51 protein-coding genes and 4 pseudogenes (1 of these 55 running past the window's edge) are annotated in these 56,741 nt (G+C 64.1%); 25 read left to right on the top strand and 30 right to left on the bottom strand.

The window, feature by feature from the left end; genetic code table 11:
- The 5 genes and pseudogenes from hutC to MU516_RS14145 all read left to right on the top strand — a co-directional run.
- A protein-coding gene (hutC, locus tag MU516_RS14160) for a histidine utilization transcriptional repressor HutC (protein WP_260277922.1) crosses the window boundary here: on the top strand, positions 1-626 show its 3' portion. It extends 88 nt beyond the left edge of the window; the window shows 626 of its 714 coding nt (coding positions 89-714); its start codon lies beyond the left edge, outside the window; its stop codon occupies positions 624-626.
- A gap of 120 nt (positions 627-746) precedes the next feature.
- A pseudogene (locus tag MU516_RS14155) lies at positions 747-1,315 on the top strand (ANTAR domain-containing response regulator); the annotation flags it as partial.
- A 9-nt stretch (positions 1,316-1,324) separates the two neighbouring features.
- Positions 1,325-1,801 (top strand): annotated as a pseudogene (locus MU516_RS19475) (HTTM domain-containing protein); the annotation flags it as partial.
- Positions 1,770-1,973: pseudogene (locus MU516_RS19470) on the top strand (hypothetical protein); the annotation flags it as partial. The pseudogenes MU516_RS19475 and MU516_RS19470, both read left to right, overlap by 32 nt.
- A gap of 55 nt (positions 1,974-2,028) precedes the next feature.
- Positions 2,029-2,205: an HTTM domain-containing protein gene (locus tag MU516_RS14145; RefSeq protein WP_260277921.1), complete on the top strand. Its 177-nt coding sequence runs from the start codon at positions 2,029-2,031 to the stop codon at positions 2,203-2,205.
- 30 nt (positions 2,206-2,235) lie between these two features.
- Here MU516_RS14145 and MU516_RS14140 read toward each other — a convergent pair whose 3' ends face one another.
- The 3 genes from MU516_RS14140 to MU516_RS14130 all read right to left on the bottom strand — a co-directional run bounded on the left by MU516_RS14140 (position 2,236) and on the right by MU516_RS14130 (position 4,421).
- The gene (locus MU516_RS14140) at positions 2,236-2,958 is read right to left on the bottom strand and encodes an anti-sigma factor (RefSeq protein WP_260277920.1); all 723 of its coding nucleotides are present in this window, start codon (positions 2,956-2,958) and stop codon (positions 2,236-2,238) included.
- Entirely contained in the window at positions 2,955-3,521 is a 567-nt protein-coding gene (locus MU516_RS14135) for a sigma-70 family RNA polymerase sigma factor (RefSeq protein ID WP_260277919.1), read from the bottom strand. Before MU516_RS14135 ends, MU516_RS14140 begins: the two co-directional genes overlap by 4 nt.
- 156 nt (positions 3,522-3,677) lie before the next feature.
- Positions 3,678-4,421: a DUF4394 domain-containing protein gene (locus MU516_RS14130; RefSeq protein WP_425606863.1), complete on the bottom strand. Its 744-nt coding sequence runs from the start codon at positions 4,419-4,421 to the stop codon at positions 3,678-3,680.
- A gap of 295 nt (positions 4,422-4,716) precedes the next feature.
- Between MU516_RS14130 and MU516_RS14125 the strand changes: the two genes are divergently transcribed.
- On the top strand, positions 4,717-5,475 hold the full coding sequence (locus MU516_RS14125) for a response regulator (protein ID WP_260277917.1): 759 nt from the start codon (positions 4,717-4,719) through the stop codon (positions 5,473-5,475).
- Here the strand turns inward: MU516_RS14125 and MU516_RS14120 are convergent.
- Both MU516_RS14120 and MU516_RS14115 read right to left on the bottom strand, forming a co-directional pair.
- Positions 5,451-6,569: a sensor histidine kinase gene (locus MU516_RS14120; protein WP_260277916.1), complete on the bottom strand. Its 1,119-nt coding sequence runs from the start codon at positions 6,567-6,569 to the stop codon at positions 5,451-5,453. The genes MU516_RS14125 and MU516_RS14120 overlap by 25 nt on opposite strands.
- Positions 6,566-9,199: an ATP-binding protein gene (locus MU516_RS14115; protein ID WP_260277915.1), complete on the bottom strand. Its 2,634-nt coding sequence runs from the start codon at positions 9,197-9,199 to the stop codon at positions 6,566-6,568. The genes MU516_RS14120 and MU516_RS14115 overlap by 4 nt, the downstream gene beginning before the upstream one ends.
- A 281-nt stretch (positions 9,200-9,480) precedes the next feature.
- On the opposite strand from MU516_RS14115, the gene fmdA reads away from it, so the two are divergent.
- The 3 genes from fmdA to MU516_RS14100 are packed head-to-tail and all read left to right on the top strand — an operon-like array spanning position 9,481 to position 11,584.
- Complete coding sequence (gene fmdA, locus MU516_RS14110) at positions 9,481-10,707, top strand: formamidase (protein ID WP_260277914.1); 1,227 nt, start codon at positions 9,481-9,483, stop codon at positions 10,705-10,707.
- Positions 10,708-10,763: 56 nt separating this feature from the next.
- The gene (locus MU516_RS14105) at positions 10,764-11,276 is read left to right on the top strand and encodes an AmiS/UreI family transporter (RefSeq protein ID WP_260277913.1); all 513 of its coding nucleotides are present in this window, start codon (positions 10,764-10,766) and stop codon (positions 11,274-11,276) included.
- A gap of 11 nt (positions 11,277-11,287) precedes the next feature.
- Positions 11,288-11,584: an FmdB family zinc ribbon protein gene (locus tag MU516_RS14100; protein WP_260277911.1), complete on the top strand. Its 297-nt coding sequence runs from the start codon at positions 11,288-11,290 to the stop codon at positions 11,582-11,584.
- A 200-nt stretch (positions 11,585-11,784) separates the two neighbouring features.
- Here MU516_RS14100 and MU516_RS14095 read toward each other — a convergent pair whose 3' ends face one another.
- The 6 genes from MU516_RS14095 to MU516_RS14070 all read right to left on the bottom strand — a co-directional run bounded on the left by MU516_RS14095 (position 11,785) and on the right by MU516_RS14070 (position 18,421).
- The gene (locus MU516_RS14095) at positions 11,785-12,630 is read right to left on the bottom strand and encodes an ABC transporter ATP-binding protein (RefSeq protein WP_260277910.1); all 846 of its coding nucleotides are present in this window, start codon (positions 12,628-12,630) and stop codon (positions 11,785-11,787) included.
- The gene (locus MU516_RS14090; protein ID WP_260277908.1) at positions 12,627-13,466 is read right to left on the bottom strand and encodes an ABC transporter ATP-binding protein; all 840 of its coding nucleotides are present in this window, start codon (positions 13,464-13,466) and stop codon (positions 12,627-12,629) included. The genes MU516_RS14095 and MU516_RS14090 overlap by 4 nt, the downstream gene beginning before the upstream one ends.
- 3 nt (positions 13,467-13,469) lie before the next feature.
- Positions 13,470-14,369, bottom strand: a complete 900-nt coding sequence (locus MU516_RS14085; RefSeq protein ID WP_260277906.1) for an ABC transporter permease subunit — start codon at positions 14,367-14,369, stop codon at positions 13,470-13,472.
- Positions 14,366-15,373, bottom strand: coding sequence for an ABC transporter permease subunit (locus MU516_RS14080; RefSeq protein WP_260277905.1), 1,008 nt, complete (start codon positions 15,371-15,373; stop codon positions 14,366-14,368). The genes MU516_RS14085 and MU516_RS14080 overlap by 4 nt, the downstream gene beginning before the upstream one ends.
- 75 nt (positions 15,374-15,448) lie before the next feature.
- Positions 15,449-17,050: an ABC transporter substrate-binding protein gene (locus tag MU516_RS14075; RefSeq protein ID WP_260277904.1), complete on the bottom strand. Its 1,602-nt coding sequence runs from the start codon at positions 17,048-17,050 to the stop codon at positions 15,449-15,451.
- 174 nt (positions 17,051-17,224) lie between these two features.
- Positions 17,225-18,421 carry a M24 family metallopeptidase gene (locus tag MU516_RS14070; RefSeq protein ID WP_260277903.1) on the bottom strand — a complete coding sequence of 399 codons (1,197 nt, stop codon included), beginning with the start codon at positions 18,419-18,421 and terminating at the stop codon, positions 17,225-17,227.
- Here MU516_RS14070 and MU516_RS14065 point away from each other — a divergent pair.
- The 3 genes from MU516_RS14065 (at position 18,420) to MU516_RS14055 (ending at position 22,749) form a co-directional block, all read left to right on the top strand.
- The gene (locus MU516_RS14065; protein WP_260277902.1) at positions 18,420-18,887 is read left to right on the top strand and encodes a hypothetical protein; all 468 of its coding nucleotides are present in this window, start codon (positions 18,420-18,422) and stop codon (positions 18,885-18,887) included. The genes MU516_RS14070 and MU516_RS14065 overlap by 2 nt on opposite strands.
- Before the next feature lie 17 nt (positions 18,888-18,904).
- Entirely contained in the window at positions 18,905-22,246 is a 3,342-nt protein-coding gene (locus tag MU516_RS14060; RefSeq protein WP_260277901.1) for a M10 family metallopeptidase C-terminal domain-containing protein, read from the top strand.
- Positions 22,247-22,341: 95 nt separating this feature from the next.
- A complete protein-coding gene (locus tag MU516_RS14055; protein ID WP_260277900.1) occupies positions 22,342-22,749 on the top strand; it encodes a hypothetical protein in 408 nt (135 codons plus the stop codon).
- 41 nt (positions 22,750-22,790) lie between these two features.
- Here MU516_RS14055 and MU516_RS14050 read toward each other — a convergent pair whose 3' ends face one another.
- The 5 genes from MU516_RS14050 to MU516_RS14030 form a co-directional block, all read right to left on the bottom strand.
- Positions 22,791-24,227, bottom strand: coding sequence for an NAD-dependent succinate-semialdehyde dehydrogenase (locus MU516_RS14050; RefSeq protein WP_260277899.1), 1,437 nt, complete (start codon positions 24,225-24,227; stop codon positions 22,791-22,793).
- A gap of 29 nt (positions 24,228-24,256) precedes the next feature.
- On the bottom strand, positions 24,257-25,012 hold the full coding sequence (locus tag MU516_RS14045) for an IclR family transcriptional regulator (RefSeq protein ID WP_260277898.1): 756 nt from the start codon (positions 25,010-25,012) through the stop codon (positions 24,257-24,259).
- Positions 25,013-25,108: 96 nt separating this feature from the next.
- Positions 25,109-26,176, bottom strand: a complete 1,068-nt coding sequence (locus MU516_RS14040) for an extracellular solute-binding protein (RefSeq protein ID WP_260277897.1) — start codon at positions 26,174-26,176, stop codon at positions 25,109-25,111.
- A gap of 43 nt (positions 26,177-26,219) precedes the next feature.
- A complete protein-coding gene (locus tag MU516_RS14035; RefSeq protein WP_260277895.1) occupies positions 26,220-28,010 on the bottom strand; it encodes an ABC transporter permease subunit in 1,791 nt (596 codons plus the stop codon).
- Positions 28,007-29,155 carry an ABC transporter ATP-binding protein gene (locus MU516_RS14030; RefSeq protein WP_260277893.1) on the bottom strand — a complete coding sequence of 383 codons (1,149 nt, stop codon included), beginning with the start codon at positions 29,153-29,155 and terminating at the stop codon, positions 28,007-28,009. Before MU516_RS14030 ends, MU516_RS14035 begins: the two co-directional genes overlap by 4 nt.
- 206 nt (positions 29,156-29,361) lie before the next feature.
- On the opposite strand from MU516_RS14030, the gene MU516_RS14025 reads away from it, so the two are divergent.
- The 11 genes from MU516_RS14025 to MU516_RS13975 are packed head-to-tail and all read left to right on the top strand — an operon-like array spanning position 29,362 to position 41,866.
- Positions 29,362-30,159: a CoA transferase subunit A gene (locus MU516_RS14025; protein ID WP_260277892.1), complete on the top strand. Its 798-nt coding sequence runs from the start codon at positions 29,362-29,364 to the stop codon at positions 30,157-30,159.
- Positions 30,156-30,920, top strand: a complete 765-nt coding sequence (locus MU516_RS14020) for a CoA transferase (RefSeq protein WP_260277891.1) — start codon at positions 30,156-30,158, stop codon at positions 30,918-30,920. The genes MU516_RS14025 and MU516_RS14020 overlap by 4 nt, the downstream gene beginning before the upstream one ends.
- Positions 30,917-32,116, top strand: a complete 1,200-nt coding sequence (locus MU516_RS14015; RefSeq protein ID WP_260277890.1) for a CaiB/BaiF CoA transferase family protein — start codon at positions 30,917-30,919, stop codon at positions 32,114-32,116. The genes MU516_RS14020 and MU516_RS14015 overlap by 4 nt, the downstream gene beginning before the upstream one ends.
- Positions 32,113-33,159, top strand: coding sequence for a 2-hydroxyacid dehydrogenase (locus tag MU516_RS14010; RefSeq protein ID WP_260277888.1), 1,047 nt, complete (start codon positions 32,113-32,115; stop codon positions 33,157-33,159). The genes MU516_RS14015 and MU516_RS14010 overlap by 4 nt, the downstream gene beginning before the upstream one ends.
- A 9-nt stretch (positions 33,160-33,168) precedes the next feature.
- Entirely contained in the window at positions 33,169-33,846 is a 678-nt protein-coding gene (locus tag MU516_RS14005; RefSeq protein ID WP_260277886.1) for an L-fuculose-phosphate aldolase, read from the top strand.
- Between the two features lie 3 nt (positions 33,847-33,849).
- Entirely contained in the window at positions 33,850-35,343 is a 1,494-nt protein-coding gene (locus MU516_RS14000; protein WP_260277885.1) for an FGGY family carbohydrate kinase, read from the top strand.
- Complete coding sequence (locus tag MU516_RS13995; RefSeq protein WP_260277883.1) at positions 35,340-36,884, top strand: acetolactate synthase large subunit; 1,545 nt, start codon at positions 35,340-35,342, stop codon at positions 36,882-36,884. The genes MU516_RS14000 and MU516_RS13995 overlap by 4 nt, the downstream gene beginning before the upstream one ends.
- A 12-nt stretch (positions 36,885-36,896) precedes the next feature.
- Positions 36,897-39,212 (top strand): molybdopterin-dependent oxidoreductase, encoded by a 2,316-nt coding sequence (locus tag MU516_RS13990; RefSeq protein ID WP_260277881.1) that lies wholly within the window; start codon positions 36,897-36,899, stop codon positions 39,210-39,212.
- Positions 39,209-39,778 carry a peroxidase-related enzyme gene (locus MU516_RS13985; protein ID WP_260277879.1) on the top strand — a complete coding sequence of 190 codons (570 nt, stop codon included), beginning with the start codon at positions 39,209-39,211 and terminating at the stop codon, positions 39,776-39,778. Before MU516_RS13990 ends, MU516_RS13985 begins: the two co-directional genes overlap by 4 nt.
- 1 nt (position 39,779) lies before the next feature.
- Positions 39,780-40,172: a rhodanese-like domain-containing protein gene (locus MU516_RS13980; RefSeq protein WP_260277877.1), complete on the top strand. Its 393-nt coding sequence runs from the start codon at positions 39,780-39,782 to the stop codon at positions 40,170-40,172.
- 38 nt (positions 40,173-40,210) lie between these two features.
- On the top strand, positions 40,211-41,866 hold the full coding sequence (locus tag MU516_RS13975) for an acyl-CoA synthetase (protein WP_260277875.1): 1,656 nt from the start codon (positions 40,211-40,213) through the stop codon (positions 41,864-41,866).
- A 34-nt stretch (positions 41,867-41,900) separates the two neighbouring features.
- Here the strand turns inward: MU516_RS13975 and MU516_RS13970 are convergent, their stop codons facing one another.
- Both MU516_RS13970 and MU516_RS13965 read right to left on the bottom strand, forming a co-directional pair.
- The gene (locus MU516_RS13970; RefSeq protein WP_260277873.1) at positions 41,901-42,896 is read right to left on the bottom strand and encodes an MDR family oxidoreductase; all 996 of its coding nucleotides are present in this window, start codon (positions 42,894-42,896) and stop codon (positions 41,901-41,903) included.
- A complete protein-coding gene (locus tag MU516_RS13965) occupies positions 42,893-43,648 on the bottom strand; it encodes a FadR/GntR family transcriptional regulator (protein ID WP_260277871.1) in 756 nt (251 codons plus the stop codon). The genes MU516_RS13970 and MU516_RS13965 overlap by 4 nt, the downstream gene beginning before the upstream one ends.
- A gap of 105 nt (positions 43,649-43,753) precedes the next feature.
- Here MU516_RS13965 and MU516_RS13960 point away from each other — a divergent pair, with 105 nt between their 5' ends.
- Positions 43,754-45,151, top strand: coding sequence for an FAD-binding oxidoreductase (locus MU516_RS13960; RefSeq protein WP_260277869.1), 1,398 nt, complete (start codon positions 43,754-43,756; stop codon positions 45,149-45,151).
- Positions 45,152-45,314: 163 nt separating this feature from the next.
- On the opposite strand, the gene MU516_RS13955 is transcribed toward MU516_RS13960, so the two are convergent.
- The 12 genes from MU516_RS13955 to MU516_RS13900 form a co-directional block, all read right to left on the bottom strand.
- A complete protein-coding gene (locus MU516_RS13955) occupies positions 45,315-46,472 on the bottom strand; it encodes a C45 family autoproteolytic acyltransferase/hydrolase (RefSeq protein ID WP_260277867.1) in 1,158 nt (385 codons plus the stop codon).
- Between the two features lies 1 nt (position 46,473).
- Entirely contained in the window at positions 46,474-47,526 is a 1,053-nt protein-coding gene (locus MU516_RS13950) for an extracellular catalytic domain type 1 short-chain-length polyhydroxyalkanoate depolymerase (protein ID WP_260277865.1), read from the bottom strand.
- Between the two features lie 24 nt (positions 47,527-47,550).
- Positions 47,551-47,967, bottom strand: coding sequence for a CopG family transcriptional regulator (locus MU516_RS13945; protein WP_260277864.1), 417 nt, complete (start codon positions 47,965-47,967; stop codon positions 47,551-47,553).
- Positions 47,968-48,120: 153 nt separating this feature from the next.
- Positions 48,121-48,876 (bottom strand): LamB/YcsF family protein, encoded by a 756-nt coding sequence (locus tag MU516_RS13940; RefSeq protein WP_260277862.1) that lies wholly within the window; start codon positions 48,874-48,876, stop codon positions 48,121-48,123.
- A complete protein-coding gene (locus MU516_RS13935) occupies positions 48,876-49,892 on the bottom strand; it encodes a 5-oxoprolinase subunit C family protein (RefSeq protein ID WP_260277861.1) in 1,017 nt (338 codons plus the stop codon). The genes MU516_RS13940 and MU516_RS13935 overlap by 1 nt, the downstream gene beginning before the upstream one ends.
- Entirely contained in the window at positions 49,889-50,629 is a 741-nt protein-coding gene (locus MU516_RS13930) for a 5-oxoprolinase subunit B family protein (protein WP_260277860.1), read from the bottom strand. The genes MU516_RS13935 and MU516_RS13930 overlap by 4 nt, the downstream gene beginning before the upstream one ends.
- On the bottom strand, positions 50,626-51,294 hold the full coding sequence (locus MU516_RS13925; protein WP_260277858.1) for a DUF2848 domain-containing protein: 669 nt from the start codon (positions 51,292-51,294) through the stop codon (positions 50,626-50,628). The genes MU516_RS13930 and MU516_RS13925 overlap by 4 nt, the downstream gene beginning before the upstream one ends.
- Before the next feature lie 15 nt (positions 51,295-51,309).
- Complete coding sequence (locus MU516_RS13920; RefSeq protein ID WP_260277857.1) at positions 51,310-52,593, bottom strand: TRAP transporter large permease; 1,284 nt, start codon at positions 52,591-52,593, stop codon at positions 51,310-51,312.
- Positions 52,590-53,135 (bottom strand): TRAP transporter small permease subunit, encoded by a 546-nt coding sequence (locus MU516_RS13915; protein WP_260277856.1) that lies wholly within the window; start codon positions 53,133-53,135, stop codon positions 52,590-52,592. The genes MU516_RS13920 and MU516_RS13915 overlap by 4 nt, the downstream gene beginning before the upstream one ends.
- Before the next feature lie 16 nt (positions 53,136-53,151).
- Complete coding sequence (locus MU516_RS13910; RefSeq protein WP_260277854.1) at positions 53,152-54,186, bottom strand: TRAP transporter substrate-binding protein; 1,035 nt, start codon at positions 54,184-54,186, stop codon at positions 53,152-53,154.
- Positions 54,187-54,207: 21 nt separating this feature from the next.
- Positions 54,208-55,023, bottom strand: coding sequence for a putative hydro-lyase (locus MU516_RS13905; protein WP_260277852.1), 816 nt, complete (start codon positions 55,021-55,023; stop codon positions 54,208-54,210).
- 93 nt (positions 55,024-55,116) lie between these two features.
- On the bottom strand, positions 55,117-55,998 hold the full coding sequence (locus MU516_RS13900) for a LysR family transcriptional regulator (RefSeq protein ID WP_260277850.1): 882 nt from the start codon (positions 55,996-55,998) through the stop codon (positions 55,117-55,119).
- A gap of 256 nt (positions 55,999-56,254) precedes the next feature.
- On the opposite strand from MU516_RS13900, the pseudogene MU516_RS13895 reads away from it, so the two are divergent.
- Positions 56,255-56,741, top strand: a pseudogene (locus MU516_RS13895) (hypothetical protein); the annotation flags it as partial.

Here is a 56,741-nt window from a genome sequence, read left to right as displayed (position 1 = left end):
GGCAGGGCCAGCGGATCCCCGATGAGGCGGATCTGGCCGTGCAGTTCGGTGCGGCGCGGGCGACCGTAAACAAGGCGCTGCAATTGCTGGCGGACGAGGGGCTGCTGGAACGACGGCGCAGGGCCGGAACCCGCGTCGCGATCGACCCCGTGCGCAAGGCGACCTTCACCATCCCGATCGTGCGCGAGCAGGTCGAAAGCGCCGGCATGGACTACGGCCATCGCGTCATCGCCCAACGCCGCAGTCCGATCCCGGCCGAGATCGCACAGCGCATCGGCCTGCCGGAAGGTCAGGTTCTGCTGCATCTGCGGGCAGTGCACTACGGTGATGGAAAACCTTTCCAGTTCGATGATCGCTGGATCAATCCGGCCGCCGTGCCGGGAATGAACGAAGTCGATTTCCGGCACGTGAACGCCAATGAATGGCTGGTTCGCAACGCGCCCTACACCCGGACCGAGATCGCCATTTCGGCCAGAAACGCCAGCGACCGGGATGCGCGGCTGCTGGACATTCCACCCCGCGAGGCAATCCTGCTGCTGCAGCGGACGACATGGAATGACAGCGGCCCGATCACGACGCTGCGCGCGGCGTTTCCCAACAGCCATGTCATGAACTCGAAGGACTGACCGTTCTGCGGCATCATTGCCTGTTTATCGGGCATGAGCGATGCCGCCTCATCCGCATTGTCTGCAAACAATTGTTCAGGATCGGCGCGCATGAGGCCGCGGCATGATCACGGATGTCTCATGCTGAAAAACCTTCTCATCGTTGTCGTCGAAGCCGATACCGTCCGGGCGCAGTCGATTGCCGAAAGTCTGGCCGAGACCGGCGACCACGACATCCGGATCGTGGCCAAACAATCCTCGCTTGCCCGGCGGGTCGCCGAACTGCGCCCTGATGTCGTCCTGATCGACATCGCCGATCCCTCGCGCGACATCCTTTAGGACTGGCGCTGGCCTGGGACCCGGCCGAACGTCCGGTCGCCATGTTCGTGGACAGGTCCAACGAACAACTGACCAGATCCGCGATCGGGGCGGGAATCTCGGCCTATGTCGTGGACGGGCTGAGACCGGACAGGATCAAGCCGATCATTGATGCCGCCGTGGCGCGGTTCCACATGCTGCAGCAACTGCGCGCCGAACTTGCCGCGACCCGCGCCGCGCTGGAGGAACGCAAGATCGTGGACCGCGCCAAGGCGGTCCTGATGAAGGCGCGCGGGATGGACGAGGCCGAAGCCTATGCCCTGCTGCGCAAGACCCCCATGGATCAGGGCAAACGCATCGGCGAGATCGCCCAGCAACTGATCACGCCCGCTGCCCAAGGCATGGCTGGAACTGGCATGGCTGGTCATGGGAACCGCCGCGCTGTTCGTGATGCTGGGCCTTTTCTATCGGGTGGCGATCATCGTCTTCACGCTGGTCTTCGCCTATTTCTTCCTGCTGGATGCGGCCGAGTATCTGAACCATTTCTACCTGGTCCTTCTTACGCGATGATCCTGTGCTGCGTGCCCGCGGCACGAATGTGGTCGCTGGATGCCTGGTCGGCACCGCGCCGGGACCGGAGGGTTCCCTATCTGTCGGTCTTCATGCTGCGCGCGCAGACCGAAATCGTGCTGATCTATGCGGGACTGGTCAAGCTGACCCCGGACTGGTTGCTGGGTCAGCCGCTGCGTCTGTGGTTGCAGGCGCGCACCGAAGGGACGTGGCTGGCACCGATGTTCCAGATGGACTGGATCATTCTTGCCGCAAGCTGGGGGGTCATCGCGCTGCATGTCCTTGGCGCGCCCCTGCTTCTGTGGCGGCGAGCCCGGCTGGCCCGCCGTCCTGCTGCGCCGCGTGACCGGCGGGCAGCCGGACGATGCCGCCTCCGACCACCCGGATCTGACGACTTCCCTGCCGCACATCGCGCTGATCGCCGTGGCGCTGTGGCTGGTGGTGCAGATCGTGCTGCCGGTCCGCGGGGCGGCCTTCAGTTCCGAACTCCGGTGGAGCGGCGACGACCACCGTTTTTCCTGGCGGATGCGGATATATGACCGGCAGGCCGTGCCAGGTCTTCATCGACCCGACGGCCGACCTTGCGCAAGACGACTGGGCCCTGTTCGGCACCGATCCCTGGGTTCTGCCGCTGAAGATCCCGGCTTGGGGGCTGCGGTCCCAGACCGATTCCGGATTCCAGACATTCGACCCTGCCGGGACGCACCGCTGACCGACCGTCTCTGCGTCATAAAATCCGTTGTCAGGTCACGGGCGCCTTCGCCAGCCCCTTGCCGAAAATCGGCCCGGTGGGCAGGTTCGTCGGCGATCCGCCTGCCGGTTCCAGGGTGATCTCGTAAAGCTGCCGTGGCGACGGCGTCGGCAGACCCTCGATGGTCAGCGTATCCGAACGTCCCGTCGAAAGCAGCCCCAGCGACACCGGAGGACCGTCGTCATCAGGCTTGGTCCAGACCTGCATCACCTGATTGGACGGCATGTCAGGCCGTTCCAGCAGCGTGATCTGCGTGGTGTTGTCACGACCGCTTTCGACCAGCGCGATCGCCTCGCCCCGGTCATCCAGCAGCACGGCGACAACGACCGGTCCGGGCTGCGACAGCACCGACCAGCCCAGAACCACGGCCAGAAGCATCGCTGCGGCCAGCCCCCCAAGCGCGGCACGGCGCCAACGGCCAACAGATTGCCGCAGCGTGTCGAGGTCGATCAGGTTGTCCGGCGCGGCTTTCGCCTGGGGAACATGCTGTTCCGGCGCGTCCAGCCGCGCCTCGACCCTAGCCCAAAGCCCGTCCGGCAAAGACAGGACATCGGCCGTGTCATCCAGCGCCCCGAACCGTTGCCGCGCCTGGTCAAGTCTTGCGGCGACATCGGGATCCTGACGCGCCAGCTCCTCGAGGCGCGCGATATCGGCGTCCCCGGCCAGGCCAAGGACGACCTCATCGATCAACAGATCAAGAGATCGGTCCGTCATGACAGACACTCCCTCAGCTTCAAAAGACCCCGTCGCACCCATGACTTCACCGAACCCAGCGGCGCGCCCAGATGTCCCGCAATCTCTCCGTGGCTGTAGCCCAGCACGTAGGACGACAGGATGGCGCGGCGCGTTCCGGGCTCTAACGACTGAAGGCATTGACGCAGGTCAGATGTCGTCCCCAGCCTTTCGAAGGCCTCATCCAGAATGGTCTGGTGCGTCGTGTCGTCCAGCACCTCGCCCAGTGTGCCCGGCGATACCGGAACTTCGCGATCTTCGCGGCGCAGCATCGTCAGGCAACGATTGCGAAGGATCGCATAGACCCAGCCCTTGGCACTGCCGCGGGTTTCGTCGAACTGATGGGCCTTTCGCCAGATCAGCACCAGACTTTCCTGCAGCGCATCTTCGGCAAGATCTGCGCGACGCAACATGCGCCTTGCCACGCCCAGCATTCGCCCGCCCTCGGCAAGCATCAGCTGCTGCAGCGCAGATTTGTCGCCGTCAGCACAGGCCTTCAGCAAGGATGCATGATCGGTCACGAAATGGCCTGCCTTCCCCGCCATGCTGATTACATTTGTGCCACGGCTAAGGCGCATCGGGCGATCTGTCAAACCCGTCGGGTCCGGGTGCGACCGCGCGATGCGACCTGCCCGTGATAACATTACCGCGAGTGGCTGGCGCGCAGTACCGCGCCGCGCCAGCCGAACACTCTTGAACCGTTACATTGCGGTCATGAACGTGATGTCGCGCAGTTCCGCGCCGTCGGCATCCTGGATATCCCAGCTTTCCTGCACGCTGCCATCTTCAAGCGACACGGTGTGCAGCTTCCCGCCCGCGGCAAGCCATGCCGTGTTCGCGCCCTCGGCGTCGGTCGCGATGTCGAAGGCATAGCTGCCTGCACCCTCGATCCCCAGCTTGCCGATGGCGGCCAGAGTTCCGTCGTTCGGCGAAGTCTGCTGGATCAGCGCGACAATGGTGCTGTCGATATCATACATCGCGGTCGATTCCGGCTTGCCGTGGGAATTGATATAGGCAGCGGCAACGATGGCCGGGGCTTCGCCCGCATGCATGTCCTCGGCTTCGAATTCCAGCGAACCGTCAACCGTGACAGCGCCGCTTTCGATGTCCACACGATGATTCGTGGTGCCCGACATGAAGCGCAACTTGTCGGCCATCGGATTGAAATCCACGATCACCGGCGCATCGCCTTCGATCGGCAGTTCGGTATCCATGGTAGAGATCACCGTGGCCGCGCCGGTTTCCGGATCGATTTCGACAATTTCGAAAGCGTCGGTGACGCCGATCAACTGCCCGGTCGCAGGACGCAGATCGACGCCCAGAAGCTTGTCCACACCCTCGACATCCATCGTGGCTTTGACCGTCGCGGTCGCCGCATCGATATGATGCAGGGTCTTGTCGCCGGAAAGGCCGATGGCCATCGTGCCGGCCTTCATTTCTGCCATTGCGCCGGTTGCGGATACGGCGACGATCGCCGTCGCGGTCAGCAAAGGAATATTCTTGAACATGATATGTCCTTTCATGGGCTTGGCCGCGGTCTTTCCGCAGCCTTCATGTCCTGAAGACTCGAAGAGGCGTGCGTTTGGATGCAGGACAGCATATTATTTTTTTCGAAGCGCCTACCCAGGACGGCGATCGCGACTGTGGCAAACAGGCCGGCGCCCGGCTAGTATCGGCCAAGCCCAGCGCTTGCGCAGCCCGGCTTTCGCTTGCGTCAAGCATCACGTTCGACAGGCCGAGATGACAGATCACTCATGCGTCAGCGCTGTCCCGCAGCAACCGCTGCATATTCTTTTCGTCGAGGACGACGCACGTCTCAGCGCGTTCCTGCAGCGATACTTCACCGATCAGGGGTTCGTCGCGCGGACCGCCTCCGACGGGACCGGAATGCAGCTTGCACTGGCCGAAAGGCAGTTCGACGTCGTCGTTCTGGATATCGGACTGCCCGGACGCGATGACGGCTATTCGCTGGCCCGAAAGCTTGGCCGCAGCAAGGATATGGGGATTATCTTCCTGTCCGCCCGGCAAGAGGCGCTGGACCGCATCGTGGCGCTGGAGATCGGGGCGGATGATTTTCTGGTCAAGCCCTTCGAGCCGCGCGAATTGCTGGCCCGGGTCCGGGCGGTACTGCGACGTCTGCCGGACGAGCGTGCCCCTGCCGAAGATGCGGATCGGGCCGCGCCCCCCGGCCGCAGCGTCACGTTCGACGGCTATGTCCTGGACCTGGGCGCGCGTACCCTGCAGCGCCCGGATGGGATTGCGATGCCGCTGACCACCCATGAGTTCAATCTGCTCAGTGCACTGGCGCAGCGTCCCGGTCGCGCGCTGAGCCGCGATCAGCTTCTGGATCTGACGGCGGGCAGGGCGTGGTCGCCCTATGATCGGTCAATCGACATGATGATCGCCAAGCTGCGCCGCAAGATCGGCGATACGGGGCCGAACCCGCGCCGCATCCGCACCATTCGCGGCACCGGCTACATGTTCTCGCCCGAGCCCTGACCGGGCTTCAGGCACGGCAACTCGAGAATTGCGCGCGCCCCGCCGCCGGCGGCGTTGACCAGACGAAAATCACCGCCACCCATCAGCGCCATCTGCTGGATCATCGGCAGACCAAGTCCTGTGCCGTCGGGCTTGGTGGTGAACATCGGCTCCAGCGCGTGTTCCAGTGCGTCAGGACCAAGCCCCCTGCCGTCATCCTGCACTGTCAGCCGGGCATAGTCGCTGCCGCGCCAGACATGTTCCAGAACGATGGTGGCGGACCCGGTGCCGCCGGTCGCATCACGCGCGTTGATCAGAAGATTGACCACGGCGGTCTCCATCTGGCCGGGATTGACCGGCGCCAGCAGCGGCTGATCGGGCAAGCCGACCGTCAGGGTCATTTCCGCACACAGGCTGCGGCGCAGCATGTCGGTAGGCCCGGAAACCAGGGACCGCAGATCGACGGGCGGACCCGACATCGGCCGGGCACGGGCAAACCCCAGCAGCCGCGCGACCAGCGTCTCGGCGGTCTGCACAGCCTCAAGCGCGTCCTGCGCATAGGGTTTCAGGGCGTCCGCCTTGTGCAGCCTTTCGTCAAGCACAGACAGGTTCGCCTGAATGACGGCCAGCATGTTGCGGAAATCATGGGACAGGCCGGCGGCAAGGCGCGAGGTCGTCTCAAGCTGCCGGATCTGGACAAGCTCGCGTTCCGCCCGCGCCTTCCCGCGGCGAAGATCGGCAAGCTGGAAACAGCGGTCCAGCGATTGCATCAGCTCGTCCAGAAAGAAGGGCTTGCGCAAATAGTCATATGCCCCCGCCTTCAGCGCCGCCACGGCGCTGTCCACCGAGGCATATGCGGTCATCAGCATCAGGATCAGTCCGGGCGCGGCAGCCCGCATCCTGGCGGCCAGTTCGGTGCCGTCCTCGGGGCCGATCCGGATGTCCAGCAGAACGATCTCGATCTGGCCATCCGCCAGCTCGGCCATCGCCGCGGCGCCGTCATGGGCGATCCTGCAGGCGATCCCTTCCAGGGCCAACGCCCTTGAGGTCGCGGTCGCGAAATCTGGATCGTCATCCACGATCAGGATCTGCCTCGGGGCGGCGACGGGATTCATGGCTGCTCGACGATGCTGAGTCTCATGGATGTTCCACCCGGTCCGGTGCGTTCGATCCAGGCATCGCCACCATGCATCTGGGCGACCCGCCGGACCAGCGGCAGACCAAGGCCGACCCCGGCCGCCTTGGTCGTCACCAGCGGGTCAAAGGCCCGCGCGCTGATCTCGGGCGGCAGTCCCGCGCCGTTGTCTTCGACCTCGATGATCGCGCGCCCCGCCTCGCGAAAGGCGCGCAGCACGATCGCGGGGCGTTGCGCGCGGTCAACCTCGGCCTCGGCTGCCTGCCAGGCATTCTCGATCAGGTTGCGGATCGCGAATTGCAGACGCGCGGGATCGCAGCGCAACATCATGCCCGGTTGCACCTCAAGCGTGATCACGGCGCGTTCGGGATGTTCCGCTGCCAGCGCAGCAAGCCAGCCTTGCATCTCGACAGAGACAGTCTCGTGTGCCCCCTGTCGGGCAAAATCCAGGAGGATGTCGATGATCCTGCTGCAGCGGCCGATATTGCGCCGGATGCGGGCGACATCCTCTTCCGCCTCGGCGCCAAGTCCCGGGCTGCGCGACAGCACCTCGACCGAACTGGTGATCGTGCCCAGCGGGTTGCGCAACTCGTGGCTGATCATCGCGGCGACCTCGCCCACGGCGGCAAGACGCTGGCGGATCGCCAGCTCGCGCTGGGTCGATCCCAGACGCCGCAAGGCATCCAGCAGGTTTTCCTCGGTCAGGCGACGCCGCTCGTTCGCCAGCACTGCCCAGAAGGCCAGCAGCGCCATCAGAGGTGCCGCGGCCAGGAAGAACGAAACCGTCTGTTCGGGGCTGCGCAGCCAGACCGACATGTAGCGGGCTGCCAGATACAGGCATCCCGCCAGCGCCATCAGCAGCAGGAACATGGCGACCACTTGCCAGATCCGGGGCCAAAGCCGGGGTGACACGCGATGCAGGCGAACCGCGCCGTCCTCGGATTGCGACATCTCTGTTCCGGCCGGACGCGACCGTTTGCAGAAATCCCGGCAATGCGGTTCAAGACTGCAGCACAGCGAACAGATTGGCCGCTCATAGAACGTGCAATAGGCCATGTCCGGTGTCGCATAGCTGTGGCTGCAAATCGCGCAGGCATGTTGCTGGCCGGCACCCAGATCGCTTGGCGGACGCGCGATATAGCCCTTGCCGCGTCGCAACACCCCGATCGCCGTCGCCACGATAAGCGCGACCAGCGATGCGATCGGCGCCGACCAAGCCTGCAGCAGCGGCCCCCCGCCGCCCAGATACAGCGCCAGCCCGGCCAGTCCGCCGACGGCCATTCCACCGCAACCGACCGGATTCAGATCGGGCAGATAGGCACGCCGGAATTCAAGATGAGAGGGACTTAGCCGAAGCGGTTTCAGGATCGCCAGATCCGCAAACAGCGCCCCCAGCCAAGCCAGCGCTAGGTTGGCATAGATGGCCAACACCGCCTCGAGCGTCGAAAAGACCCCCATCATCATCAGCGTCAGGCTGATCGCGACATGCATCAGCAGCCAGACCAGACGGCCGGGATGATAGCGCATGACCCGCAGCAGGAAATTCGACTGCGCCAGCGATCCCGCATAGGCGTTGGTCACATTGATCTTGATCTGCGCGACCAACACATAGGCCGTCGCTACCAGCAATGCCGTCTGCGGCCCGAACAGATATTCATAGGCGTGCCAGAACATGCTGATCGGCTCGACCGCGGCTTCGTGCGCCACGCCGTTCCCGATGGCCAGCCATGCCAGGAAGCTGCCCATCAGGATCTTGGTGCCGCCAACCAGGATCCAGCCCGGCCCGGCCAGGATCAGCGCACCCCACCAGCGCAGGCGCGTCGTCGTCTCGCGAGGCGGTAGAAAGCGCAGGTAGTCGACCTGCTCGCCAATCTGCAGGGTCAGAGCGCACAGTACGCCGACCGCCGCGCCAAGCGACAGCAGGCTCAGTTCCGGGCCGGGCGCGGCCAGCCAGCGCGAGGCGGCATCGGGATCGGCCCACGCAATCGCCGCGAAGGGCAGCAGCGCCAGCACGATCCACGGCAATTGCGTGGCCATCTGAAAGCGGGATATCGCGGTCATGCCCCTGGACGCGACCGGCAGGACCACCAGTGCCGACAGCAGGTACCCGACAGGCAGCGGCAACCCGAAACAGACCAGAAGCGCCTGAGCGATGATCACGCCTTCCAGCGCGAAGAAGATGATCGTGTAGGTGGCATAGATCAGCGAGGTGATGATCGACCCGATATAGCCGAAACCCGCGCCACGGGTCAGCAGGTCCAGATCCACGTTGGCCCGCGCGACGTGATAAGCGATGGGCAGGCTGGTGACGAAGATGAAGACCGAGACCAGCAGCACCGCGACCACGGTGGTTTGAACGCCCCAGGATATCGTCAGCGCAGCGCCGATCGCCTCCAGCGCCAGGAACGAGATCCCGCCCAAGGCGGTGTGGGTGATCGTCGCAGGCGTCCAGCGCCGGTGGCTGGCCGGGGCATAGCGCAGCGCATAGTCCTCGATGGTCTCGTCGGCGACCCAGGATTGATAGCTGCGCGGCGCGGGTTCCAGGCCGGGAAACCCGCCGCTGGATCGCGGCCCGCCGCCATCACCGCCCGTCGCGTTCGTGATCGTCATCCCCTGCCCCCGGATCGCCGCGCGACTGACCCGCCCTTCGCGGCAGGACCGATCATCGCCGCATAAGCCATGCGCGGCCGACCGGTAGACTAGCCGCGTTGTCGCCTCCTGTGAATTGTCGAAACCGTCAGGGTCCATGTAATCGATTGTAATTTCTTGATTACACAAAATTACAAAACTGCTCCGTTCGGCATGTATGACGATTACATGAAGCGGGCAGGCTGATCCCGAGGATCGGCCGGCCACGCATGGCACCGGCCGCCCGAAACAGGGAGGATGAGATGCCAAAGACCGTATTCGAGGTGGATCTGAGCAAGGCGCCCGAAGAGGCCGCCATCAAGACACATAACCGTTGGCACCCGGACATTCCGATGGTCGAGACCTTCAAGACCGGAGAGGTTCTGCGTGTCGAATGCTATGACTGGACCGGCGGGCAGGTCGGCAACAATGAAAGTGCCAACGACATCCGGGACGTCGATCTGACGCGCGTCCACTATCTTTCCGGCCCCTTCGCGTTCGAGGGCGCCGAGCCGGGCGACCTGCTGGTCGTGGACATCCTGGACATCGGCGCCAAGGACGATTCGCGCTGGGGTTTCAACGCGCTGTTCGCCAAGGAAAACGGCGGCGGCTTCCTGACCGAGCATTACCCCGAAGCGGTCAAGTCCTGCTGGGATTTCGAAGGGATCTATGCCCGATCGCGCCACGTCCCCGGCGTGCGCTATCCCGGCCTGATCCATCCCGGCCTGATCGGCTGCCTGCCCGACCACAAGCTGCTGGCCGAGGCCAACCGGCGCGAGGCGGCGCTGATCGCCACCGACCCCGACCGCGTGCCGCCGCTGGCCTGCCCGCCGGACCCGTCAACCGCGCTGATGGGCCAGATGTCGGGCAGCACGGCCGAGGCCGCCGCGAAAGAGGCGTGGCGCACCGTGCCGCCCCGCGAACATGGCGGCAATTGCGACATCAAGAACCTGTCGCGCGGATCCAAGGTCTATTTCCCCGTCTATGTTAAGGGCGGCGGGCTTTCGATGGGCGACATCCACTTCAGTCAGGGCGACGGTGAAATCACCTTCTGCGGCGCCATCGAGATGGCTGGATGGATCGACATCAAGGTGGACGTCATCAAGGACGGGATGTCGAAATACGGCGTCACCAACCCGATCTTCCGCCCCTCGCCCATCGACCCGCATTTCGACGACTACCTGATCTTCGAAGGCATCTCGGTCGATGAACATACCGGCGAGCAGTATTATCTGGATGCGCATGTGGCCTATCGCCGGGCCTGCCTGAACGCGATCGAGTATCTCAAGAAGTTCGGCTATTCAGGTGAACAGGCCTACATGATCCTGGGCACCGCCCCGGTCGAGGGACGCATCGCCGGGATCGTCGATATTCCCAACGCCTGCGCAACGCTGGCGATACCGACCGCGATCTTCGACTTCGACATCCGACCCAATGCTGACGGGCCGAAACGATCCGTCCCCGAAGTGTCCGTCGCGCGAACAAGCTGACAGCCCCCTTCGCCCCGTCCCCTCTGGGGCGGGGCCCCAACACGGAGCCATGCGTCATGTTGCTTGGATTTCTTCTGTTTTATGTGGGTGCGGTGCTGTTTCTCAACGGGCTCTGGCTCATGGATCGCATCCAGGACCGCGAGATCGTGGTCATCAACATCGTCTCGGGTCTGGTCGCGGCGGGTGTCGTCATCCAGGGCGCGTTCGGATCAGATGCCGGGATCCAAAGCGTGCGCGCGGCGGCGCTGACGCTAATGTTCGCCACCACCTATCTGTGGGTGGCCTATAACCGCCTGGTGGCCGTGGATGGACGCGGGCTGGGCTGGTTCAGCCTGTTCGTCGCCATCACCACCGTTCCCGTGTTCCTGCGCGGCATATCCGGAGCCCAGTCGATGACCGAGGTCTGGCTTGCTGGCAACTGGCTGATCTGGGGCGTGCTGTGGTTCATGTATTTTCTGCTGCTGGCCTTGGGACGACCGATCCTGCGGCAAACTGCCTGGGTCACGCTGATTGCCGGTATCGTCACCGGCTGGCTGCCCGGCTTCCTGCTTCTCGATGGACTGCTGTAAGGAGATCCGCCATGCCGGTCTATGACTTTCAATGCCCCGATCACGGCGTCTTCACAGGCCTTGTCAGCTATGCAAACAGCCTGTCGGGTCTGGAATGCCCCTGCTGCGGTGCCGCTAGCCCGGTGCTGCCGGCCCTGCCGCAGATCAGCACCCTGTCCAGCGCCCTGCGCCGGGCGGAGAACCGCGCCGAGGCGACATCCTGCGAGCCCAAGGTCGTCAAGCGGTCGCATCTGCCAAGCTGTGGGTGCAATCTTTGCAAGAAGGCCACACCGCCGACCTCGCGCCGCTGGATGCTGGGACAGTGCTAGGCCCGCGTCCGGCCGCGTGGACAGGATCGCGTCGCCGTCGCGGAATGTGTGAATTCTGCCTGCCATGCGCGTGATCGAAAACGGTTCCCGCAGCGTCGCAACAGATCTGCGGCATGCGATGGACCGCGTATCGTAGGCGCCGCCCCGACGGGGCGGCGCTTGCGCGCCCGGCAGCAGCAGCCGCCGTTCGGCGACAAGGATCAGACCGCCGCTGACTCGCGCGCGGCCTTTCTGCGGGCCACGCGCGCCCGGATCGCATCGAGATCGGTCACCGGGGTCGCCGCGAACAGCTGTTGCGTATAGGGGTGCGTCGGATTGGAGAAAATCTGATCGCGCGACGCCTGTTCGACGGCCTCGCCCTTTGAAATCACCATCACCTCGTCGGCGATATAGCGCACGACCGACAGATCATGGCTGACGAACACATAGGTCAGGCCCATCTCGTCCTGCAGATCGGCCAGCAGGTTCAGGACCTGCGCCTGAACCGACAGGTCCAGCGCCGAGACAGGCTCATCCAGCACCAGTAGTGACGGATTCAGCATCAGCGCCCGCGCAATCGCGATCCGCTGCCGCTGCCCGCCCGAGAACATGTGCGGATAGCGGTTGTAGTGCTCGGGCATCAGCCCGACCTTCTGCAACATCGCCTTGGCGCGGTCGCGGCGCTCTGCGGCAGGGGTGTCGGTGTTGATGATCAGCGGCTCGGTCAGCACGTCGCCGATCTTCTGGCGCGGGTTCAGGCTGCCATAGGGGTTCTGAAAAACCATCTGGACCTTGGACCGCATTTCCGGGCCTGGCCGTTTCGCGGCGATGTCCACGGGGTGTCCGTCGATCAGCAATTCACCGCCCGAAGGTGCGTCGATCAGCGCAACGATCCGCGCCAGCGTCGATTTGCCGGATCCGGATTCCCCGACAATGGCCAGCGTCTTGCCCTTCTGGACACTGAAATCGATCCCCTTGACCGCGCGAACGGTCTTGGCGCGGCGCATCATGCTGCCCGGAACGTGATAGTCCTGAACGATGGCGCGTCCTTCGACGACAGGGGTCATCGCACGGCCTCCTCTTGGAAAAAGTCCGCCACGGTGGGCAGACGGTCGCCGGTCGCATGCTCGGGCAGTGCCGACAGCAGCGCGCGGGTATAGGCGCTTTGCGGATTCTCGAACAGGCTGAGAACGTCGGCCTCTTCCATCTTGCGACCCTTGTATTGCACCACGACGCGGTCGGCGGTTTCGGCCACGACGCCCATATCATGGGTGATCAGGATCAGGCCCATGCCGTAATCCTCTTGCAGGCTCATCAGCAGATCCAGGATCTGTTTCTGGATGGTCACGTCAAGCGCCGTCGTGGGTTCGTCCGCGATCAGAAGTCGTGGATTGCTGGCGATGGCGATGGCGATCATCACCCGCTGACACTGCCCGCCCGACATCTGGTGCGGATAGGATTTCAGCTTTTCTTCCGGCTCTGGAATGCCGACCGACTGGAACAGGTCCAGCGCGCGTTCGCGGGCCGCCTTGCCCGACAGGCCCAGATTGATGCGCAGCACCTCTTCGATCTGGAAGCCGACCGTGAAGGACGGGTTCAGCGAGGCGACGGGTTCCTGGAAGATCATCGTGATCTCGCGCCCGATCAGGCGGCGTCGCTGCGCTGTGGTCATGGCCAGCATGTCCTGACCGTCATAGGTCATCTCGTCGGCGGTGACGGTGGCGGTGTCGGGCAGAAGCCCCATCACCGCCAGCATCGACACCGACTTGCCCGACCCGGATTCGCCCACGATGGCCAGAACCTCGCTACGGTCCACGGACACGTCGATGCCGTCCACGGCGGTGAAGCTGCCGGTGGCCGTCGCAAACTTGACGGTCAGGTTTCGGATGGTCAGCAATGCCATGGCTCAGCTCCGCTTCAGTTTCGGATCAAGCGCGTCGCGAAGACCGTCGCCCATCATGTTGATCGCCAGAACCGAGACCAGGATCGCCAGGCCGGGGAATGTCACGACCCACCATGCACGCAGGATGAATTCGCGCGCCTCGGCCAGCATCGTGCCCCATTCCGGCGCGGGCGGCTGCGCGCCCATGCCCAGAAAGCCCAGGGCCGCGGAATCCAGCACCGCCGCCGAAAACGACAGCGTGGCCTGCACGATCAGCGGCGCAAGGCAGTTGGGCAGGATGGTCTTGAACATCAACCGGATGTTTCCGGCACCGGCCACGCGGGCGGCGGTGACATATTCGCGCCGCATCTCGCCCATCACGGCGGCGCGGGTCAGGCGCGCGAAATGCGGCTGATAGACGATGGCGATGGCGATCATCGCGTTGGTCAGTCCCGGCCCAAGGACCGCGACCAGCACCAGCGCCAGCAACAGCGACGGGAATGCCAGGATCACGTCCATCACCCGCATGATCAGCGCATCGACCCAGCCACGGAAGAAGCCCGCGATCAGACCGATGAAGATGCCGCCGAACAGGGCGATCGAGACGACGACGATACCGATGAACAGCGAATACTGCGCCCCGAAGATCAGGCGCGACAGCATGTCCCTGCCCACAGCATCGGTGCCCAGCAGGAACTCGGCCCGCCCGCCTTCCTGCCAGACGGGCGGCAACAGCAGCGCGTCGCGATACTGGGCGGTCGGATCATGCGGTGCCAGAACAGATGCGAAGACCGCAGTCAGCACCAGCAGGATGAAGACGAACAGACCGGCGACGGCACCACGGTTCTGGCGGAAATAGAACCAGAACTCGGCCAGCATCTGGCGGCGGATCGCGGCAGTCGAAAGTTCTGCGGTATTGCTCATGACGCGCGGATCCTTGGGTTGATGAGGCCATAGGTCAGATCGACCAGCAGGTTGACGATCATGACCATGCCCGCGATCAGCAGCAGGCCGGATTGCACCACCGGATAGTCACGGCGCGAAATCGAATCGATCATCCATTTACCGATGCCAGGCCAGCTGAAGATCGTCTCGGTCAGGATCGCGCCAGCCATCAGCACGCCAATCTGCAGACCGATGGTGGTCACCACCGGGATCATCGCGTTGCGCAGCGCGTGGACACCGATCACCCGGCGCGATGGCATGCCCTTGGCCCGCGCGGTGCGAACATAATCCTCGCCCATCACCTCCAGCATGGCCGACCGTGTCTGACGTGCGATCACGGCCAGCGGAATCGTCGCCAGCACGACCGAAGGCAGGATCAGGTGACTGACCGCCGAGATGAAGGCGCCCTGCTGTCCCGACAGCAGGCTGTCGATCAGCATGAAGCCGGTCACCTGCGGAAAGAAATACATCAGGCTGATCCGGCCCGAGACCGGCGTCCAGCCAAGAAAGCCGGAAAAGAAGATGATCAGCAGCAGGCCCCACCAGAAGATCGGCATCGAGAACCCGACCAGCGCGGTGGTCATCGAGACCTGATCGAACCAACTGCCGCGCTTGATCGCGGCCAGGACACCGACTGGAACACCGACCAGCGTGGCGATCAGGATGGCACACAGCCCCAGTTCCAGGGTCGCAGGGAACAGCGCCAGGAACTCGGTCAGGACCGGTTTCTTGGTAACCAGCGAATTGCCGAAATCCCCGTGCAGCAAGCGCCAGAGAAAATCGAGATACTGCATCACCACCGGCTTGTCGAAGCCAAGTTGTGCGCTGAGTTCGGCGTGACGTTCGGGCGAGACGCCGCGTTCGCCGGCCATCAGCAGCACCGGATCGCCCGGCAGGATGCGGACGAAGCCGAAGGCGATGATGGTGATCCCCAGGAAGGTCGGGATCAGATACAGCAGCTTTGCGAGGAGGAAACGGACCATGTGCCTCTTTCCTTTGAGAACGCGCGGGTCTGTGGCCCGCGCGTTCGTCTGTCGACCAATGTAACGCGGACGGGCTTACTCAGCCAGATCCACGTCCTCGAAGGTGAAATCGCCAAGCGGGCTCATCTTGAAGCCCGAAACCTTGGTCGACATCGGCACATACTGGGTCGAATGCGCGATGGTCAGCCACGGGGCCTGTTCCTTGAAGATGACCTGCGCCTGTTCATACAGGTCGGTCCGTTCGGCCTGATCCGCGGTCACCTTGGCCTGCTGCAGCAGATCCGAGAACTCCTCGTTGCACCAGAATGCGCGGTTCGCGCCGCCTTCCTTGGCGGAATCGCAGGACAGCAGAACCGACAGGAAGTTGTCCGGGTCGCCGTTGTCGCCGGTCCAGCCCAGGATCACCGCGCCGTCACGACCGGCCTCCATCGACTTGGCCAGATACTCGCCCCATTCGTACGAGACGATATTGGCGCTGACGCCGACCTTGGACAGGTCCTCCTGCATCAACTCGGCGGTGCGGCGGGCGTTGGGCATGTAGGGACGCTGAACGGGCATCGCCCAGATGTTCATCGACAGATCGGTGACGCCCTCTTCCTCCAGCATGGCCTTGGCGGCCTCGGGATCGTAGGGATCGTCCTCGATGCTGTCGTTATAGGACCACATGGTGGGCGGGATCGGGTTCTTGGCGGGTTCGGCTGCGCCCTGGAACACCGCGTCGATGATGGCCTCCTTGTTGATGGCCATGTTCAGCGCCTTGCGGACCTTCGGATTGTCGAAGGGTTCGACCGTGGTGTTGTAGGCCAGATAACCCACGTTCAGGCCGGGCTGTTCGTCCAGTTTCAGACTGTCATCCGAGCGGATCGATTCCAGGTCGGCCGGCGAAGGATAGGGCATCAGGTGGCATTCACCGGCCTTCAGCTTCTGCAGACGAACCGAGGAATCGGGCGTGATCGCGAAGACCAGATCGTCGATCAGCGGCGCGTCGCCCCAGTAATCGGCGTTCTTCTGGTAGCGGATGACCGCGTCCTTCTGGTAGGCGACGAACTTGAACGGACCGGTTCCGATCGGCAGGTTGTTCAGGTCTTCCTTGGCGCCCGCCTCTTCCAGCGTGTCGGCATATTCCTTGCTGACGATGGACGCGAAGGGCATGGCGATGTTGGCCAGGAACGGTGCTTCGGGCTGGTTCAGCGTGATCTTGACGGTGTAGTCGTCGATCTTCTCGACCGACTTCACCAGGTTCGGCATGTCCATCGAGGTATAGTATTCGTAGGTGATGCCGGGGATATACTGGTGCCACGGATGGTCGGGGTCGCCCTGACGCTCGAACGAGAAGACCACGTCATCGGCGTTGAAATCGCGGGTCGGGGTGAAGCGGTCATTGGACTGCCATTTCACGCCCTCGCGCAGGTGGAACGTGTATTCCGTTCCATCCTCGGACACGTCCCAGCTTTCTGCCAGGCCGGGCTCGACCTCGGTCGTGCCCTTCTTGAACTCGGTCAGGCGGTTATAGATCGGGTGGGCCGAGGCGTCGAAGGTCGTGCCTGCGGTATAGGGCGAGGGATCGAACCCCTCGGGCGAGGCTTCCGAGCAATAGACAAAGGTCTTTGCTTCGGCCACGGCGGTGGTCAAAGCCAGCGCCGAAACGGCCAGCAGGCTGCGGGACAGATATTTCATGCGAATGATCCTTTTCGCTCTCTGTTGAACTGATGACCGCGTTGCCACCCCAGGGGAGATTCGCGGTGCGTATTGATTAGGCATATACCCGAACGGGCAGGTTGTTCCACTAGCAACGAGTTACAGGGGCGATTCCCTGCCTGATCCGCAAGCGGGATGCAAGGTCAATATTACTTACCCAAATGGACGCTCCATCGCCTCGGCCGGCGGGCTGAACCAGCGCGGGCCGTCTGCGGTCATGTGAACGATATCCTCCAGCCGGATCCCGCATTCGCCATAGACACACAGCATCGGCTCGATCGAAAACACCATGCCCGGCTTCAGCAGGGTCCGGTTGCCTTTGACGATCCATGGCTCTTCATGAATATCCAGACCAAGCCCGTGACCCGTCCGATGCGGCAGGCCGGGCACCGCATGGCCGGGACCGAACCCCGCCGCGACGATCACCTTGCGGGCTGCCGCATCCACCGCTTCGCAGGGTGCGTCATTCTGTGCGGCGGCAAAGGCGGCGGCTTGGGCCGCATGTTCAACCTGCCACAGATGCCTTTGCCGCGCGGTGGGGGTGCCGAAGACATAGCTGCGCGTGATGTCGGACTGATAGCCGTTCAACGTCCCGCCCAGGTCGATCAGCACCATGTCCCCTTCGCAAAGCGTCTGCGGGTCAGGTACGCCGTGCGGATAGGCCGTCGCCGCACCGAACTGGACCGCATGAAACAGCGGCTTCATGCCGGACGCCCGATGCGCCGCGTCGATGAACTGGCCCACCTCGGTCGTCGTGATCCCGGCACGCAACCCCGCATGAACGGCGCGCTGGACGTTCCAGCTGACATCCATCGCGGTCTGGATGATGGCGATTTCCCGAGGAGACTTGATCTGCCGCAGGCTTGCGATGATCTCGGCCGCGGAACTGACCTGGCCGTGCATCGCCGTGATCATGTGCGAGGCGAACCGGAACGGCGTCGCCGGGTCCAGCCCAAGGCCGCTGCCCGGCAGGCGTTCAAGATGCGATGCGACCAGCGCGAATGGATCTTCATCCTCTTCCCACATCAGCATCGTGCCGGGAATCTGCAGCATCGCCTCCAGCTTCGGCGCCTCGAAGACCGGCGTCAGATAGGCGGGGGGACCGTCGGCTGAAATCAGCGCGCCGTGGATACGTTCGGACTGACCCAGGCGCAGCCCGGTGAAATAGGTCAGCGAACTGGACCCGTCCAGCCAGATCGCCGCAAGGCCCGCCGCCCGGATCGCCGCCTGCAGATCGGCGAGGCGCGCCTGAAGATCGGCGACCGTGACTGGCGTCGCGCAGACCGGACGAAAGGACAGCAGGGCATTGTCCAGATCGGAATTCGGGGCGGTGGCGGCGGTTCTGTTCATGCGATCTCCTGTCCGGATGGGCTACCTATTCACGCCCGGCCATGCGGAACAAGCCCGGCGCAGCGCGGGATCGTCGGCGCCTGCCGGGGTCGGCGACCGGCATCTTGCGAAACGACCGGGCGCGGTGCCGCACGATATCCCTTGGGTTGATCGCAACCTTCGCCGGTTCGCACCCCCCGACACCGGATCAAGCGCGCGAAATTCAGCCTACGCGCTGTCCGGGCGCAAGATCGCCCATACGCCGATATGGGCCGGCCAGTTTTCGCCTGATCAATTTCAAATCAACGTCAATACATTGTTTTATATAAATAATAAAATTCCAATTTTCAAAAGCAAGACTCATGGACAGCTTCGGGAAGCCGGATCACTATCGGTTCAGGTGGAAAACATCAAAGAAACTACACGCCATGCGTGTGGCTGCTTCATGGCGTCGACGGACGCAGAATTATCCACCCAAAGTTGTTGAACAGGGAGGTTCAAATCATGCCAAGCGCAACTCAGATCAATGAAGAATGGTGGGTCAACGACCAGACGCCGGACAATCCTTATGCCAAAAGCGAAGACTATGACGCGTTCCTCGACTATGTCGGCGCGCTGAATCGCAGCCTGACGCCGGAAATCGCGGCCGAGCCGCTGCGGATCAACGTCACGGAACTGAACGATCACCCGGACTACAAGGCCGCAGCGATCGGCGCGCTGTCGATGTGGTCTTCTGTCACCCCCCTAGAATTCGAGATCGTCGATGACGCGCCCTTTGATTCCGACACTGACTGGATGGAGGTCGTCAGCCCCGAGTTGGGCGAACCAAGCGACGGGTCCGCGTTTTCCAGCAACCGCTATGTCAGCATCGGCCAGCGGTTCCACGATACCGAACCCAACAAGACCGATATCGGCGGCTATGTCTTCGATTCCTTCGTGCATGAATTCGGCCATGAATTCGGCCTGAACCACCCCGGTCTTTACAATTACAGCGGCCCCGGCGGCGTGCAGATCAACTATCTGAACAACGCCACCTGGATCTATGACCGCCAGCAATACAGCGTCATGTCGTATTTCGACGGCATCGACGTGGGCGAGGACAGCCGCTGGTCGGCCGTAACCCCGCTGATGGCGGATATCGAGGCGGTGACCCGGCGCTTCTTCTCGACCGTGGATGAGGACGGGCAGCGAACCTACCAGACCATCAACCTGAACACCGGCGACAATGTCTATGGGTTCAACAGCACCGAATATGGTTACGAACTGACTGCATCGGGCATGCAGCACGATATCGGCTTCGTCATTCACGACACCGGCGGCGACGACACCATCGACTTTTCGGGCTCGACCGCCGGGACGATCCTCGACCTGCGCGCAGGCCAGTTTTCCAGCGTCAATGGACACAGCAACAATGTCTCGATCTTCGCCGGCCATAACGCCGACGAAACGGAATATTACATCGAGAAGGGAATCGGCAGCCGCCACGACGACATCCTGATCGGCAATGACGGCGACAACGTGCTGGACGGACGGGGCGGCGCGGATCGCATGGCCGGCAATGGCGGCGATGACGTCTATTTCGTCGATTCACTGGATGACATCGTGCGAGAAGAGGCCGACGGCGGCAACGATACGATCGTCGTCGTGACCGAAGGGCTGAATATCGGCGATGTGGCGAATGTCGAAAACATCATCTACGCGGGCGGCAGCGCCGTCGATCCCGGCCCCGATGATGACGAAGATCCGGCGGGCGATGGCGGTCCGCCCCTTGCCAGCATCCTGTTCGGCGAACAGGGCAACGACACGCTGGACGGCGGCGCCGGCGGCAACACGATCTTCGGCCTGGGTGGCGATGACCTGATCATCGGGGGGCGTGATTCACTTGCCAGCCGCGACATCAACAACACGATCCCGGTCGCAGATCTGGACGACCAGACCGAAAGCGATGACGGTGATGACGCGCTGTATGGCGGTCGCGGCAATGACACCATCGTCGGTGGCGCGGGTGACGACACTCTGGACGGCGGCGAAGGCGACGACCTGTTGCGCGGTCAGGCAGGCGTCGATGTCTTCCGCGGCGGCGCCGGCAGCGACACGGTCGATTTCAGCCAGGAAAGCCCGTTCCAGCTGCTGGTCAACCTGGAAACCAACGTCGCCAGCGGCGGCACCGCCTCGGGCGACACCTTCTACAGCATCGAGAACCTGATCGGATCGGATGACAGGATCGACCGCTTCATCGGCACATCAGCGGCGAACCATTTCATCGGCCAAGGCGGCGGTGATTACTTCAACGGCCGGGACGGCAACGACATTCTGGATGGCGGCAATGACGGTGACATCCTGTATGGCGAAGGCGGCGACGATACCATCATCGGGGGTGCCGGGCAGGATTACCTGGATGGCGGCGACGGAACCGACACCGTCGTCTATGATGCCAGTCCCGCCGGCGTCCGGATCGATCTGGCCCAGGGCACTGCCAGCGGCGGCGATGCGGACGGACCCGTGCAGATCGTCGGACGCGGTACCGTCATCCGCCATGACATCCTTGCCGGGTTCGAGAACGCCATCGGCTCTTTCCATGACGACTACATCATCGGCAACGATCAGGCCAACGAACTGTCGGGCGGCCGCGGCGACGACACGTTAGCGGGAGGCGCCGGACAGGACACGCTGAACGGCGGCGCGGGACGCGACACGGCGGATTATGCGTGGGCCGACGCCGGCGTTCGCGTCAATCTGGCCAGCGGCGGATCGGCAGGGGACAGCTTTGTCTCGATCGAAAATATCTCGGGTTCCGGGTTCGACGACCGGCTGCGGGGGGACAGCGCTGCCAACATGCTGATCGGTCAGGGTGGTGACGACAACCTGCGCGGGGGCCGCGGCGATGACAGTCTGATCGGTGACTTCGCAGATCAGGGCGATCCCGTTCCGCAGCCCGGCATGGGCAGCGGATACGCGACGCTGGGACCGGATGCCGCGAACAACTCGATCGAAACGGCGTTCGATATCTCCGACAACTTCTCGCTGGCCGACGATCCCGACATCTTCGATTCGACCACCGTTCTTCACACCACGGTCAATGCCACCGGCAACGGCGAAGGCGGATATTACAGCATCGACCTGGCGGCCGGGACGGTGATCAGCATCGATATCGACGGCATCGCCGACCCTGACGTTCATGACAGCTGGGTCAGGCTTCTGGACGCCGATGGCAACATCGTCGCCCAGAACGACGATGGCGGCGGCGATCCGGGATCGACCAGCAATCGCGATTCCAGCACCGTCTTCACCGTTGATGAAACCGGAACCTACTATATCCTCGAAGGAAGCTGGTCGCCTGACGCACCGGGCGATGGCTGGTCCGAATCCGTCCCCGAAGGATCGACCTACAAGCTGAACGTGTCGGTCGAATTTCCGCCGGCCCCGGTCCAGCCCGGCGAGGCGGGTCAGGACACGCTGCGCGGCGGCGCCGGTTCGGACCTGCTGGATGGCGGGCTGGGTGCGGATGTCCTGTTCGGCGGCGCGGGCGAGGACAGCTTCCGATTCTCGACGGCGCTTGGCGATGGCAATATCGACCGGATCAGGGATTTCGAGGTGGGCGACGACCTGATCGTGCTGGACGCGGATGCTTTCGACGGAATCGGAGCCGCGGGCGCGTTGAGCTTCGGCGCGTTCCACAGCAGTTCAAGCGGCACCGCACAGGACGCTGACGACCGCATCGTCTATGACAGCGGAAACGGTTTTCTGTCCTACGACGCGGACGGGTCGGGACAGGAGGACGCAATCAGGTTCGCGCGCCTCGCCCCCGACCTAGATCTTTCGGCCAGCGATTTCTATATCGTCTGATGACCCCCCTGAACAGGGCGCTGTCCGGCGCCCCGTTCTGCCGTGTGCGGCCGCGGCCCGAAGCCCCGGCACATGACAGACGCAAGAGGCATGACATGAAACAGTTTGCGACCCGCCGCTCGGTCCTGTTGGGCTTGGGCACCGCGACCTTTGCAGCGGCCGCAGCCGCCCGCGCCAGCGCAGCACGCGCGGACGAGCTTGGCGTCACCGTCGAATTCGAGGGCGGCAAGACCGTTCCGAAAGGCCGGCTTGTCGTCTATCTGGACCCGCCTGCCGGTCAGGACGAGGCGCGATCCATGGCTGCAGGAACAAGGATCGAAAGCGACGGCAAATCGCGAAAGATCACCCTGTCCCTGCCGGATCCGACCAGCGCCAGAACGTCGTCAACTCGGCAGTTGGTGGCCCGACTGGAACGGGCAGATGGCTGGTTGCTGGCGCGCGGCAGCACACAGATCAAGGCCGATTCCCACGCGATCGTCACGCTTCATACCGTGATGTACTAGGGCGCAGACGCCGGGTTTCCGGCACCCGCGCGGGCAGTCGGTCACGCCAGCTGCGTCACGAATTTTGTCACCATATAGGCATCGATCGCCTCTGACCCGCCCTCGGTGCCATAGCCGGAATCGCGGACCCCGCCAAAAGGAACCTCGGGCAGCGCCAGTCCGATATGGTTGATCGTCATCATGCCCGCCTCGACCTCGTAGGTCAGGCGGTGCATCGTATCAGAGGACTTGGTAAAGCCATACGAGGCCAGCCCGAAGGGCAAGCGGTTTGCTTCGGCAATGGCATCGTTCAGGTCGTCGAAGCGGTTCACGACGGCGACCGGACCAAAAGGCTCCTCGTTCATGATCCGGGCCGAGACGGGTACATCCGCCAGAACCGTCGGCGCAAAGAAATTGCCGGTGTTGCCGATCCTTTCGCCGCCGGTCACAAGCCGCGCACCCTGCGCGATTGCGTCTCCGACCAGATCCTGCAGCGCGGCCACTCGGCGATCATTGGCCAGCGGCCCCATGCGTACGCCGTCATCAAGCCCGTTGCCGACCGGAGTTGCCGACATCGCCGCGCTGAACGCATCCAGGAACGGCTCGAAGGCCCGTTCCTGCACCAGAAAGCGCGTGGGCGAGATGCAGACCTGCCCGGCATTGCGCAGCTTGCTGGCCGCGGTGATCTTGGCGGCCTGCGCGATATCGGCATCCTCGCAGACGATGACCGGCGCATGGCCGCCCAGTTCCATCGTCGCGCGCTTCATGTGCTGGCCGGCAAGCGCCGCCAGATGCTTACCAACCGGGGTCGAACCGGTGAAGCTGATCTTGCGGATGACCGGATGCGGGATCAGATACTCTGAAATCTCGGCCGGGACACCATAGACAAGATTGATGACACCTGCCGGAACGCCGGCATCGGCGAAGGTCCGGATCAGCTCGGCCGGCGCCGCCGGAGTTTCCTCGGGCGCCTTCACGATGATCGAACAGCCCGCGGCCAGTGCACCCGACAGCTTGCGGACGACCTGATTGATGGGAAAGTTCCACGGCGTGAAAGCCGCCACCGGTCCGACCGGCAGCTTCAGCGCCATCTGCGTGACGCCCGCAGTGCGCGCGGGGATGATCTGGCCATAGGTGCGCCGACCCTCTTCGGCGAACCAGTCGATCACGTCGGCGGCCGCCATCGTCTCGCCCTTCGCCTCGGCCAGCGGCTTGCCCTGTTCGCGGGTCATGATGGCAGCGATGCCGTCTGCGCGCTCACGCAGCAATTCGGCCGCGCGCCGCATGATGCGATAACGCTCGAAGACTCCGGTCGCGCTCCAGATTCTGAAACCCCGATCTGCCGCGGCCAGTGCTTCGTCCAGATCGGCGCGGTCGGCATGGGCCAACTGACCGATCACCTCCCCGCTGGAGGGATCAGTGACCGGGATCGTCCGGCCGCTTTCTCCTGCACGCCAGGCTCCGTCGATGAACAGCTTGGTATCGGGATAGGCGGTCATCTGTCTTCCTTCTGTGTTGTCTTGCGATCTCAACCGCACGGCGCATAGCCAAGGGCGGTCGAGATGGTGCGCGCCGCGTCCACGACCATCGGCGCGATCTCTTTAAGCTGCTTGCGCTTGATCCGCGAATCCGGGCCGGACATGCCGATCGCACCGGCAAGGTCGCCGGTCCGGTTCAGGATCGCGCAGGCACAGGCGGCAATGCCCTCGCGCCATTCACCTTCGGGCACGATCGCGTGGCCCTGTTCGCGCGTCAGGCGGATATCCTCGCGCAATTCGGCAATCGAGGTGCGCGTGGTGTCGGTATAACGTTCCATCCGCCCCTCGAAGCGGTCGATATAGTCATCGGGCATCTGCGCCAGCATCGCCTTGCCCGTGGCGACGGTATATGCCGGCGCGCGCGACCCGACGCTGGTATGGGCGCGGATGTGATGCGCGCTTTCGATCTTGTCCAGGTAGACGACATCCGACCCGTCCAGAACGGACAGATGAACGGTCTCGCCGGTCTGCTCGGCCAGACGGATCATCGCCGGACGGGCGATCTGCGTCAGGTCCATGCGGCGAATGACGTGGCTTCCCAGCTCCCATATCCGGGTGGTCAGGGCATAGTGGCTTTGCGGTGGCACCTGGCGCACATAGCCTTGCGAAATCAGCGTGGCCAGAAGTCGGTGTACGTTGCTTTTGGTCAGTTCAAGCGTGTTGGCAAGGTCGGTGATGCCGCGCGGTTGATCGCTGTGCGCCAGTTCCTCGATCAGCCGCAGCCCCTTGATGAATGCCTTGTCCATGGCCCGGTCTGGTCTTTCCCTGCTTGCACGGGCCGTGATGGCCCGTGCGGATGTTGTTGGCGGACCGGGCGGGCGTTCGCACGCCCGGCCGCCGGATCATTGCGCCAGAAGCGTGTTCAGCCGCTCTTGGCCGTATTCCTCGTTCGTCATCGTGCCCTGTTCCGACTCGGCACCCCAGTAATCTGGGCTCCATTCGATCGCCTTGGCAAGGTTGTCGGGATTATTGGCCCAATACTTGCTGATTTCGGGACCGGCCGCCTCGTAGACCAACGGCGACGGCAACGCCACCGGATAGGCCGAGGTCAGTTCCGCGGCGCGCTGCGAATCCAGCCGCCATGACAGCAGCTTCAGCGCGTTGTCGTAGTTGGGCGCGTCTTTCGGGATCGAGAAGAAGTCATAGTAGACGAAGCCCTGGTTCCATTCGACTTCAAGCGGCGCCCCCTCAAGCGCCAGGATCGAGGACGATCCGGTATAGGCCATGCACATGTCCGCCTCGCCATCCAGCAGCAGTTGCGGGGCCTGCGCAGAGGTCGTCCACCACTTCGACACATGCGGCTTGATCTCTTCGATCTTCTTCAACGCACGTTCCATGTCGACGGGATACAGGTCTTCCTTTGCCACCCCGTCGGCCATCAGCGCCGCTTCCATCACGAAACGCGGCCATGCGGGCAGGCAACGCTTGCCGGGGAAGGTCTCGACATCCCAGAAGTCAGCCCAGCTTTCGGGCTGTTGTTCGGAATAGACATCGGTGTTGTAGACCATGCCGACGCCGATCACCTGCAGCGCGACGCCCTTTGGCCGCTTGAGGTTTTCCGGCATGCTGTCCAGCGTCTTTTTCGCCTCGTCCGACATCTTGTCGTAGTCGATATCGGCCAGGCAGCAATCGCCAAGAAGCTTGGTTTCCTGATCGAAGATGAACGTCAGATCCCATTCCGTCTTGCCGGCCTCGACCTGTGCCTTGATCCGTGGGCCGGAACGCGCCTCTTGCACGGTTACGACATCGATGCCGGTTTCGTCCTCGAAGCTGTCATACATGACCTCTTGCAGCGCGTCGCCATAGGCGCCGCCGGGATCCTGCATCACGACTTCGCCTTCGGCCAGCGCGGGGCCGGCGATCAGCGCGGCCATCGCCAGTGCCGACACCGTTCCCATCGTCTTCTTCATTCCAACCATATCATCCTCCTCCATTGGATTTCTTGTCTTCACGTCAGGCGGCCCGGCCCCGCGCAAGGACGGGCCTTGCCAGGATGATGCCGCCCACGACCAGCAGCACCTCGAGCGTCGAAACGACGGCCAGCACCGGGTTGAGCTGATAGTTGATGTCCGCCCACAGCATCAGCGGCAGGGTCTTCATGCGTGGACTGGACAGGAACAGCGACAGCACAAGCTCATCGAACGAATGCAGGAAGGCGAAGAAGATCGCCGCACCAAGCCCCGGCGCGATCGCCGGCAGCGTGACCGTGCGAAACACGGTCAGCGGCGACGCGCCGTGGACCGCCGCACCCTGTTCAAGCCGTCTGTCCACCGCCTGCAAAGATGCGGCGACGATCACCACCACGATGGGGATGCCGCCGATCGCGTGCGCCGCCGCCAGTCCAAGATAGGTGCCGGTCAATCCGACATTCAGGAACAGGCTGTAAAGCGACAGGCCCAGCACCACCGGCGGCACGATCATCGGGCTGACCAGCAGCAGCATCAGCGCCGATTTGTAGCGGATGTCGCTGCGCACAATCCCCATGGCCGCCGTGGCACCCAGGCTGACCGAGATGACAGCCGACAGGCACGCGATGGCAAGCGAGTTCCAGAACGCCGTCATCCAGTTGCTGTCCGAGAAGAATTTCTCGTACCAGCGCATCGACCAGTCGGGCGGCGGGAAGGTCAGGTAGCTGGCCTTGCTGAAGGAAATGATCATCACCACGATGATCGGGATGACCAGCGTCGCGACGACGAAGCCCCCCATTCCGCGCACCGTCCAGCGCCCCCAGCCGGCCGGCAGGCGCCCCATGATGCGCAGGATCGGCCAGCCCAGAAGATCGGCGATTACCATTCCGGGGCCGCGCCGGCGCGCGCGCGCAGCGGGTTTGCGTGCAGCCGCGCGGCTTCTGGCGCCGGCATCCATCTTGCCGCCGCCCCAGATGAATTCGAAGCCCATGATGCGGCCTGCGATACCGACCACGATCAGGGTGATCACCAACAGAACCACCGCCAGCGCCTGCAGGAACCCCTCGCCGGTGATGGAATCGGCTTGCTGGGTGATGTGCATGGCGAACATCTGGTCGCCCGGTCCGCCCAGAAGGGTCGGCGTGATGAAAAAGCCGATGCCGGCCACGAAGACCAACAGGAACCCCGCGCCAATACCCGGCAATGTCAGGGGCAGCAGAACCCGCCAGAACACCGCCAACGGACCCGCGCCCGATGCCAGCGCAGCTCGTGTGAGCCCCTGATCAAGCCGCGAGACCGAAGCATAGATCGTCAGCACCATCAGAGGCAAAAGCACCGCCGTCATGCCCAGAAGGACAGAGCCCCGGTTGAACAGCAACCCGATCGGGGTGTCGATCAGTCCCAGCATCTGCAACAGCTTGTTGATCGGACCGTTTCGGCCCAGCAACACCATCCACGCATAGGTGCGGATCAGGATGGCGATGAAGTAGGGCAGGATCACCGCCGTCGCGATCAGGATCTGGGTCAGACCGCGCGTGCGATGGATCAGCAGGGCCGTCGGATATCCCAGCAGCACGCAAAGACAGGCGACGGTGAATGCGATCTGCATCGTCCGCAGCAGCGATTCCCAGTAAAGCGGGACCGAGAAGACCCGTTCGAAATAGGTTGACCATGTCGGGCCGGACATGCTGACCCGGAACAGGTCGATCAGCGGAAAGACATAGATCAGCGCCAGGAACACCACGGCGGGCACAAGCAGCAGCGCAGGATTTTTCAAACGCTGCGCCAGTGCTGTGCGGGCGGGCAACGGGGCGGCAGTCGGCGTCGCGTCGGTCATGACAGAACCCAGCCGTCTGCCGCGCCCCACCCGATCTGCAACTTCTGCCCCACCTGCGGCAGCGTGATCTCGGACGTGTCGGAACATCGGATCAGCAGGGTCTGGCCGTCATCAAGCCGCACCTCGATCCGCAGCACCTCGCCCAAAAACAGGGCCGAAATGACGGTCGCCGGCATGCTGTGCGGCGTCGGCTGATCGTGGATCCTGATCCTTTCGGGCCGGACGAGGACGGTGGCACGCTTGCCGTGGACCCCATCGCGCGAGGCCGCCTCGAAGACATGGCCACCGGGCGTGCGCAGGGTCAGAACCTTTCCCTTCCTCTGGATCACCTCGGCGTCGATCAGATTGCTTTCGCCGACGAACGAGGCGACGAACCTGCTTTGCGGTCTGCGATAGATTTCCACCGGGCGGTCAACCTGCACGATGTGGCCGGCATCCATGACGGCGATGCGGTCGGACATGGTCAATGCTTCGGATTGATCATGCGTGACGAACAGGATGGTGCTGCCGATGGTCTGATGCAGTTCGCGCAGTTCGATCTGGATCGATTCGCGCAAGCGCCGGTCCAGCGCGCTCAGCGGTTCATCCATCAGGACAACCTTGGGCCGCATGACGATGGCGCGGGCGATCGCGACCCGTTGCTGCTGTCCGCCCGACATCTGGGACGGCAGCTTCTGCGCATGTTCCGACAGGCGCATCATCTCCAGGGTTTCCGCGACCCGGCGATCTGTCATGGCCCGGTCCATCCTGGCCATGCGCAGCGGGAAACCGACATTCTGGGCGACCGTCATGTTTGGAAACAGCGCATAGCTTTGAAAGACCATGCCAAAGCCGCGCCGATGCGTCGGAACGTGCTGGATGGGACGGCCATCCACCAGAATATCGCCACCGTCGATATTCTGGAAACCTGCCAGCAGATTCAGAAGCGTGGTCTTGCCGCTGCCCGACGGACCCAGCAAGGTCACAAACTCACCCGGTTCGATTTCCAGGCTGACGCGGTCTGCCGCGACAAAGGCGCCATATTTCTTGACGACGCTGCGAACCGAGATGCTGGACCCGATCGCCTGTTGCGCGGGCGCCGTCGAGACCGGCTGAACATCCGGCGATTCGGACCGCATCGCTCGCCGCGCCTGTATCTGCATCATCTTTCCTCCCATCGTTCCATATTATAGAACGCTATTCTGTTTTATTGTGTCGCGTCGCTGACGTTTGTCAAGAAAAACTGCTGGCGATTTAGCAGACGCCTCTCAAGAGCGGTCGCAGACAGGCGATTGACATGAACTCAAGTCTGCGCCTAGTATATTTTACAGAACATTGTTCCATTATTTGGAACGATCAAAGGGAGGGCTGCATGGCTGAACATCTGCGAGCGCTTGCAAGCCTTGTCCGGCCCGGCATGTCACTGGCGCTGCCGGTGGATTACGCCGGGGTTTCCATGGCCATGACACGTCCCCTGATACGGCACGGCGCGGGCGATCTGCACCTTGTCTGCGTGCCGACCGGGGGACTGCAGGTCGATCAGCTGATCGGTGCCGGGCTGGTGCGCAGTGTCGAGACAAGCGCGGTGTCCCTGGGCGAAGCCGGGGGCGCACCACGCTTCAACGACGCGGTAAAGAAGGGCGGCATCCGGGTCATGGACGCGACCTGTCCGGCGATACATGCGGGCCTGATGGCCGCCCAGAAAGGCGTGCCCTTCATGCCCATGCGTGGCCTGATCGGTTCGGACATTCTGGCGCAAAGGGCTGATTGGCAGGTCATCGACAACCCGTTGGAGACCGGCGATTCCATCGCGATCATCCCGGCCATACATCCTGACATCGCGATCTTTCACGTGCCGATGGCGGACCGCGACGGCAATGTCTGGATCGGTCGCCGCCGCGAACTGGCCGCGATGGCCTATGCCGCAACGCAGACTTTGGTCACGGTTGAACGGATCGTCGATCGCAGCCTTCTGGCCGATGAAACCACCGCGGCAGGCACCCTGCCGGCCCTGTATGTCGACGCAGTCGCCGAAGCGCCGCGCGGTGCCTGGCCTTACGGATTATGGGGCGAATACGCGACGGATACCGATGAAATGGTCCGCTATGCCACTGCTGCGCGAACCCCGGAAGGGTTTGCCGACTACATGGCACAAGAGGTCTGTGCATGACCGCCCTGCCCCGCGAAATCCTGATCTGCACGATTGCAGGTCTGCTGCACGATGTCCGCCATGTCGCGGTCGGCGCATCATCGCCGATGCCGGCGGCGGGCGCGATGCTGCGGCGCGCGCTGGACGAAGACCGGCGCAAGGTTCGGCTGTCGATCCTGGGGTCGGTCGAACACAACTTCTTCACCAACGGATCGACCGAGTTGTTCGACAGCGCCGGACAAGGGCGGCTGGATGCGTTCTTTCTGGGCGGCGGGCAGATTGACGGCATGGCGAATGTGAATCTGGTCGGTGTCGGTACCTATCCGCAGATGTCCGTCCGCTGGCCGGGTTCGTTCGGATCGGCGTATCTTTATTTCACGGTGCCACGCGTCATCCTGTTCCGCGAAGAACACAGTCCCCGCGTCCTGGTCGAAAAGGTCGATTTCATCAGTGCGCCCGGCATCAGCGCGCCGGACACTTACCGCCCCGGCGGGCCGGTCGCCCTGCTGACCAGCAAGGCCCTGTTCAGCTTTGACAGCCAGCGTCCGGGCTTTCGCCTCGAAAGCGTGCATCCCGGACATTCGCTGCCAGAGATCATCGAGGCGACCGGATTCACGTTCGACCACGACGATACCCCGCCATTGACCCCAGAACCGGACGCGGCGACCTTGTCGATGCTGCGCGGCCGCGTACTGGACGAGCTTTCCGAAACCTACCCCGCCTTCGCAGCGCAATGGCGTCGCGATCTGGCAGAGACGATCCCTCACGGAGCATCCGCATGACCACTTTCGGCTCACTGGCCAATCTCAAGGTAATCGATGCCAGTCGCGTGCTGGGCGGCCCCTATGCCGGGCAGGTCCTGGCGGACCATGGGGCGGATGTGATCAAGCTGGAACCGCCTGCGGGCGACGAAACGCGCGGCTGGGGGCCGCCCTTCCTGGGCGATGCGGCAAGCTATTTTCAGGGATTGAACCGCAACAAGCGCGGCATTGCAGTTGACCTGTCGCAGGACAAGGGACGCGAATTGCTGCTGGCGCTGCTGGACGACGCCGATGTTCTGCTGGAGAATTTCAAGACTGGCACGATGGAGCGGTGGGGCCTGGGACAGGACGAATTGTCACGGCGATTTCCCCGACTGATACATTGCCGGGTGTCGGGATTCGGCTCGGATGGCCCGATGGGCGGATTGCCGGGCTATGATGCGGCCATTCAGGCCCTGTGCGGGATCATGAGCGTGAACGGCGAAAAGGATGGCAAGCCTCTGCGCGTCGGTCTGCCGGTCGTTGACATGGTCACGGGATTGAACGCGACGATCGGCATCCTGATGGCCCTGCATGAACGCGCGATCAGCGGCAAGGGTCAGTTCATTGAAACCAGCCTTTATGACTGCGGGGTGTCGCTGCTGCATCCCCATCTGCCGAACTATTACCTATCGGGCAAGGTGGCGCAGCCTTCGGGCAACGCGCATCCCAATATCTGCCCCTACGATACGTTCGAGACCGGATCCGAGCCGATCTTTCTGGCGGTCGGAAACAACAGGCAGTTCGCCACGCTTTGCAAGATGATCGGCAGGCCCGACCTGCCCGATGACCCCCGCTTCGCATCGAACAGCCAGCGCAACCAGCATCGCGACACGCTGAAGACCGTGCTGGAAACAGCGCTGGAAGATTTCGACGCGATCGAGCTGTCCGATCGCCTGATCAAGGCCGGGGTTCCCTGCGGTGCGGTGCGCAGCATCGACCAGGTGATCGACGATCCGCACACCCGTCATCGCGAGATGGTGGTCGATATCGGCGGATATCGCGGAACCGGCAGCCCGATCAAGTTGTCGCGCACGCCCGCCAGCTATCGCCGTGCGCCGCCATCCTTTGCCCAGCACAGCGCCGAAGTCATGCAGGAACGCGCCCTAGACCCCAAGGAATATGGCACGGTTCTGCCGGGCCTCGAAGACCTGCCCAACGCAAAGAGAAAAGCATGACTGACGCACTGACAATCGGCATCATCGGCGACGGCTTCATGCAGCCCGAGTTCTTCGAAACTGCCTTGCGCGACACCCTGACCGGCCGTGATCTGACGATCCGCAGCATGCAGATCGACTGGCCGCTGCGATTGAAATCGACCAAATATGACGCAACCCTGCCGGTGGGCGAGTTTGTCGGCAGACCCGAGGAATATTTTGATTTCCTGCACAATCTCGACATCCTGATCACGCATCTTGCCCCGATCACGGCAGACAGTCTTGATCACGCGCCGCAGCTGAAGACGATCGCCGTATCCCGCGGCGGACCTGTCAACATTGAGATGGCTGCCGCGAGAGAGCGCGGGATCACGGTTGTCAACACGCCCGGACGAAACGCGTCTGCTGTCGCCGAGTTCACGGTCGCATCGCTGCTGGCCGAGACGCGCAACATCATCCGGGGACACCAGATCGTCGCCAGCGGCAAGTTCGGGCGCGAGTTCTATCACTATGACAACGCTGGCCCCGAACTGTGCGAACTGACCGTCGGGATCGTCGGATATGGCGATATCGGCACCCGCGTTGCTCGGCTGCTGCAGCCCTTCGGCTGCAGAATCCTGATCTACGACCCGTTCAAGGAACTGACCCAGGCCGAAATCGACGCCGGGTTCGAAAAGGCCGATCTGGACGATCTTGTGGCGCGATCCGATGTCGTGACGCTGCATCCGCGCGTGACGCCCGAGACCAAGGGCATGATGTCGCGCGAGCGCATCGCGATGATGAAGCCCGGAGGCTATATCGTGAATACGACGCGTGGGCAGGTTCTGGACTACGAGGCGCTTTATGATGCGCTGGTCTCGGGCCAGTTGAAGGGTGCAGCGCTGGACACGTTCGAACCCGAGCCGCCCCCCGCGGACTGGCCGCTGCTGAAACTGCCCAATGTCACCCTGTCGCCGCATATCGCGGGCGCCTCGCGCTATTCGGCGACCAAGGCCGCGACCATGATCGCCGGCGACATCAAACTGATCCTTGACGGCAAGCCGCCGCGATTTCCCTGCAAATGAGGTTGTCCGATGACCGATGACGAACGCGCGCTGCGCAGCGAACTGATCGAATCCTGCCGCAACATGAACCGGCTTGGAATCAACAAGGGGACTTCGGGCAATATCAGCGTCCGGCACGGCGACGGGTTCCTGATTTCGCCGACCGGGATTCCCTATGACAAACTGCAGCCCGAACACGTGGTCGCGATGAACTGGGATGCCACCTATGAAGGCGAGGTGCAGCCGTCGTCCGAATGGCGTTTCCATCGCGACATCCTGCAGGCGCGGCCCGACCTGAATGCAGTGGTCCATACCCATTCGACCCATGCCACGGCCCTGTCCATTCTGGGGCGCGACATTCCCGCGATCCACTATGTCATCGCGGCGGCCGGCGGCAGCACGATCCGCTGCGCACCCTATGAGCTGTTCGGAACGCAGGAACTGGCCGACCGCGTCGTCAGCGCGCTGCAGGGGCGCCGCGCCTGTTTGATGGCGCATCACGGCGTCATCGCCGGCCACGCCAATATTGCGCGCGCGCTGGCCCTGGCCGTCACGGTCGAGGAACTGGCAAAGCAATACCTGCTGTGCCTGCCGATGGGCGAGCCGCCGATCCTGTCCGACGACCAGATCGCCGAGGTGCTGGTCAAGTTCAAGACATACGGTCAACAAAGCAGCGCGGCGCTGGAAGGGCTGCGGCAGGCATCCTGAACCATGAACGCGACGATCCTGTGTCTTGACTCCGGAACCACCTCCGTCAAGGCGGCGGCCTTCGACGGACAGGGCAACCTGCTGGCCAGTGCAGAACGGCCCAACGGCGCGCTGCGCCGGGACGGTGTGCGGGTGGAACAGGACATGCAGATCACCCTGACCGAGGCGATGACGGTGCTGCGCGATTGCGCCGCGCAGATCACCGGCCCTGTCACCGGGCTGATCCTGACCGGACAGGGCGACGGGCTGTGGCCGGTGGATCGCGATGGTGTGCCGGTCGGGCGCGCGATGACATGGCTGGACGGGCGGGCCCGCAGCCTGGCCAGCAGCCTGGCACCGCAACTGGACCAGGTGCAGGCCGCGACCGGTTCCCGCCCGACCGCGGCTTCGGCAAGCCTGCAATTGCTGTGGCTGCAGCGACACGACCCCGATCGTCATGTCCGGATCGCCAAGGCCTTGCGGCTGAAGGAATGGCTGTTCTTCAGCCTGACCGGCCAGATGATCGCCGAGCCTACCGCCCTGCTGCCGGTCTGGGGAAACTGGCGCGATGGCAAACTTGCACCTCGGGTTCAGGAACATCTGGGCTTGACCAGCGGGCTGGACCTGCTGCCAGAACTGGCGGCGTTGGGCGCGGCGCGGGCGGAATTGTCGGATCAGGCCGCGCGCCTTGCCGGACTGCCCAGGGGCCTGCCGGTCCTGCTGGGACCGGGGGACGTGCAATCGACGCTGATCGGGTTGGGGCTTGGCACAAGGCCTGACGTGACCCACGCCTCGATCTTCGGCACCAGCGCGATCCATGCCTGCCTGCTGGACGATCCGGACGCGATGCCACGGATGCCGACCGGCGCGATGATCCAGCATTTCGCCGCCGGACCGGGATATCTGTGCTTTCATCCCTGCTTCAACGGCGCCTCGCTGCTGCGCCACCTGTCGCAGAAATTCACCGACCTGCCGGTGCCCGCAGGCCCCGAATATTCATCAGTGATTCTGCATCCCTTCCTGGAACCGGGGGGCGAGCGGGCGCCGTGGACCGACCCGAACGCATCCGCCGCAATTTTCGGACTGAACGCGGCGACCACGCCCGGTCAGATCGCCTGGGCCGGGCGCGAGGCGCTGGCCTTTGTGACCCATGCCAGCCACCAGATGATGGGTGCGTCCGCCGGGGCGCTGTCGCTGGGTGGGGGGCTGGCTGGCGACGGGCATTTTGCGCGGTTTCTGGCGACCCTGACCGGGTGCGAGGTCCAGCGCAGCCCCGGCGCCCATGCCGGCCTGCGCGGCCTGGCCCTGATCGCGGCGCGCGCCTTGCTGGGGGCCACTGACGCATCGCCCTGGATCGGCGCGGCCACGGAACGCGCCACCCCGCAACAGGGGGCAGTGGCGGCCTATGCCCAAAGGAAATACCGTCTGTTCTCGGACCTGATAGACTTGAACGCGCCATTCTGGTCGCGGATCTCGGATCTGGGGAACGATGCTGAAACCCTGATGGAGAGCCCATGAACGGCGCCGATCTTCTGTGCGAAACCCTGCTGGCAAACGGCATCGACACCTGCTTTGCCAATCCGGGCACGTCCGAAATGCACTTCGTCGCCGCACTGGACCGGCAGCCGCGGATGCGCTGCATCCTGGGGCTGTTCGAAGGCGTGGTGACCGGGGCGGCCGATGGCTATGCGAGGATGGCGGACAAGCCCGCCGCGACGCTGCTGCATCTTGGACCGGGTCTGGCGAACGGGCTGGCGAACCTGCACAACGCCAGGCGGGCACATACGCCCATGGTCAACATCGTCGGCGACCATGCGACCGGGCATCTGCAATACGATGCCCCGCTGACCAGCGATATCGACAGCCTCGCCCGTCCGATGTCCAACTGGGTCGGACGCGCGGACAGCGCCGACAGCGTCGGAGACCGCACCCGTGAGGCGATCGAGGCGGCGCGGACAGGCGCAGGTGGCATTGCCACACTGATCCTGCACGCGGACGCGGCATGGACGGAAACCGCATCTGCCGTGCCCCCGCACAGCGTCGCCCGCGCCCTGCCCGCCCCCGACACCGCGGCGATCGCGAAAGCAGCCAATGCGCTACGCAGCGGCCCCTCGACCACCATCCTTGTGTCAGGTCGCACGCTGCGTGCGCCGCACACCGAAATGCTGGACCGCATCGCCGCCAAGACCGGCGCGCGGCTGATGGCACAGCAGGCGAATGGCCGGATGCAGCGGGGCGCGGGGCGGGTTGCCCTTGACCGGGTTCCCTATGTCATCGACCAGGCGCTCGAGACCTTTGCCGGCACGCAGCGGCTGATCCTGATCGGTGCAAGGGCGCCGGTCGGCTTTTTCGCCTATCCGGGCAAGCCCGGCAGCATGCTGCCAGAGGATTGCGAGGTGATCACGCTGGCGGATCCGCACGACGATATCCCTGCCGCCATCGAGGCTTTGGCCGATGCGATCGGTCCCGTCCCAGACGCCCGCCTTGCGACGCGGCACAGCCCCGCGATGCCAACCGGGGCGCTGAACCCCGATGCCGTCGCCATCGCACTGGCCCACCTGATGCCCGCGAACGCGATTGTCTGCGATGAATCGGTGACCTCGGGCCGCGATTTCTTTCGCACGACCCATGGCGCCGAGCCGCATGATTTCCTGCAATTGACCGGCGGCGCGATCGGCGACGGAATCCCGATGGCGACGGGCGCCGCCGTGGCCTGCCCCGACCGCAAGGTGATCGGGCTGCAAGCCGACGGCAGCGGCATGTACACTCTGCAGGGCCTTTGGACACAGGCCCGCGAACGGCTTGACGTCGTGACCATCGTTTTCGCCAATCGGCTGTACAAGATCCTGCACGGCGAACTGAAGAATGTCGGTGCCGGGACGGCGGGCGAGAATGCCCGCAGGATGCTGGATCTTGACGATCCGGCGCTGGATTGGGTGAGGCTTGCGAACGGGATGGGGGTCGAGGCCGCCCGCGCCGACACATGTGAAGCGTTCCACGATCTTCTGCGCGCGGCGCTGTCGCGCAAAGGACCGTTCCTGATCGAAGCCGTGCTGTAGAGGGCCTGACAGATGATCCGCCGCGTTCCGCATTGCAGCCATTGGGGCACCTACACGATCCTGGTCGAAGATGGCCGGATCGTCGGCGTCGAGCCCTTCGCCGACGACCCCGCCCCCTCGCCCATCATTCACTCGGTCACGGAATGGGCGAAACCCGACCGCCGCGTCCTGAGGCCGATGATCCGCGAAGGCTGGCTGCGGTCGCGCGGATCCAAGGACGGCGCGGAACGCGGAAACGAACGCTTTGTCGCCGTGCCTTGGGACGAGGCGCTGGAGATGGTGGCATCCGAGATTGGCCGCGTCGCGGCTGCCCACGGCAATGCCTCGATCTTCGCCGGCAGCTATGGCTGGACATCCTGCGGTCGCGTCCACCACGCCTCGACGCTGCTCAAGCGGATGCTGAATCTTGTGGGTGGCTATACCGGTCACGTTGACACCTATTCCATCGCCGCCGGTCCGGTGATCCTGCGCCATACGCTTGGCGATGACCGTGCCTGTGGCGGGCAGGCGAACACCCTGGACAACATTGCGGCCCATTCCGAGACACTTGTGGTCTTCGGCGCCATGTCGCCGCGCACCGCACAAAGCGAGGCGGGGGGCATCGGCGCCCATCATCTGGAAGGCTATCTGCGCCAGATCGCCGACAGGGGCGTGCGCGTCGTCCATGTCTCGCCCTTGCGCGACGATCTGCCCGAATGGCTGAACGCCGAATGGTGGCCGATCCGGCCCAACACCGATGCAGCGCTGATGCTGGGGCTTGCCGGTGAGATCGTGGCGCAAGGCAGGCATGATGCCGGGTTTCTGGCGCGCTGCACCAGCGGATCGGACGAATTCCTGGCCTATCTGCGCGGCGACAGGGATGGCCTGCGCAAGGATGCGGCCTGGGCATCGGGCGTGACCGGGCTGCCCATACAGGCGATCGGGGCGCTGGCCGCGCGGCTGGTTCAGACCCGCAGCATGCTGACCGTCAGTTGGGCGCTGCAACGCGCACATCACGGCGAACAGCCCTTCTGGGCGGCGCTTGGACTGGCGGCGGCGATCGGGCAGATCGGCCTGCCCGGCGGCGGGGTTGGCTATGGCTATGGGTCGCTTGGTGGTGTCGGATCGCCCTTTGCAGTAGGCAAATCGCCGGGCATGTCGCAGGGCGTCAAGGCAATCGACAGCTTCATTCCGGTGGCACGGATCAGCGACATGCTGCTGAACCCCGGCGAAAGCTTCACCTACCAGGGCGAGACCCGCAGCTATCCCGATGTGCGGCTGGTCTATTGGGCGGGGGGCAATCCGTTCCACCACCACCAGGATCTCAATCGTCTTGCGCGGGCATGGCAGCGGCCGGAGACCATCATCGTTCAGGACCCGATGTGGACCGCAACGGCGCGCCGGGCGGATATCGTGCTGCCGGCCTCGACCTCGATCGAGCGCAACGATCTGGCGGGCAACAAGCGCAGCGACGTGATTGCGGCGATGCACAAGGCAATCGAGCCCCTGGGCCAGTCGCGTTCGGATTTCGACATTTTCAACGCCCTGTCGGAACGGATGGGTGTCGGGGCCGCCTTCAACGAAGGTCGTGACGAGATGGGCTGGGTTCGCCATCTCTATGACGAAAGCCGCGCCTATGCCCTGCGCGCGCACGGTTTCCTGATGCCGACATTCGACAGCTTCTGGGAACGCGGACACGCTGCCGTTCCGGTCCAACGCGACCATGTCTATCTGGCCGCCTTCCGCGACGACCCCGACCGCAACCGGCTGGAAACGGAAAGCGGCCGCATCGTGCTGGGTAGTCGGACGCTGGCGCAGCTTGGGCACGCCGATTGCCCGCCCCATCCCGCATGGCTGTCGCCAGCCGAATGGCTGGGTGATGCCGGCCCGGACGAACTGCACCTGATCTCTCACCAGCCGCGGGGACGCCTGCACAGTCAACTTGAAAGCGGCTCTGCCAGCCTTGCGGATCGACGCGGTGGTCGCGAACAGTTGCGCCTGAATCCCGGCGATGCGCAGGCGCGCGGAATTCAGGACGGCGACACGGTCCGACTGTGGAACGCGCGAGGTGCCTGTCTGGCGACGGCATTGGTCAGCGCCGACACCGCGCCGGGCGTGGCTGTTCTGCCCACCGGCGCCTGGTTCACGCCGACCGATGACGGCACCGAGATTTCCGGCAATCCCAATGTGCTGACGCTGGACATTCCCAGTTCGGCATTCAGTCAGGGATGTGCCGCGCATACCTGCCTGATCCGTGTCGCGCCCCATGCCAGGGACAACCGCGATCCGACGCGGACCTATCAAGACGAACTTGCAGAAATGCTTTCCGAACCCGAGGAGACATCATGACCAACGCCCCCGTCAGCCGCTTTGCGGTGCCGTCGCTTGCAGACATGCCCGAGGATATCCGGGCCCGGATCGAGGCCGTGCAGGAAAAATCGGGTTTCGTGCCGAATGTCTTCCTGACGCTGGCGCACCGGCCCGACGAATTCCGCGCGTTCTTCGCCTATCACGATGCGCTGATGGATCGCCCCGGCAACCTGACCAAGGCCGAACGCGAGATGATCGTCGTCGCCACGTCGAATGCGAACGAATGTCAGTATTGCGTCGTTGCGCATGGCGCCATCCTGCGCATCCGGGCGAAGAATCCGCTGATCGCCGATCAGGTGGCGGTAAATTACCGCAAGGCCGACATCACGCCCCGGCAAAAGGCGATGCTGGATTTCGGCATGAAGGTCTCGGCCCGTGCGCAAGAGGTTGGCGATCAGGATTTCGCGGCGCTGCACGACCACGGCTTCGACGACGACGATATCTGGGACATCGCCGCGATCGCGGCCTTCTTTGGCATGTCGAACCGGCTGGCCAACGTCACCAGCATGCGCCCGAACGACGAATTCTACTCGATGGGGCGTTAAGATGGCCATCGGATACAAGCAGATGCTGGCCGAAGCGGACAAGGTCGTGCAATCCGTTTCCGTCGATGAGGCGGCCGGTCTTCAGGACGATCCGCAGGTGGTCATGGTCGATATCCGCGACCCGCGCGAACTGGAACGCGAAGGCATGATCCCGGATGCGTTCCATGCACCGCGGGGGATGCTGGAATTCTGGATCGACCCGGAAAGCCCCTATCACAAACCGCGCTTTGCAGAGGACAAGACCTATGTCTTCTATTGCGCATCGGGCTGGCGATCCCTGTTGGCGGCAAGACTGGCCAAAGAGATGGGGCTGGACGCACGTTCGATGCGGGGCGGGTTCGGTGATTGGCGCAAGGCGGGACATGCCGTTGCAACGCGGCCCGCTAAGGGCTGAGATCGGCATCCGTGGCCGGCAAGCGAAGGGGGGACCGAATGACGATATATGACGAAGGCCTGGACCGGACAGCGGCGAATTTCCAGCCGATGACGCCGATCAGCTATCTGCGGCGCGCCGCGCTGACCTATCCTGACCATCCGGCGGTGATTCATGGCAATCAGCGCCAGACCTATGCGCATCTCTGGTCGGATTGCTGCAGGCTTGCGTCGGCCCTGACACGGCGCGGCATCGGGCGCGGCGACACGGTGTCGGTGCTGCTGTCCAATACGCCGCCGATGATCAACGCCCATTTCGGCGTCCCGATGGCCGATGGCGCGGTCTTGCATTCGATCAATACACGGTCCGACCCGGCCTCGATCGCGTTTCAGCTGGATCATGCGGAATCGCGTGTCCTGATCGTGGATCGCGAGTTTTCGGACGCCGCGAAGACAGCACTGGCCAGCGCGAAGACAGCGCCGCTGGTCATCGATTTCGACGATCCCGAATACCCCGATGACGCCCCCTACCCCAAGGGCGACCCGATCGGCATCATGGATTATGCCGCGTTTCTGGCCGAGGGTGACCCGGATTTCGTTCCCGGCAAGCCGCAGGACGAATGGGATGCGATCGCGCTGAACTACACATCGGGAACCACCGGCAACCCCAAGGGCGTCGTCTGTCATCATCGCGGTGCGGCGCTGATGGCGATGAACAGTGCGATTCACGCAGGACTGGGCAAGCATCCGGTCTATCTGTGGACCCTGCCGATGTTCCATTGCAACGGCTGGTGCTTTCCCTGGGCGGTTCCCGTGCAGGCCGGAACCCAGGTCTGCCTGCGGTGGGTCCGGGCGCATGCGATCTATGACGCGATCGCCGATCACGGCGTCACGCATCTGTCCGGCGCCCCCATCGTGATGTCCACGCTGCTGAACGCCCCCGACGACCAGAAGCGAAGCTTCGCAGGGTCCGTCGCATTCAACACCGCCGCAGCCCCGCCACCCGAAACGGTTCTGCATGCGATGGCGGATGCGGGTTTCGATGTAACCCATGTCTATGGGCTGACCGAAACCTACGGCCCCGCCGTGGTAAACGAATGGAACGACAGCTGGAACGAGCTGCCTCCCGATCAACGTGCAGCCCGCAAGGCGCGGCAGGGCGTCCGATATCTGTCGCTGGACGATCTTGCGGTCATGGACCCCACGACGATGCAACCTGTTCCGGCCGACGGCCAGACCCTGGGTGAGGTGATGTTCCGAGGCAACGCGGTGATGAAGGGATACCTCAAGAACACGGCGGCCACGGCCGATGCCTTTGCGGGTGGCTGGTTCCATTCGGGCGATCTGGCGGTGATGCATCCCGACGGCTATATCCAGCTGAAGGACCGGTCGAAGGACATCATCATCTCGGGCGGCGAGAACATCTCGTCGATCGAGGTCGAGGAACAGCTTTACCGCCATCCGGACGTGTCGATGTGCGCCGTGGTCGCCATGCCAAGCGAAAAATGGGGCGAGACCCCATGTGCCTTCGTCGAATTGCGCGATGGCCGCGATCCGTCCGAGGCTGATGTGATCGCGCACTGCCGCACCGGGCTGGCAGGATACAAATGCCCGTCACGGGTGGTCTTTGGACCGCTGCCGAAGACCTCGACGGGCAAGATCCAGAAATTTGCCCTGCGATCCCAAGCCTCCGAGATGGGTCAGCAGAAGGGATAGGCGGGACCGGCCTGCCGCCGGTCCCGCATCTTCGTTACTGCGCGACGTCGATCACGACACGGCCACGGATCTTGCCGGCGACGATATCGGCGGCAAGACGGGGCAGATCCGACATCGGTTCGACACGTGCGATGCTGGCCAGATGCTGTTTGTCCAGATGCGCCGCCAAGGTCGCCCATGCACGGTCGCGCTTGTCCTGGGGCGCCATGACGCTGTCGATGCCCAGCAACGCCACGCCGCGCAGGATATGCGGCATCACGGTCGCGGGCAGATCGAACCCGCCCGCCAATCCGCAGGCCGCAACCGCCCCGCCATAGCGTGTCTGCGCCAGCACGTTCGCCAAGGTGGTCGAACCAACCGCATCCACCGCCCCTGACCAGCGTTCCTTCTGCAGCGGCCCGCCCTTCTCGGCCAGTTCGGCGCGATCGACGAAAGCCGACGCGCCAAGCGAGGACAGATAATCATGCGTCTCGGGCCGACCTGTCGCCGCGGTTACCCGGCAGCCCATCGCGGCCAGAAGGCTGATCGCGGTCGATCCGACACCGCCGGCGGCACCAGTGACCAGAATCTCGGTCCCCTGATCCTGCATCAGGCCCCAATCCTGAAGCGCGTTGACACACAGCCCTGCGGTATAGCCCGCGGTGCCCACGGCCATCGCGTCCTTCAGGCTGAAACCTTCGGGCAGACGGGTCAGCCATTCAGGTTTCAGGCGCTGAAAACGGCCATAGCCGCCCCATTCGGTTTCCGACAGGCCCCAGCCATTGACGATCACCTGATCGCCCGGCTTCCACAGGTCGGATCGGCTTTCCGCGACCGTGCCCGCGATGTCGATCCCGCCGACCATCGGCAGGCGCCGGGCGATTCGGCCCTTTCCCGTGACCGCCAGCCCGTCCTTGTAGTTCAACGTCGAATAGGCGACCTCGACCAGAACGTCATGGTCGGGCAATTCACCGATCGTCAGGTCACGGAACGCTGCCTTCGGCTTGCCGTCCTGATCCTCGATCATCAGGGCGCGGAACGTGTCTGTCATATTGTCTCTCCTCCGGGTTTTTCGAGCCTGCGATGCGCCAGCGCCTGATCCAGCACCGCACGCATCCCCTCGACATGGTGCTGCATCAGGGCGGCGGCGGTGTCCTCGTCGCGCTCGGCGATCGCCATGCGGATCCTCTGGTGCGCGCCGATCGTGCGGCGGCGTTCGTGGTGCCGATAGATCAGCATGTTGGTGATCGGGATGAAGCTTTCGATCATCGCATGCATGATGAACTGCAGCGGGCCGTTGCCGGTAGCCTGAACGACAGCGCGATGGAACCGGACATCCGATGCGCAGAAATCCTCGTCGCTCAGCGTCTCGTCCTGCTGCAGCAAAAGTTCCTGCGCCATCGCGTCCAGGTCTTCGTCGGTCCTGTTCCGCGCGGCCAGACGGCAACACAGTGCCTCGGTCTGACCGCGCGCCGCCACGATCTCGTCGATCTCGAATCGTCCCATCCCGACAAGCAGCGTCGCCGCATCGGTTATGGTCCGTGCCGCTGCGTCCAGATCGGGCCGCGTCACGAAGGTGCCGCCTGCGGGACCACGGCGCGAACGGATCAAATTCTGCGCCGCAAGCACTTTCAGCGCCTCGCGCACGGTGGGACGCGAGATGCCGAACCTCTTGGCCAATTCCTCTTCGGTCGGCAGGCGTTCATCGACCTGCAGCCGCCCTTCAAGGATGGCCGCACGGATCAGATCCGCAACCTGCTTGGCCAGGCTGCCGCGAACGATCTCGTCATATTGCAGTGCCATCGCGCTTTTCCCCCGGCGACCGATCAGCCCCAGCATGGCAAAACGCAAAAGGTTTGACAAATATAAAAATAGCGACAAGCTGTGACCGTCAGAGGGGAACACACCATGCCAGACGACATTTTGCCCTGCGACGCGGACCTGATCGCCCGCCTTTCCAGCATGTTGCCGCCTGCCGCGCTGCTGACAGGCGCGGCGATAGACCCGCGATATCAGGAAGATCGGCGCGCCCGCTTTTCCGCCCCGCCCCGGTTAGTGATCCGGCCCTCCTCGACGGCCGAGCTTTCGGCGGCGCTTGCGGCCTGCAATGATGCCCGCCAACGGCTGGTCATCCAGGGTGGACGCACCGGGCTGTCGGGTGCCCACAGAATTCAGCCCGCAGAAGCTGTGTTGTCGCTGGAACGCATGACGGGGCTGGATGCGCCGGATCCCGAAAGCAGGACGATCGTCGCCGGGTCCGGCGTGCCGTTGCAACGGGTGCAGGACGCAGCCGACGGGGCGAACCTGATGTTCGGCGTGGATATCGGGTCACGGGGGACCGCAACGGTCGGCGGGATCATCGCCACCAACGCCGGGGGAAACCGGGTGATCCGATACGGCATGACGCGCGCTCAGGTCGCCGGGTTGGAGGTCGTACTGGCCGACGGATCTGTCCTGTCGTGCATGCGCGGGCTGGAAAAGGACAATAGCGGCTATGACCTGAAGCAGTTGTTCGTCGGCAGCGAGGGCACGTTGGGGGTGGTGACAAGGGCGCTGCTGACCCTGCACGCCAAGCCGCAGTTCGAAACGAACGCGCTTCTGGCCATGCCATCGGTCGAGGCCGCGATGGCCCTGCTGCAAGGTTTGCGGTCGAGACTGGGCGAAACCCTGTCCGCATTCGAGTTCATGACCGAAGACATCTATCATGGCGCGGCTTCAGAGGCGGGTGTCTCGGATCCTCTGACAACGGCGGGTCCGATCTATGTTCTGGCGGAAATCCAGTCGCAGCAGGGTCAGGAAGCTGCGACCGACCCCTTCATGGAGTCCCTGTCAGACGCGATTGAAAACGGGCTTGTCCTGGATGCGGTGATCGCAAATTCCATGCGTGAATTTCTGTCCCTGTGGGAAATCCGTGACAGTTGTGCCGATTACGTCCGCAGACAGGAAGGCGTGGCCAATGGCGATATCAGCGTGCCGGTCGGAAGAATTCCGGACTTCCTGGACGAAAGCCGGCGACGCCTGTTGAAGATTGATCCTGCCAGCCGTTTTCTGACCTTCGGCCATCTGGCCGACGGCAACCTGCATTATGTCTTCTGCACGACCCGAAAAGAAGAGGCGGTCGCGTGCCTGATGAACTTGGTCAGCGATTTCAGTGGATCGATTTCGGCCGAACATGGGATCGGGCTGGACAAGAAACACTGGCTACCCCTGGCCCGCAGCGCCGCCGAGATCGAGACGATGAAGCGTCTGAAGATCGCGCTAGATCCCAATAACATCCTCAATTCGGGCCGGATCTTCGACCCCTGAGCCGTCCGGGCCGCACCTGAGCCCTGCCGGATCACGCCGCTTCCCAGCCAGATGAAGGTCATCCAAGGGTGGCACGCTGCAGCCGGTCCAAACCCGACATGCAGCGTGAAACGGCACCCGGATCACTGCCGTTCAACCCAAACGCCGTCGCAGATGCCGTTTCTTACCCGGCGGCCCGGCCCGCGTCCCTGACGCACCGACCGGACCCAGCCAACTGCGGAAGATAGTGCTGGATTGGTCTGCCCGCCCCGCGCGCATAGTCCTGCGCCAGCCTGTTCCAATCGATCCGCGCCGCGTGCGCCCAATCGACTGCCGGCGATGTGCCGCCGGGCGTGACGGCGACCGCTGTCGCAGTATCATAGCGAATTTCGCGGCGTCCCTCGCGGAAATCCGACAAGGTCTGCGTCCAGCGTTCTTCGGGCCACGCAAGGCAAAGCCTGCCTGCGCCCGGGTCGTATTCGGCGGTGAACAGCGTCCCGAACCCCTCGGCGTATCGATCCTGCCGCAACGGCGGCAACAGGAAATCGTCCAGTATCTCCGACGGTCGGATCGAAAGGCCAGCCAGATGTTCGTGGCGCTGGTGCGACCTCGTGAACGCGGCACGATCCGCCGGCTGGGTGCCATGCTGATGGTTGGTCGCGATCGCACAGGGCATCACCTTTGCGCCGCCACCGGGCGACAGCTCGACACTGGCGGTCCGCCCGCCAGCGTCTGCCAGCACGACATTATAGGCCATGTGGGACGGCACGCGGGCCAATACCGCAAGGGCCTGGCCCACGGTCTCGCATGTTTCCAGAACATAGCGCAGGATGGTGGTGATGCCGAATCCACTGCCGGTCTGGGATCGGCCACCATAGGCCAGCGCCACGCAAAGCCCCGCCGCGTTGATCCCGTCAGACAGGCCCCAGATGAATTCGACCATTCCCATGACGGGCCGCCCGGTCCATTCGCTGCGCAGCAAAAGCCCTTCATTCAGGTCGGGCGACAGGTCATAGTTCCGGACCAGACGCGTCTCGACGCCGTCGGAAAGTGCCGCCAGCGAACATCCGCCAAGATAGCGCGGCGGGTTCCACGTCGCCAGAAACCGCGCCGCCCGGTCGGATCCGCCGGCAATCAGGACAAGGCGATCATAGACCGGCAGCAATTCCGGCATATGGTGCTTCAACGCCGCCCGGCACTCGGCGCGCGACGGGCCGCCATCGCCGCCGCGGGCGACGAACCAGACCTCGTATGCCGGCCAGGACCTGTCCCAGCGGGCACGCCATTTCGGCCCGGGCAAGGCCTCGTTCACGGCATCGAAAGTCAGTGTCATAGCGGTCATCTCAGGCTCCGTTCTCGGGCTGCTGAAGGAAGAATCGAACCATTTCGGCGCTGGCGTCAGGGCCAGCCGGATCGGTATACGAGCCGCCGGCGTGTCCGCCCGACCACGCATGACCCAGCCCGCCGATCGTCCAGGATTCCAGCAACGCCACGCCGTCCGCGGTCTCGGTGATGTCGCGGGTGAACCGACGCCCGTTACGCTGGCCTTCTTCTGTCCTTGCCAGCGTCTGCCGCGGACCCGCGCTGACAACGTCATGCGCGACCCGCCTGCCGTTTGACAGATGGACGGTGTGATCGGCGTCACCGTGAAAGACGATGGTGCGGGGGACACGATCCGGCGCGGGGTGGGCACGCATCTCGGGCGCGTGTCCGGCCATCGCCCCAAAGGCCGACGGCACATCCTTCGCCGCGCCGAATGGAAGGCCCGAATGCACCCCGATGGCCGCGAAGACATCGCCATAGGTCTGGCCCAGAATGACCGCCATCGCAGCCCCCGCCGACAAGCCCGCCACGAATGTCCGCCCCGCCAGGACGGAATGCTGCGCCGCCACATGCGCCGCCATCCCGGCCAGGATCGCCGGCTCGCCCCGTCCGCGCCGCTGATCCCCCGGACTGAACCAGTTCCAGCAGGACTGCGCATTGTCGCCGCGCGATTGCTGCGGATAGACGACGATGAACCCATGCGTTTCCGCCAAGGCGTTCATTCCCGTTCCGGCCGCGAAATCGCGGTGGGTCTGCGTGCATCCATGCAGCATCATCACGACACCGCTGGCGCCCGCCGTCGCACTGGCAGGCACATAGATCAGGTATTCACGGCTGCCCGCATCGCAGGTGAACCGTTCATCCGTGAAACTGGCGCCGGGCACCAACGTTGCCGCCGCGGGGGCTGCGCCCGCATGCCGCAGCATCGAGTCCGGCAGGCCGGACATTACCGAACCGCCGACATCCTGCATCAGACCGTGCTGCGACAGGGTGCGGCGCACAAGATCGTTCGCCGACGCAAGGCGCGCGGCATCGATCGCCCGGTGCGGAGCACCGGCGAGAAGTCTTTTCATGTCATGTTTCCTTGTGAAATTCGGCTAGTGGATGCGATCCGCCAGGGCCGTCCTGACCTCGGCGCTGGCCTGTAGCGCCCCCAGCACGGTGATCGAGCCGATGGCCGCGCGTGCCAGTTCGGGCGACACGTCGGACGCGATTCGCGCCAGACCGACGACCTTGACGTGCAGCACTTCGCCAGCGTCGCGCAGCGCCTCAAGCTCGACCCGGCCATAGTCGCGCAGCCCCAGTTCCATCGTGTGCCGTTCGATCGAACGGGCGACGACCTCTCCGTGGCTGTCCAGCTGGTTGCGGATCGCAGTGCGAATGAAATCGCTGCGGTTGGAATAGAAACCCTCGTGCACCAGAAGATCGATCCGGCCCAGATCGACAAAGCCCAGATTGAGGGTGACCTTTTCGCTTTCCGGCGTCTTGTCGCGAAGCTGTCTGATGTTGCTCATTGCCATTCTCCATCCATATGGATGGTATATGGAGTATATTTGCCGGGTAGCAAGGCCGCGCAGACAGGGCCATCATTTCTTTATCGGCCGTTTGCCCCGGCAATCCTCGACTTTCCCGTGCCGAGGATTTTCCGCGTTCCGCCTGACGGCGAGTCAGCCGAACCTGTTGAGATGGATCCCGCCATCACCCAGCGTCTGTCGCAGGCTGCTGGCGAATGCGACGGCATCCGGACCGTCGCCATGAATGCAGACCGTATCGATCCGGCAGGGTATCCGCTTGCCGTTCACGCTGTGGATCGACTGGTCGCGCAGCATGGCGACGATCCGGTCCGCGGCAACGGTCGGATCGTGCAGCATCGCGCCGGGCTTGCTGCGGTCGACCAGGGACCCGTCATCCTCGTAGGCGCGGTCGGCAAATATCTCGGCGGCGACGGTCGCGCCCAGATCGCGGGCGGCGGCCTCCATCGCGGTGCCTGCCAATGCCACGATGATCAGATCCGGATCGACGCGCAACGCGGCGGCAAAGCAGGCCCGCGCCATGTCTGCATCGCCGGACGCCATGTTCGACAGCGCACCGTGCAGTTTCAGATGCCTGATCCGTGCGCCCGATTGCGCCGCGACACCCCGCGCGGCACCAAGCTGATAGGCGATCATGTTGCCAAGCTCGTCGCCCGACAGGCGGATGCGGCGGCGTCCGAACCCCTGAAGGTCATGGAAACCGGGATGCGCGCCGATCCCCACTCCAGCCGCGGCCGCCATTCGCATCGTCCTTGCCATCACGTCAGGATCGCCCGCATGGAACCCGCAGGCGATATTTGCCGAGGTCACAAGATCCAGCAGCGCGCGATCGTTTCCCATGGACCAGGCACCAAAGCTTTCGCCCATGTCGGCATTCAGGTCGATCTGCATCAGTCGTCTTCCAGTTCGCGGCCCGCGGTGACACCGCCGACCAGTTGATAGGACAGCAGATCCGCGATCATCGCCGGGTCGCGGATCAGGTTGCGGCACCGTCCGGCTGCCTCGCGCAGCAAGTCGGCCTGATCCCGATACGAGGACGCCGCCTGTTCCAGTGTCAATCGTCGAAACCGCAATCTTGCACCCGGCGCGGCCTGCGCCATGCGCGGCAGATCGGCGGGGATGATCTGGCCTACGCGGGGATAGCCCCCCATCGTCTGACATTCCGACATCAGCACATAGGGCAGCCCGTCGCCCGTCATCTGCAGATCGCCCGGCCCGATCATGTCGGACGCCAGCCCCGCCGCATGATCCGTGGTGAACCGGGCATCGGCGTCAAGCTGAATCCCCTGGCGATTGCCGCGACCGCCGCGGATGAATTCGGTCGCATAGAACGCTTCAAGCACCTTGTCATCGAACAGCGCGGTCTGCGGACCATCCATGACGCGCAGCGCCCCGCCGTGAAACCTTGCCTCGGTCTGGATGATCCGGGACGGGGCTTCGGGCGCGGGATCTTCGCCACAGGGCAGCGTCTGGCCTGCGGTCAGCGCGGCACCGATGCCGATGGTCAGATGGACGGCCCGGCTGCCCAGCCACGCAGGCGTCTGCAGCCCGCCGGCCGGGGTCAGATACCCATGCACGCCTGCCTGCAGGGCGCCGATCCGCAGATCCTGTTCGGGCAGCACAAGATGGCTTGCGTGCCAGCGCAGCGGCGCGCCATCCAGCGTCGCGATCATCGGCGCGCCGGTCAGCGCGATGCGCGTCGGAGCAGAGACCGAGAACTGCCCCCCCGCGCCAGCCATCTCGATCGCGGCCAGAGGGGACTTGGCCCCCAGCAGGGCCGCCGCCTCGATCAGCGCCAGCCGGTCCATCGCCCCGCCACGCGAAAGCCCCTGCGCCAGATGACCCGGACGCCCCATGTCCTGGACCGTCAGGACGCCATCCGCCTTCCTGATCGTCAGCGCGGTCATTCCAGCGTCTCCAGCACGGCACCGCCCAGCCCATCCGCAGCACTGGACAGCGACTGCATCTCGTCACCGGTCACGGGCCGATAGCGGATCGCGTCACCGGCGCGCAACGGCATCGGCGGATTGCGGTCGGGCACGAAAGTCCGAAATCCGCTGCACGCCACCTGACGCCAACCGGTCGCCGATTCCGCCCCGAACATCACGATCTGCCGCACGGCAACGACCACAGCGCCGGCAGGGACGCGCGGGTTGAGGTCGGCCATGCGCGGCAGGTTCCATGCCTCGGGCAACAGTCCGATATAGGGCTGGCCCGGCGCGAACCCGATGGTCAGGACGTGCAGATCGGTGTTGCACAACTGATCGATCGCCTGTTGCTGCGACAATCCCAATCGATCGGCCACGTCGGCCAAATCGGGGCCGTATTCGCCCCCGAATGCCGCCGGGATCGTCCAGCGGCGCAGGGCATCGGGCGCATCGGGCGCACGATCCGCGATGGCACGCGCGCGCGCAGCCAGCGACCTTGCCAGATCGTCGCGATCGACACGCGCCGGATCAAAGCGCAGCAGAACCGATACCAGCGCAGGCGCGACCTCGACCGCGCCATCGGGTGTGTCCGTTTCAAGCTGCCGGGCCATGACCTGCGCCGCAGCCATCGCCTGCGGGTCGGGCCGCAGCGCGAAGCGGATCAGAAATCCATCAACGCCAGCGGGCAGAACCTGCGGAGTGGGTGCTAGGCTCATGCGATCTCGGGCAGCACTTGGGTCGCGTATTCATGGACGATCTGCCGTTCCGTGACCGCATCGCGCATCCGCATCCGGAACCGTGTCGCGGCGCGCACGCCGCCGATCGCACCGAATGTGCCGCACATCATCGCCACCGGCGCGCCTTGCGCCAGCCGATCCAGCCCCGCGCCGTCGATCAGATCCTGCAATGGCCGGATCGATGCAAGCGTCCCGGACTGGTAGGCCACCCAATCGCCGCCCTCGTGGATCCAGCTTTCAAGGATCAGATCCTCCAGCCGGTCGGCCACGCTGTCCCAGTCCCACAGATCGGTCGCACAGGGTTTGGCGCAGACCTGCTTCGACATGGCGACGGAATGCGCCTCAAGCGCGCGGTCGGTATGATCGGAGCCCAGCCCCAGCCAGCGGCGGTCGCCGTACTGGATGATCATCGGTTCGACTTCGCCCGATGAGGCCGGGCCGACCGCCTGGATTTCGTCCGCCGTGGTCAGCAGCGACGCTGCCACGCGATAGAACAGCGGCGTGGCCGAGGGCGGTTTGACACCCAGCGCGGCCAGTTCGTCGATATGATGCTGGATGGCCTCCTGGTTGCGGCCGGTCCAGCCCGCGATGATCAGATTGGCGGGGGTCAGGTCCAGCACATTGCCGCTGACGGTGAATTGCATGAACTCGGTCCTTTCCTACAGAATCGAAGGCAGCCAAAGCGCCAGTCCCGGCAGGGCGATCAGCGCCGCGATCATGCAGATCATCACCAGCACATAGGGAATGGCACCCATGATCACATCGTTGATCGACCCGGATTTGCGCGCGCCCTGCACGACGAACAGGTTGAGGCCCACGGGCGGCGTGATCAGCGCCATCTCGATCAGCACGATCATCAGCACACCGAACCAGACCTTGTCATACCCCAGACCCGCCATGATCGGCACGACGATGGGAATGGTCGCGACCATCAGCGACAGGGTTTCGATGAAGAAGCCCAGCACCAGATACAGCGCGATGACCAGCAGCAGCGTGCCGAAGGGCGACAGGCCGGATCCCTCGATCATCTCGGTCAGCTGCCGCCCCAGCCCGGCCGACGTCATCGCGAAATTCAGGAAGGATGCACCGGCCACGACAAGCATGATCATGGCAGAGATGCGGATCGTGCCATGCAAAGCCTGGCCAAGGGCGCGCGGACCCAGACCGTCGCCCAGCAGGATCGCGATCAGCGCGGCCATCACCACCCCGATTGCGGCGCTTTCGGTCGGCGTGGCCCAGCCCGCATAGATCGAACCGATGACCACGGCGAACAGCAGCACGATCGGCCCAAGCTGGATCAGGCTGCGCATCCGCTGACCCCAGCTGAAACCGCGCGTCTGGCCACCAAGATGCGGCCGCACGGCACAGATCGCCGCGGTCACTGCGATAAAGGCCAACGCCATCAGCAACCCCGGGATCAGTCCGGCCGAAAACAGTCGCGGGATCGAGGTTTCGGTCAGGAAGCCATAGACGATCAGGTTGATCGACGGCGGGATCAGGATCCCCAGCGTGCCACCTGCGGCGATGGCGCCCGAAAACAGCCGCGGATCGTAGTTCAGCTTTTCGGCCTGCGGCATGGCGACGGTCGCGACCGTCGCTGCGGTGGCTACCGACGATCCCGACGTGGCCGAAAACATCGTCGCGGTGGCGATGTTCGCATGAACCAGCCCACCCGGCAGCCAGGACAGCCATTTGTCCAGCGCCGCATATGTCCGCGACGCGACGCCCCCCCGCACCAGGATTTCGCCCAGAAGGACGAACAGCGGAATGGCGATCAGCGTCGAGGAATTCGAGGCCGACCAGATCACCTGACCCAATCCGCGCAGCAGAGGGAAGGCGGAATAGAACTCGCCTACACCGATGCCCAGGATGAACAGGACGATGCCCACCGGAATCGACAGGGCCATCAGGCCCAGAAGGGAAATCGCAACGGTCCAGATCATTCGTCCAACTCCGATCCCATGCCGATTGCCGCGTCGAATTCCTGACGGCGGCGCGCGGCAAGATGGAACACTCCGATCAGGCTGAGGGCCGTCGCGGTCAGCGCGAACCACAGCCAGCCCGAGAACCAGATCCCCTGCGGAATCCACAAGGGTGTCTCCAAGGGCGTATTCGCGCGTGATCCCCGCTCCAGGGTCTTTTGCAGCACTGGCCAGCAATGCCACGCGATCAGCAGCACGACACCGTTGGTGACGATCATCGCGAACAGATCCATCGCCGCCTGCGCCGGCGGCGCAAGTCGCTGGCGCAGCACATCGATGCGGACATGCGCACGTTCCACCAGCGCACAGGCCAGACCCCAACTGGCAACAGCCGCCATGACATAGCCCGACACCTCATCCGACCCGCCAAGCGAACCCAGGCTGAACTTGCGCAGGATCACATCGGTCAGGATGAAGGCGACGGTCAGCAGAAGCGCGACCCCAAGGATCAGCGCGACGATGCGGTTGGCGCGTCCCAGCGCGTCATGCAGTCGATCGGTCATGGCGGCTTGTCCTGACCTACTTGATCGACACGCCGACGGCCTGGCCGACGGAATCGTTCCAGCGCGCGGCCCATTCGTCGCCAGCACGTTCGGCCCAGTCCGGCAGCACGTCGTCGGTCAGGATCTGCCGCGCGGCGGCGACGTCGTCATCGGATGGCTCGACCAGCGCCATCGACGCCGCCTCGCCCGAGGCACATTCCCCCTGCCCCGTCAGACAGGCGATGTCGTTTTCCAGACCGCCTTTCGCGGCGTCCCAGGCCGGGCCTTCCAGCCCATCGGCAACGGCGGATTTCAGCATCTGCTGCTGGTCCTGCGACAACCCGTCAAAGCGATCCGCGTTCATGGCGATCACGACCGAATCCCAGCCGCCAAGCGGCAGCGTCATCAGCGTGTCCGACACTTCCCACCATCCGGCGGAATATCCCGACCCCGCACCGGTCACCGCGCAGTCGATCACCCCGCGTTCAAGCGAACCGGGCACCTCGGAGAAGGCGATGTTGATGCCCTCGGCACCCAGCGCCTCGAGAAATTTCGTGGTCATGCGGCCCGATCCACGGACCTTCTTGCCCTCAAGATCGGACAGCGCCCCGACCTCGCCCTTGCAGAAGACGACTTGCGGCGGATAGGGCGCGATGCCCAGCACCTCGGCGCCAAAGCGATCCCGCATGATGTCGTCCACCATCGGCCGGGCGGCCTCGACCATCGCGCGTGCTTCGGCGGGCGTGGTGGCGACCAGCGGCACATCCAGACCCTCAAGTTCCGGCGCATCGCCCACGGTATAGTCCGCGACGGTCGAGCCGACATCGAAGACGCCGTCGCCCAGCATCCGATAGACATCCGAACCGGCGATGCCCATCTGGTCAAAGCTGGTCAGTTGCGCCGTGAATTCCCCGCCGGTCATCTCGGGCAGTTTCTCGGTCCAGAACGGCGTCTCGAAATCCTGATACAGCGGCAGGTTCGACCAGCTTCCGACGACAGCCAGTTCCTCGGCCATCCCAGGCACAGGCAGCAGGGCACAGCTGGTCAGCAAGGCAAGGGTGGTGCGTTTCATCATTTCTCTCCTGTTGATTCTTTATGCGTTTACGCCAGTCAGCCGCGCCTCTGCGCGACTGGCCGGGATGTCGGTGACCAGCATGTGGCCGGGTGCGTGCGTGATCGCCAGCGCCGGACGGCCCGAGACGATGGCCGCCTGCGGAGTGACGCCGCAGGCCCAGAAGACGGGAATATCGCCGGGCCTGATATCCGGCGCGTCGCCGTAGTCAGGGGCCATGACGTCGGCGATGCCGATCTGCGCGGGATCGCCCAGATGGATCGGTGCGCCATGGGCCAATGGCATCCGGGCGCAGATCTGCACGGCCTCGATCGCGTCCGCCGCGGGCATGGGACGCAGGCTGACCACGACCGGCCCGCCGAAACGGCCTGCCGGACGTGTCGCAAGGCTGGTGCGATACATCGGCACATTTCGCCCCGCATCCTGATGCCGGACGGGGATGCCCGCACGAGTCAGCGCATCCTCGAAGCTGAAGGAACATCCCAGCGCGAATGACACCATGTCATCCTGCCACAGATCGGCGATCTGCGAAGGCTCATCGGTCAGTTCGCCGTGCCGCCAGACACGGTACCGCGGCACATCGTGACGCAGGTCGATCCCCTCTCCCAGTGAAGGCAGCGCCGGATCGCCCGGCGCACCCACCGCAAGCAGCGGGCACGGTCGCGGGTTCGACTGGCAGAAACGCAGAAAGTCGGCGGCTTCGGCGCCGGGCAGGATGACGATATTGGCCTGCAGCGCATCTCCGCCCATGCCCGCCGTCGGTCCCGCAAAGCCACCGCTGCGGATCTGCTCGCGCAGGTCGCGCGGCGTGAGCACAGCGTTCGGGGTGCAGGGCATCGCCAGATCTCCTTGTCGTTCATACAAGGAAACCGCAAAACGTCATATCTAATCAACAGTTCATTAATAGCCAGTATTGATCTTCTGAAGGCATCAATTTGATCCCGCTTCGATGGCGGCACGGGTCAGTTCCCGGCCGATTTCGTCATTCCGTTCCGGCATGTAGCAGATCGCGAAGTCCAGATCCGGCAAGCGCGCCTCGGGCCGCGTCCTGATCTCTTCGATGCCAGCATGCGGCCATGCCCGGACGATGTCATGCGGAATGGTCCCGATGCCGAATCCCTGGCCGACAAGGTGAAGGACGGTGGCAAGCGAGGCTGATCCGTGAACGGCGACCGCCTGCCTGCGGCCAGGGGACAGAAGATCAAGCACCCGCCTGTGCGGCAGCGTCGTCTTGGGAAAGGACACGATCGGTTGCGCCGCCAGATCGTCGATGCCCGCCGGGCTTGGCAGCGAAAAATGTACCGGGGACGCGAACCATCCAAGCGTCACGGGCGGCAACGGTGTCATGTGGATGCCGCGCGGCGCCTGATCGCGCATCATGATCGCCACATCCAGATCGTCGCCGGACAGCATCTGCGCCATCTGTTCCGAGGTATCGACCGATATCTCGAAGCGCAGCTGCGGGTGTCGCGCGCGCAGATCGGTCAACAGGCGGGGCAGGATCGTGTGGGTCATCGTCTCGGCAACGCCCAGCCTGACGACCCCTGCCATTACGCCCTGGGTCAGCTCGCCAAGGATCCTGTCGCGCTGCGCCATCAGGATCTCGGCCTCTTCGACCAGACGCCGCCCGGCGGCAGTCAGCCGCACCCCGCGTCCGTCACGTTCGAAGATCGTGATCCCCATGCGGCTTTCCAGGTGCCTGACCCGACGCGAAATAGCCGATTGCGCCAGCCCCGTCGCATCCGAGGCGGCCCTGAACCCACCATGGCGCACAATCGCGCGGATGATGTCGATATCCCGAAAGCCGAACATTCCACCGACGTTGCGCATCAGCTTGCAACGGCGTCAAGCACGCCATGCCAACGGCCTTTCGCAACCGGCTGCCGAAGTCGCGTGCAACCTGTCGCGCGCGATGATGGAAAGCCCTAGCGTGCATCAGCGGTCATGCGGTCGTCACACCAGCGAAAATCGAAAAACATATTCCCCGTGTGCATCCAAACCGCATTCCCGACGCGTATCCATCCCCGGAGGACGTTTCGTCCGCCGGGATTCAGATGGAGGAACTAACATGTCGACCTATGAAATCTTTCGGCTCAGCCCACGGCGTCTTTACGGCACCGCCGCGGTGATCGCATTGCTGGCCTCGGCCGGAACGGCACGGGCCGATGCCACCCCCGAATGCAATACCGGGGCGGGCGTGAACTCGGCCGAGTGCGGCGTGAACACCACTGCTGACGGTGATTTCTCGGTTGCAATCGGTGATCAGTCGGTCACTGATACGACCGCAGTCGACGGTGTAGCGATCGGCTCGGAGGCTTCGGTGACGGGCCCCTCCACGACGGCAGTCGGCGGTGAAACCGTCGCGACAGGGCCGGGCGCCTCTGCCATCGGCTGGCAGTCGATGGCAACCGCCGAACGCGCGCAGGCCTTCGGGCATCTGGCGACCGCGCAGGGCGTGCGTTCGCTGGCCGTCGGTGAAAACGCCGATGCGCAAAGCGACCTGTCAACCGCCATCGGCAATGAAAGCGTCGCGAACGGCACCGACGCGCTGGCCG

This window comes from Paracoccus maritimus (assembly GCF_025195095.1).
GTDB classification, from domain to species: Bacteria; Pseudomonadota; Alphaproteobacteria; order Rhodobacterales; family Rhodobacteraceae; genus Paracoccus; species Paracoccus maritimus.
This window is presented reverse-complemented; position numbering and strand designations above follow the sequence as displayed.

What these genes read in the sequence shown, in the direction of transcription:
- MU516_RS14145 (WP_260277921.1), top strand. Translation starts at nt 2,029, where the DNA reads ATGACCGGCAGGCCGTGCCAGGTCTTCATCGACCCGACGGCCGACCTT.
- MU516_RS14140 (WP_260277920.1), bottom strand. Translation starts at nt 2,958, where the DNA reads ATGACGGACCGATCTCTTGATCTGTTGATCGATGAGGTCGTCCTTGGC.
- MU516_RS14135 (WP_260277919.1), bottom strand. Translation starts at nt 3,521, where the DNA reads ATGGCGGGGAAGGCAGGCCATTTCGTGACCGATCATGCATCCTTGCTG.
- MU516_RS14130 (WP_425606863.1), bottom strand. Translation starts at nt 4,421, where the DNA reads ATGGCAGAAATGAAGGCCGGCACGATGGCCATCGGCCTTTCCGGCGAC.
- MU516_RS14125 (WP_260277917.1), top strand. Translation starts at nt 4,717, where the DNA reads ATGACAGATCACTCATGCGTCAGCGCTGTCCCGCAGCAACCGCTGCAT.
- MU516_RS14120 (WP_260277916.1), bottom strand. Translation starts at nt 6,569, where the DNA reads ATGAATCCCGTCGCCGCCCCGAGGCAGATCCTGATCGTGGATGACGAT.
- MU516_RS14115 (WP_260277915.1), bottom strand. Translation starts at nt 9,199, where the DNA reads ATGACGATCACGAACGCGACGGGCGGTGATGGCGGCGGGCCGCGATCC.
- fmdA (WP_260277914.1), top strand. Translation starts at nt 9,481, where the DNA reads ATGCCAAAGACCGTATTCGAGGTGGATCTGAGCAAGGCGCCCGAAGAG.
- MU516_RS14105 (WP_260277913.1), top strand. Translation starts at nt 10,764, where the DNA reads ATGTTGCTTGGATTTCTTCTGTTTTATGTGGGTGCGGTGCTGTTTCTC.
- MU516_RS14100 (WP_260277911.1), top strand. Translation starts at nt 11,288, where the DNA reads ATGCCGGTCTATGACTTTCAATGCCCCGATCACGGCGTCTTCACAGGC.
- MU516_RS14095 (WP_260277910.1), bottom strand. Translation starts at nt 12,630, where the DNA reads ATGACCCCTGTCGTCGAAGGACGCGCCATCGTTCAGGACTATCACGTT.
- MU516_RS14090 (WP_260277908.1), bottom strand. Translation starts at nt 13,466, where the DNA reads ATGGCATTGCTGACCATCCGAAACCTGACCGTCAAGTTTGCGACGGCC.
- MU516_RS14085 (WP_260277906.1), bottom strand. Translation starts at nt 14,369, where the DNA reads ATGAGCAATACCGCAGAACTTTCGACTGCCGCGATCCGCCGCCAGATG.
- MU516_RS14080 (WP_260277905.1), bottom strand. Translation starts at nt 15,373, where the DNA reads ATGGTCCGTTTCCTCCTCGCAAAGCTGCTGTATCTGATCCCGACCTTC.
- MU516_RS14075 (WP_260277904.1), bottom strand. Translation starts at nt 17,050, where the DNA reads ATGAAATATCTGTCCCGCAGCCTGCTGGCCGTTTCGGCGCTGGCTTTG.
- MU516_RS14065 (WP_260277902.1), top strand. Translation starts at nt 18,420, where the DNA reads ATGCGATCTCCTGTCCGGATGGGCTACCTATTCACGCCCGGCCATGCG.
- MU516_RS14070 (WP_260277903.1), bottom strand. Translation starts at nt 18,421, where the DNA reads ATGAACAGAACCGCCGCCACCGCCCCGAATTCCGATCTGGACAATGCC.
- MU516_RS14060 (WP_260277901.1), top strand. Translation starts at nt 18,905, where the DNA reads ATGCCAAGCGCAACTCAGATCAATGAAGAATGGTGGGTCAACGACCAG.
- MU516_RS14055 (WP_260277900.1), top strand. Translation starts at nt 22,342, where the DNA reads ATGAAACAGTTTGCGACCCGCCGCTCGGTCCTGTTGGGCTTGGGCACC.
- MU516_RS14050 (WP_260277899.1), bottom strand. Translation starts at nt 24,227, where the DNA reads ATGACCGCCTATCCCGATACCAAGCTGTTCATCGACGGAGCCTGGCGT.
- MU516_RS14045 (WP_260277898.1), bottom strand. Translation starts at nt 25,012, where the DNA reads ATGGACAAGGCATTCATCAAGGGGCTGCGGCTGATCGAGGAACTGGCG.
- MU516_RS14040 (WP_260277897.1), bottom strand. Translation starts at nt 26,176, where the DNA reads ATGAAGAAGACGATGGGAACGGTGTCGGCACTGGCGATGGCCGCGCTG.
- MU516_RS14035 (WP_260277895.1), bottom strand. Translation starts at nt 28,010, where the DNA reads ATGACCGACGCGACGCCGACTGCCGCCCCGTTGCCCGCCCGCACAGCA.
- MU516_RS14030 (WP_260277893.1), bottom strand. Translation starts at nt 29,155, where the DNA reads ATGATGCAGATACAGGCGCGGCGAGCGATGCGGTCCGAATCGCCGGAT.
- MU516_RS14025 (WP_260277892.1), top strand. Translation starts at nt 29,362, where the DNA reads ATGGCTGAACATCTGCGAGCGCTTGCAAGCCTTGTCCGGCCCGGCATG.
- MU516_RS14020 (WP_260277891.1), top strand. Translation starts at nt 30,156, where the DNA reads ATGACCGCCCTGCCCCGCGAAATCCTGATCTGCACGATTGCAGGTCTG.
- MU516_RS14015 (WP_260277890.1), top strand. Translation starts at nt 30,917, where the DNA reads ATGACCACTTTCGGCTCACTGGCCAATCTCAAGGTAATCGATGCCAGT.
- MU516_RS14010 (WP_260277888.1), top strand. Translation starts at nt 32,113, where the DNA reads ATGACTGACGCACTGACAATCGGCATCATCGGCGACGGCTTCATGCAG.
- MU516_RS14005 (WP_260277886.1), top strand. Translation starts at nt 33,169, where the DNA reads ATGACCGATGACGAACGCGCGCTGCGCAGCGAACTGATCGAATCCTGC.
- MU516_RS14000 (WP_260277885.1), top strand. Translation starts at nt 33,850, where the DNA reads ATGAACGCGACGATCCTGTGTCTTGACTCCGGAACCACCTCCGTCAAG.
- MU516_RS13995 (WP_260277883.1), top strand. Translation starts at nt 35,340, where the DNA reads ATGAACGGCGCCGATCTTCTGTGCGAAACCCTGCTGGCAAACGGCATC.
- MU516_RS13990 (WP_260277881.1), top strand. Translation starts at nt 36,897, where the DNA reads ATGATCCGCCGCGTTCCGCATTGCAGCCATTGGGGCACCTACACGATC.
- MU516_RS13985 (WP_260277879.1), top strand. Translation starts at nt 39,209, where the DNA reads ATGACCAACGCCCCCGTCAGCCGCTTTGCGGTGCCGTCGCTTGCAGAC.
- MU516_RS13980 (WP_260277877.1), top strand. Translation starts at nt 39,780, where the DNA reads ATGGCCATCGGATACAAGCAGATGCTGGCCGAAGCGGACAAGGTCGTG.
- MU516_RS13975 (WP_260277875.1), top strand. Translation starts at nt 40,211, where the DNA reads ATGACGATATATGACGAAGGCCTGGACCGGACAGCGGCGAATTTCCAG.
- MU516_RS13970 (WP_260277873.1), bottom strand. Translation starts at nt 42,896, where the DNA reads ATGACAGACACGTTCCGCGCCCTGATGATCGAGGATCAGGACGGCAAG.
- MU516_RS13965 (WP_260277871.1), bottom strand. Translation starts at nt 43,648, where the DNA reads ATGGCACTGCAATATGACGAGATCGTTCGCGGCAGCCTGGCCAAGCAG.
- MU516_RS13960 (WP_260277869.1), top strand. Translation starts at nt 43,754, where the DNA reads ATGCCAGACGACATTTTGCCCTGCGACGCGGACCTGATCGCCCGCCTT.
- MU516_RS13955 (WP_260277867.1), bottom strand. Translation starts at nt 46,472, where the DNA reads ATGACCGCTATGACACTGACTTTCGATGCCGTGAACGAGGCCTTGCCC.
- MU516_RS13950 (WP_260277865.1), bottom strand. Translation starts at nt 47,526, where the DNA reads ATGAAAAGACTTCTCGCCGGTGCTCCGCACCGGGCGATCGATGCCGCG.
- MU516_RS13945 (WP_260277864.1), bottom strand. Translation starts at nt 47,967, where the DNA reads ATGAGCAACATCAGACAGCTTCGCGACAAGACGCCGGAAAGCGAAAAG.
- MU516_RS13940 (WP_260277862.1), bottom strand. Translation starts at nt 48,876, where the DNA reads ATGCAGATCGACCTGAATGCCGACATGGGCGAAAGCTTTGGTGCCTGG.
- MU516_RS13935 (WP_260277861.1), bottom strand. Translation starts at nt 49,892, where the DNA reads ATGACCGCGCTGACGATCAGGAAGGCGGATGGCGTCCTGACGGTCCAG.
- MU516_RS13930 (WP_260277860.1), bottom strand. Translation starts at nt 50,629, where the DNA reads ATGAGCCTAGCACCCACTCCGCAGGTTCTGCCCGCTGGCGTTGATGGA.
- MU516_RS13925 (WP_260277858.1), bottom strand. Translation starts at nt 51,294, where the DNA reads ATGCAATTCACCGTCAGCGGCAATGTGCTGGACCTGACCCCCGCCAAT.
- MU516_RS13920 (WP_260277857.1), bottom strand. Translation starts at nt 52,593, where the DNA reads ATGATCTGGACCGTTGCGATTTCCCTTCTGGGCCTGATGGCCCTGTCG.
- MU516_RS13915 (WP_260277856.1), bottom strand. Translation starts at nt 53,135, where the DNA reads ATGACCGATCGACTGCATGACGCGCTGGGACGCGCCAACCGCATCGTC.
- MU516_RS13910 (WP_260277854.1), bottom strand. Translation starts at nt 54,186, where the DNA reads ATGAAACGCACCACCCTTGCCTTGCTGACCAGCTGTGCCCTGCTGCCT.
- MU516_RS13905 (WP_260277852.1), bottom strand. Translation starts at nt 55,023, where the DNA reads ATGCCCTGCACCCCGAACGCTGTGCTCACGCCGCGCGACCTGCGCGAG.
- MU516_RS13900 (WP_260277850.1), bottom strand. Translation starts at nt 55,998, where the DNA reads ATGTTCGGCTTTCGGGATATCGACATCATCCGCGCGATTGTGCGCCAT.